The following is a 57,671-nucleotide window of genomic DNA, read 5'->3' as shown; positions in this document are numbered from 1 at the left end:
ATCACCTCTTTGCATTTGCCAAGCACAATCTCAGGCGCACCTTTTATATATAGCACTTTCTTGCCTATCAGCGGAGACTTCACCAAAGTAGCCATAAACTTACGCTCGGTAGAGAACGTCAATTGGTCGAGTACCTGCGCCCTTTCTCTGAGTTCAAGATAGTTACGGTTCTGACCGTTCAGCCACAACAACAAAGCAACCTCAGTAGGATTGCCCACCCCTTTTGGCTTTTCTCCCTCTCCCGTCTCTTCAAGAAAAGCAGTCGAGTTAGCACTGATTCCCTCTGCTATCAATTTGCTGATATCGTCATCTGCCAGCTTCCCGCCATCCTTCAAACCATAGAAGTTAGGCTCATGCACCTGCATCAGGTTCTGCGTCAACGTACCGGTCTTATCTGTACAAATCACGGTAATGGCTCCCATCGTTTCGCAAGCGTGCATCTTACGAACCAGATTATTGGTGGCAAGCATACGGCGCATATTCAGGGCCAGACTGAGCGTTACGCTCATAGGTAACCCTTCGGGGACGGCGACCACAATCAAGGTGACTGCCATCATGAAGTATTTCAGGGTACGCTCCAACACCGGCAACCAGTCATGCCAGCCATTCAAAGCTCCAAAATCAAAATAGAGTACTACATCTTTTATAAAGAAAATAAGGAAAGCAAGCCCCGCTACGGTAAAACCGATTTTACCTATCAGGTTAGCCAGCTTAGTCAACTGGATATTAAGGGGCGTAGGTTCCGTGCTCTGCTCCGTACTCTGACGTGCCACTTTCCCAATCTCCGTGGCATCTCCCACACGAAGTACTTTCATCGATCCGTGACCGTCGACCACAGTCGTGCCACGCATCACCAGATTGGAGGCATACGTAGCTTCTTCATCAAAATCCGCCTCTACCGTTGTTTTATTAATTACCGGCTCTCCGGTCAGGTTCGATTCATTCACCTGTAAGGAGATGGCTTCTATCAGTTCTCCATCGGCAGGGATCTCCTCACCAGTTTCCAGTACCATAATATCACCGACTACCACATCCTTACGGGGAATCTCCTGAATGCGCCCATTACGAATCACCTTTACCAAAGTCTCTTCATTGACAGCATTCAGCAAATCAAACTTTTTGTTCGCATCATATTCAAAATAGAAACCAATGCCGGTTGCCAGCAGGATAGCAGCTATGATACCGATGGTTTCAGCATATTCATTCTCAATAATCGAGATGATAAGGGAGAACACAGCCGCAACGAGTAATACCCGTACAACAGGATCTTCAAATTTTTCCAGATAGAGTTTGAGGAGAGAAGGACGCTTGGGTGGCGTCAGCAGGTTAACACCATGTTTCTCCCGGCTTTGGAGGACTTCTTGATCAGTAAGGCCCAAATGAAAATAATCGTCGTTCTTTGCAGTCATGCAGATACATACATTAAATTAGAGGTTGCAAAAATACAACATAAATCCGGTATAGAATGTTTCTTAAATCTTTTTTAAGGATTCCAGTTTTCCCAACAAGATTCTCGATGAAATAGGCTTCGTCAGGAAATCGGTAAAGCCACTCTGCATAATCTTTTGGCGGTCTTCTTCGTAAGCAAAGGCTGTGAGAGCAATGATAGGCACAGTAGCCGACATTTGCCGGATAGCCTCCGTAGCTTCATAACCGTTCACCTCGGGCATACGAATATCCATCAAGATGATATCGGGCTGGTTTTTCAGGAAAAGGGAAATGGCTTCTTCACCATTATGTGCCCAATAGAGTTCGTAACGGGAAGCAAGGATGGCTTCACAAAGGCGATAATTATCTTCCATATCTTCTGCCACCAATACTGTCAGTTTCTTATCACCGTTTACCCCCGCGGCAGGAACCGACACAACAGAAGACGGTCTCTCCTGTTCTTTTTCAATAATTACCTTAGGTTTGATATCCGAATGTTCGGGCAAGGTAAACCAGAAAGTACTCCCCTGGCCTACCACCGATTCAGCTCCGATTTCCCCACCCAGTTTATTCACAATCGTCTTACAGATGGAAAGTCCCAGCCCGGTGCCGTTTTTATCACTCTGCAGACGTACGAAACGGTCGAATACACCTCCCAGCTTATCTGCTGAAATGCCCGAACCAGTATCGGTGACATAAAACCGAAGTCCATTCTCGCAAGGCTTATATCCGATACGAATGCTGCCTTCTGTGGTAAACTTGATTGCATTAGAAACAAAATTGGATACAACCTGGGCGATACGGTTCCGGTCGGAATGAACCATGCATGAGGGTAATCCGGCCTCGGTAATTATCTGTACAGGCGAATCATAACCGATCTTCATGTGGAACAACTGTTCCAGATCGGCCAGCAGCAGGTTGATGTCTACGTCGGAATACACAAACTCTAATGTACCAGCCTCAATCTTCGATAAATCGAGAATGTCATTCACCAATTGCAATAGGAGTTCACTATTCGTATGGAGTATTTCCAGATATTTCTGCTTTTCCTTTTCCTCGGTGGCAGCAGCCAGCAGTTCGGAGAAACCAACGATGGCATTCAATGGAGTACGGATCTCATGGCTCATGTTGGCAAGGAAGGCTGACTTGGAACGATCGGCGTTTTCGGCTTTCTCCTTAGCCTCGGCCAGCGCCTCTTCCGTATGTTTGATGGAAGTGATGTCATGCACCGTCAGTACCATACGGTCTTCACCATCCAGAGTCATAAAAACTCCCGAAATCATTACGTTGCATTTTATAAATTCATCTTCACCTATGGCAATATTCAGTGAAGACTGCAGATCGGTAAACTCATTCTTCTGACGAAAAGCAGCCCCGATAGCCCCTCTTACAGGACATTCCTGACAAAAAGCATGGGTTCCGCATCCTCCCTTGGCAGACAATGCATTCTGACATTGCAATAAATCACCGACGCGCTTTTCTTTACCATCAGGATTGAGGTGAGTCAAATCATAATAATTTGTTTTCAGGACTTTAAAATCAGAATCGATAACAAGGACATAAGCATGAATATGCGTTAGGATAGCATCAAACAAGCGATTTACATTCTCCAGTTTCCGGTCTGATGCAGATTGCATAAACTTACGTTTTCTTCTTTCCCACAGAAATGCTCCCAGAAAAGAGACACATACCCCTATTAATACAATCTGCCACATCATAATTTATAACTGCTTGATTAATGCTTTGTTGTTATGGCAAAGGTAGTGTTTTATTAACCAAAAAGAAAAAATAAGTGAACAATATATCCGATCCTTTTGTTATATTTGCATAAACTTTAAAAAAAGAGACGACATGAAGTACATTTGCACCGTTTGTGATTATATTTACGATCCGGAGACAGGTGATCCGGAAAGCGGAATCGAACCAGGAACACAGTTTGAAGATATCCCTGATGATTGGGTATGCCCCCTTTGTGGAGTTGGGAAAGAAGATTTCGAACCGTATAATGGATAACTTATAAACAACGGACGTTTTTGAACGATGAACAATAAACGATGAACCGTAAGTGTACCAATCACACTTTATTCATCATTTATCGTTCATCGTTCACGGTTCATCGACCTGTTAAGATGCTTTCTTTTCCTTTACGTCACTGCTTGCTTCCACTACATTTACCACATAGTCACCAAGCTTCTCGCATTCGGCAATAATATCCATATAATAAACACCCATCTGATAATCATATTCTTTATTGTTCACATCCAGAATGTTCTGATTCTTCAGTTGATTACGATAGTTATTTATTTCATTTTCAATATTGAACGACTTATTGACATCGATACTCTGATGCTCGGGTTTCTCAACTACGACAATCATTTGTGACAGGGCATCGTTCGTCAGCTTCATCATGAAGTGAATGTGTTCATACTGCTTCTCTGTAAAATCCTGATTTGTCTGTCGCTTCCGGGTGATGGTACGTGCCAGGTTATAACAACTGTCGCCGATGCTTTCAATCTCGGTTACCTCACGGAGCATGGCACGTATCTGGAGCTTACTTTCCGAACTTAATCGTCCCTCGGACACTTGATTCAGGTAATTGGCTATCTCCAGCTCCATGTTATCGCTGATATTCTCATACTTTTCAATCCGGCTGAATAATTTATTGAAGTCGTCATCTTTCTCCGTATGCAGCAGATCCTGCACCATGCCGAACATACGGTGAATACGTTCGGAGAACAAATGGATTTCCTTGCGGGCCTGAAGTATCGAAAGTTCGGCCGTGGAAAGCATGCCACCGGTAATGAAACGCAAACGCGGCTCTTCATCTTCTTCTTTCGGACGAATAATGGCACACACGGTACGTTCAATCAGTTTCACTCCCCAAATCAGCAGGCAGACGTTACATATATTAAAGATAGAGTGGAAAGCAGACAACTTATAAGAGATGGCTACCTCGGCACTTCCCGGATGGAAGAAGGTATCCACCACCCAATTGACAAATACCATAAAGGGATGAAAAATAATCAATACCCAAATCACACCGAAAACGTTGAAAACGAAATGGGCCAAAGCAGCTCGCTTCGCTTGCGAATTGGCTGTCAAGGCAGCCAGGTTTGCTGTAATCGTGGTTCCGATATTCTCACCCAGCACCAATGCAGCACCAAGCTCCAGGCTGATCCATCCGTTGGCGCACATAATTAAAGTGATAGCCATCGTTGCGGCAGACGCCTGCACGATCATTGTGAGAATAGTACCGATAAATAGAAAGAGCAGAACGGAGAAGAATCCCATATCGGTATAGTTTTGCACGAAAGCAAGCATTTCCGGATTGGCATTCAGGTCGGGCGCGTTTGCTTTAAGATACGAAAGCCCCATAAAGAGGAAAGAAAAACCAAAAATGAATTCACCGACAGACTTACGGTTACTTTTACCGGAAAAAATAAGGGGAAGGGCAATGGCTAAAAGAGGGAGGGCAAAAGCAGCCATATCAACTTTAAACCCAAAAATGGAAATGATCCAGGCGGTGACTGTCGTACCGATATTGGCACCCATTATCACACTAATGGACTCGGCCAAAGTCAGCAAACCGGCATTTACAAAACTGACCACCATCACCGTCGTTGCCGAAGAAGACTGGATAAGGGCGGTGATCAACACTCCTGTTAAAACTCCCGTTACCCGGTTCGTGGTCATTGCTGTCAGGATTCCTCGCAATCTGTCACCTGCGACTTTCTGTAAGCCCTCGCTCATGATTTTCATTCCATAAAGAAAAAGTCCTAATGAGCCAATGAGCTTTAAAAAATCATAAAAAGAATATTCCATCTATAATTATTTTAGTGGTTGTTTGTCTTCTTAGCAATTATGTGATATATTTATCCGTACTATTCACCCCTAAACGACGTGAAATGAAACAGATGTTACAAATATATTGCAAAAATAATAATATTTCTAAAGAATTCCCTATTGGAAGCTCACTTTTGGATATTTATTACGGTTTCAATCTTAATTTTCCTTATCAGGTAGTCAGTGCTAAAGTAAATAATCGTTCTGAAGGACTCAACTTTCGTGTATATAATAATAAGGATGTAGAGTTTCTGGATGTAAGAGATTCTTCGGGGATGCGCACATATGTACGTTCTCTTTGTTTTGTACTCTACAAGGCAGTCAGCGAACTCTTTCCGAATGGCAAACTTTTTGTAGAGCACCCCGTATCCAAGGGATACTTCTGCAATTTGCGCATCGGCCGGGCCATCACTCTGGAGGATGTGTCGCAAATAAAGAAACGCATGCAGGAAATCATTACGGAGAATATCACTTACCACCGTATCGAATGCCACACCACTGAAGCCGTACGTGTGTTCAGCGAGCGGGGCATGAATGATAAAGTGAAACTGCTTGAGTCCTCCGGCTCCATCTATACCTATTATTATACTTTGGGTGGCACCGCGGACTATTATTATGGTAATTTACTCCCAAGTACGGGATTTATTCATCTGTTCGACCTCGTTAAGTATTATGACGGACTGTTGCTGCGTATTCCCAACAAAGAAAACCCGACTGTACTGGAAGAGGTAGTGAAACAAGAGAAGATGCTTGATGTCTTCAAAGAGCATTTGCGCTGGAACTACATTATGGGGCTGAACAATGTGGGAGATTTCAACATAGCCTGCGAAGAAGGACATGCCACCGACCTGATAAATGTGGCAGAAGCATTGCAGGAAAAGAAAATAGCACAAATAGCCGACAGCATCTTCCACCGGGGAGAAAACGGGAACCGTGTAAAACTGGTATTGATCTCCGGACCGTCATCATCCGGCAAAACCACCTTCAGCAAGCGGCTCTCCATCCAGCTGATGACAAACGGGCTAAAGCCCTATCCCATCTCACTGGACAACTACTTTGTAGACCGGGAAGAAACCCCATTGGATGAAAACGGCAATTATGATTATGAATCGCTCTATGCCCTCGACCTGGAATTATTCAACGCGCAACTGCAAGCTCTGCTGCGTGGTGAGGAAGTAGAACTGCCCCGCTACAACTTCATGCTGGGAAAGAAAGAATATAAAGGTGACAAACTGCGGATTGACGAACATACGGTATTGATTCTTGAAGGGATTCATGCCCTGAACCCGGAGCTCACCCCGCAAATCCCGGCAGAGAGTAAATATAAAATCTATGTATCTGCTCTGACAACCATCTCCCTGGACGACCATAACTGGATTCCGACCACGGACAACCGGCTTTTACGCCGCATTATCCGTGACTTCAACTATCGTGGCTATTCTGCGCAGGAAACCATTTCGCGCTGGCCCAGCGTGCGTGCCGGAGAAGACAAGTGGATTTTCCCCTACCAGGAGAATGCCGACGTGATGTTCAACTCTGCCCTGTTATTTGAATTTGCCGTGCTCCGCTGCCATGCCGAACCCATCTTGACCAGCGTGCCACGTAACTGCCCGGAATATGCCGAAGCATACCGGTTGCTGAAGTTTATCAAATATTTCACTCCGGTACAGGATAAGGAGATTCCTCCGACCTCACTTCTTAGAGAGTTCCTGGGAGGAAGCAGCTTCAAATATTAAAAAGACACATCCCAATCTTTTCAGACATAGACTTTACAAATACAACTCCGGAAGAGAGTAATATTTGTAAAATCTATGCTTGAGTTATCAAATACTATCCACCACCCCATCAGCCGGCAATGCCTGTCATAACTCTCAGAGGAAGAATTGAGGAAGAAATGAAAAATAAAAGGGGTAAGTGAGAGGTTCTTACAAAGATTTTTTAACTTTGTCACTGTTTAAAACCATATCGTATGAAAATATCGACTTTAATCCTGACCATCCTCGTTTGTTTTAGCACAATCGTCGATGCACAAGGCACACAAAACAGAGCAAATGAACTGATGAAACAAGCGCAAAGCAGTCTGGAACAAAAAGAATATACCAAAGCGCGTTATCTTTTCATCCAAGCCTATGGCGCCTTCGCGGCACAAGAAAACTATCCGAAAGCCGTGGAATGTGGAATTCAGGGAGCTGCTCTTTACCATCGTGAGAATTATTATAAAGAAGCATTCGACCTCTGCAGGGGAATGGAACAGTTAGTCTGGGCGGGCGAACAAAAGGAGCAGAAGCAATTCTATCCGTTGCGCTTTCAAATCACCAAAGAGAGATTACAAATGTATATCGGGCTGAAGAATGCCGCACAAGCCAAAGCACAGTTGGACAAACTGGCGGAAACCGCCGGCCAGGCAAAGAACGATTCGCTAAGTGAGAACCTCCTGTACACGCAGGCAAACTATTACTACACTTTCGGCCAAAACGCACAAGGGGACGCCTGCTTCCGGAAATTGATTAATCAATACAAAGCCCAGAAGAACTACGAAAAGGTAAACGAATGCTATAAGAACCTGATTGCCATCGGCCGTAAGTCAAACAATGCCTCCTTGGTGGCCCGCACGTACGAGAACTTCATTGTCTGGACCGACTCGGTGAAAGCGCTGACAGCACAAGATGAACTGAACGTGTTGAAACGCAAATATGACGAAAGCCAGCAGATCATTCAGGAAAAAGACGATACGCTGTCCGGAAAACAGTATATGATTGTCGGGCTATGTACGCTTGTCGTCATCCTGATAGCCGGACTGATCTTCGTTGCCATCGTGCTGCTCCGCTTCATTGCCGGAAACCGCAAACTGAAGAAGAGCGTACAGATAGCCAATGAACACAACGAACTGAAAACAAAGTTCATCCAGAACATCTCCGCACAAATGGAACCAACGCTGGATACACTGGCCGCTTCTGCTGCCGAACTATCGGGCAAGGCGCCTCAACAGGCACAACAGATGCAGGGACAGGTAGCCGCCCTGAAGAAGTTCAGTAACGACATACAGGAGCTTTCTACACTGGAGAACTCCCTGACCGAGCCTTACGAGATGAAGGAGATCAACGTAAATACTTTCTGCGAAGCTACCATGGATAAGGTGAAAGAGCTGGTGCAACCTGAAGTGTCGACCGTAGTGAATGCCGCCAAACTCCAGATCAAGACCAACCCGGAACAACTGGAACGGATACTGATTCACCTGCTGAAGAATGCGGCGGAATATACCGAAAGCGGAAAGATCTTCCTCGACTTCAAGAAGAGAGGTGCGCATACGCATCAGTTCATCATCTCGGATACCGGCACGGGTATTCCTGCCGAAAAACAAGAGAACCTGTTCAAACCTTTCACGGAGATTAAAGACCTGACGGAAGGAGACGGACTGGGACTGCCTATCTGTGCCCTGATAGCTACCAAGATGAACGGAAGCCTGACATTGGACACAAGCTACACCAAAGGAAGCCGGTTCGTACTCGAGCTGCACACATAATAAAAAACAACAGAGGGCTTTTGATGCAGCCCTCTGTTGTTTTTACGCCTATCGAATCGGAGCCTGTCATTAAACTGTAAGTTCCAACAACACTTCTCCTTGGGTGTTGAGTACCTTCACTTTAAGCACATCTTTCTTTTTCTCAATCACCATCACCGTTGCGCTTTTCATGCTATAACCACCGCCGATAATGACCGGGAAGTTATTGCCAAGACTACCTTTGGGGTGATAAGCGTATTCATGTGTATGCGCATTCAGACAGACATTGAAGGGAGCTTTCTCCAGGAGTTTCCCCCAAAGTCCCGAACACAGGTTCTCGTAATCATTGCCATAAAGCGGGATGTGATGAATCAGAATCCGCTTGCCGGCCTTCCTGAACTCTTTGGAAGCGAGTTCTTTCTTGAGGAATCCCACCTGGTCATTACGCAACTTCGTAAAGTCGTTCAATCCGTAATAGACCCAATGGTCGTCGGGTTTATCTTCACCGCAGTCGAGCATTACGATGCGCGTGTCTCCCCAGTTGAAGGCTCCGTAAGTCTTATCGCCCACATAGTCGAACAGGCTGTGCAGCCCGACCGAATACGCATTCCGGATTTCATGGTTGCCCCGCATGAAGAAAACAGGAACGCGGTCACCCTCCACTCCTTCGGTCAGTTCGCTGATGAAGGCCGTTGCCTGATCGTGGTTGGCGGGATCGTCCACGCAATCACCGTTGAAGACTACGAAATCATAGTCCACCCCCTTGATCTGGCTGCACAACGCCTGAAAGGTTTTTGACTGCTTGTGCAGGTCATTGAAGACGACGGCCGTGAAGCTGTCTCCACCATCGGCCGGCAAGGTAAATTCTTTAAGCTCTGTACGGGCAGTATTACCAAATACTTTTTTGTAAGCCTGGTAAAGCAGAATCTCCTGCGAACAAGCCCGATAGTAATACTTCTGTCCGGGTTGCAAACTGTCGAGGCGAATCTTATGGAGAGTGTTGCCGCAAACGACTTGCCCGTCGAGAAGAGTACGTGCCCGCTTCAGGTTTGAGGGGTCTGTGCCATATTCCACCCAGCAATAAGCCGGCACGTTGGTTTGCCACATTACGGTGATTCCGCCTCCGACCGGGTTTTGCAGATAGGGTTTGGTGCGGCAGATGCGGTCTTCGGGCACTGCCATCCGCACTTCCACCAACAACGGGCGGTGATCGGACGCCAACGGTTCGTCGATAACCCGGGCGGAATTAACAACGAAAGTAGGTTTTTCCTGTTTAAGCGCAATCAGGTAATCCAACGTCTCCTTCGGTTCGGAAGCGGGATAAGTAGGTTGCTTGGGGTTGGAAAGTACCTGGAAGGTATTCTTCAGTTCTTTGATGAAACCGGAACCGGCATCGGAATTGAAGTCGCCGGCAAGGAAGAAGGGCTTTTCGGCAGAAGTGGCAACCGATTTCAGGATCTCGAGCGACTTCATCCGGTCTTCTTCCGTCAGAGAGAGATGCGTGCAGCCAAAGATGTATTCGGGAAACTCGGCAACAATCAGCGTCCGCGCCTCTTCACGTCCCGGCAAAGCAAAGGTTTGCAGGCGCAACGGAGCTTCTTTTGCGAGCAGGCCGATTCCGTATTTTCCCCCGTCATAATCGATGGCAGGAGCGAAGTAGGGATGCAGCTGAGTGCGTTCCGCCAGTTCCCGGAGGACATCCGTCCCATTGCTCCGGGCGGTCATGCTGTCCAGTTCCTGAACAGCAACGACATCCGGACGGGCATTGTTGATCACATTGGCTACACGCTGGTAGTTGCAGCTATTGTCCATGCCTCTGGCATTGCGGACGTTGTAGGTCATCAGCCGCAGGACATCCCCGGCCTGGGCCGACAGCACAAAGAGTGCAGAGAATAAGAGTAATACAAGTTTTTTCATGGGTCTGTTTGTTTATCGGGTTTTATTTATTTGCTTTTATACACGAGTGTCCGTCCGTCCACCGCCCCATACTCTATCATCAGCTGACGGAAAGCGGCATAATCGGCCGGACGGATTATTTGTTTTTTCAGTTTCAGGCTCCGGACCACCCGCGTCTGTCCGCCTTCGGGGAGGATGGAAATGATTAGCGTGCCTACGGCGTTGTCTATCTTCTTCTCCATCGCCGGAGTAGCCAGCCGCATGCCCTCGGGAGTCTCTGCCAGATAGGTGAAAGTCTCGTCCGCCGCTCCGGGCAACAAAAGGTTGGAGGTGCGCCTGCTGTTATAGCGGACATACTGAGAATTGGCGAGGCTTCCCCGCTCTGCCGGGAGTGTGAAGACCAGATATCCGTCTTTGACTTTCGCCTTATCGGGCTGCAAGGTATATTCCTTATTGAGAACGGCGGACGGAAGATTCAGTTCAAACGGCTGTGTCAGCATGGCCACGTAGGCATGATCTTTCTGCCAGGAGACGGCGGAGGGGGTTTTGCCTTTCAGGGACAGGGCTTGCTGCCTGCCTCCGGCTTCGGTCCACACAAACAGTTCGCGGATGCTGCCCATCCCCAAAGATGCGGTGTTCGCGGACGGAACGCAGACCGCCCCGATCTCGGCTTTCAGGCCGGCAGCCCTCAGGACCGCAGCCAGCAGATTCGCTTTCTCGGCCTCGGTGGCGTAGGCCGAACGGAGCACCTCGGCAGTGGGACGGATGCGATAAGCGGTTTCGCTCAACGGGAGAGGTGAGTAATAAAGATTGTCGATCACATAGCTCTGTAAGGCTTTCACTTTCTCTTCATCGCTCTTCGTGCCGGCAGTCAGTTTTCCGGCAAGGGTGCGAAGCCGGGCATCCGCCTCCCGCTCCCACTGTGCGGAGAGGAACGCCATCGGTTTCTGTTCCGTCGTAGCGGTCAGCAAAGGCAGCTCACCGCCGATCACCGACACTTGCGGTTCGCGGCTGAGGGCAGGGAGGTTTTTCAGTACCCAGCTGACCTGCTTCATGCCTTCTTTCTCGGTGACGAGAGGTTTCGACTTCAGGTTGTCGAGTGCATATTCCAGCCGTTGTCCTTGGGGAACGGTAATGCTGATTTCGTACTCTTTCACCGGAGAAGACTGTTCCAACTGACGGCAGACGTTGATTTCCGGCAGATATCCGGGCTTGCTCGTGATGGAGTAATCCAGATAAACGGTAGCACCTAATTCCAGCCCGGTGTGCACCACTACCATCTCCCGCAGAGCGTTGAATGCCGGGGCATTGGCTGCCGCCGCAGGAAGAACTTCGACAAAAGCATTATCGGGTGTCTTCACGATGTTCCCGTCTTTCTGCCGGGTATACGATTCGTGGATCTCCAAGGTCTGATAACGGGGATCGTACGTAATGAACGACTCACCATAGGTGCGGTTCATGGCTGTATGGGTATACAGTGTCAGGACTTTCATGTGACGATAGACCTGCGAACCATCGGCCCGCAACGTCCAGCTTTCTTTTATTTTCTTGAATTCCGCTTCCTGACCGGCGACCGGAAGAACCAGCGCAAACAGGCAAAGGAGCAGAAGGGTATGTATTTTTGTCATGTGACGGCAATCTTTTTAAGGTTTAACAATCAAATAATCCGCGAAGCTCTTGTAGGCATTCACCGCCGAACGGAATCCTTCCCAGTCGGCAGCCCGGTATATGCGCTTCTTCAGGGCAAGTTTCTGCTTCAGCACCAGCTTGTTGCCATCCTGCCGCAACGACCCCTCAAAGTCGGCTGCCGGGCTGGTCCTCTGTTCGCTCCGCGACTGTCCCGCCAAGCGGTATCCCCGGGGTAAAGTAATCACCTCGTCCAGCTCCACCAGACGTGAACAAGCGTCACGGAAGCCATACCGGCGGGTTTCCAAATCGGTGTCGATGCGCAGGAACGAGAGAACACTGGTATAGAGATTGTTCATCACCATCGGTTTCAGCAACAGTTCGCCGTCGCCCGCAAGCGCATAATCGGGGATCTCGTAACGGAACGTGATGCGGATAGGTCCCGCCTGATAATCTTTCGGCGCACTTCCGTAATCTACTTTCAACATGCGGGCCCGGGGGGAAACACTGAGCAACTGGCTTTCCATCGTGCTTTGCCATTCGGTCTGCCATCCTTGGGTGAAGATGCGGCGGATGCTGCTGTCCGACTGTCCCTCGGCAGTGATCGAGAACGTGCCCCGCAGCGTTCCCTTCGCGTCCAGTTTATTTTCGGCGACGATGCGCACGTAATGGTTTTCGGGAGCCGACACGGGAGTCAGGCACAAATCGGAACCTCCCGGAATGCCCGGCAGATAGTTCTGTTGCTGTTCGGCGCTGCTCCACAGCTCGCGGCAGAACGGCACCCAGGTAGGATCGAGAGGGATATACATCCCATTCGCCAACTTCACCACTGCCACGCAATGGTTGAAATGATCGGCCGGAATGCTCTCGATGCGGCTTCCCGCCATCGTCATCGCCGGATAAGCCTCGAAACCTGCCATACGCAGGAAGGAGATCAGCGTGCCGGCAATATCCTTGCATACGCCGCAACGGTCGGTGTAGTTCATCTTCGTGTTGTGAAGCGTAAAGCCCTCCCCCTCGCCCATGCTGATACCGGCGTAGCGGATATTGTCGGCCACCCAATGCGTCAGCACGGCGATCTTTTCCATCTCCGTCTTTTTACCTTTTATGAGTTCGTTCACCTTCTGCTGCGCTTCGGGCAGGGCGTCGAAACTGCCGTATGCCTCGTTCAGGTCATGAAACCAGAGCGATTTATCTTCCCATCTCGGCGTGGAAGACATCATCAGCTTCGGAGCTTCATCAAAAAGATCGACCATGTTCGGTTCACGCCCGAAAGGGAGCACCTCGTTCTTGGCAAAGGTATACACCTTGCGTCCGTCTTCGTAACGCATCGACGAGGCGCAGGCCCCGTTATAGAACTGGAACTGGAGTTCCTTCTCCATCGGCATACTGACGGTGTACACTTTGCGCCGCGTAGGCTGGTCCACCCAGAAGGGAACGATGTCATAGAACTGTCCCCGCATGGGCGGGATGAATCGCGTGTCATCGTCCTCTCCCCCGGCCAGCAGGGCATAAGTGAATCCTTTTTTACTGATTTCGTAAGAGACGGTATCGCCCGGTTCCAGGCTTCCGAGTTCGATCATAATCTGGCGGGCTCCCCAGTAGATGGCCCGTGCGGGAGCGGCATAATCGCAGGTTTTCGTTACGTCCACCTGCACTGTTTCGCCATTGGCACGTTGCAAGGTGACCTGCTTGAAACGGGCAAATGCCGTCAGCGGATCGTAATCATACTTGATCACATGATTGTTTACTGCCCCTTTGGGGGTCTGCACTCTAAAGGACCGGTACACAGCGAAACTACCTGAGCCATTGGGCTCTACAGTCACCGCGGTACTGTCCAGCAGGGTCACGCAGTCTGCCTGGCTCCATGCATCCTGCCCGGCAGTCGGGAGGCACATCAGCAGCGAGAAGGTACAACATGAAGCTGCCCGGAGGACATTGCTTATTTTACGCATAGTTTATGAATTGAATAATTTGTGAATGGTTTTCATTATTTTCTGTCTGCAACAGACAAAAGTAGTACATCGATGGATAAAAACAAAAGGTATCAGGAGAAGTATTTGAAAATAAAGTATCGGACGGTAGAAGGGACGCTTTACATCTGTTCATTTTTAATACTAAAACCGAGAAAAGAAGGTTATAAAATTATATTACTAAAAACAAAAAAGAGGTGTTTTGACCCCTTAAAATCATCGCTTAAGCGATGATTTTTCATCGCTTAGGCGATGTTTCGTCATCGCCTAAGAAACGACATATCGACTCTCGGAAGAAATTTTCGCCAAAAAAGCTATTTGTAATAAAAAAGCCGCTGTTTCCAGCGGCTTATCTAAAGTTACATGTGAAATATTTTATACTGATTACGCAGTGGGATCGTCCACGATTTCACCGCTTGGATCCTTTTCTTTAATTACATCATTTGTATTGGTCATCAAAACACTCCGGGTCAGTGTGCATCGGCTTAATACCAAGTCAGCTTCTTCCTTAGAAGAAAAGCGCAGATTGATAGACTTTATCTGCGATGCTTTTGCCTCATCAAGTGTTTTTACTCCACTGCTGTTCACCGTCAGATTAAAAGAGCCCAAATGTGGAATTTCCACGCTCTGCCCGTCTTTCAGGAAATTGGTAATCGCTGCTCCCAACTTGGAAAGCACAGCCAGGCATAAGGCATCTTGAACTCCGGATATCTGACTCAGATAATTGACTAATGTTTCCTGATCTACCACGCCTCTGTTCTTCAAGACACAATAATATAGTTTTTCAGAATCTTTATTTGCCACATCACTATTTCGTAACGCCAAGTTATAGTATAGTCCACCCATGATTTTAAGATTTTAGAAAGGTTGTTAATAGAAAATTGTTAATGTCCTCCAAAGGTATTTAGTTAAATTTAAAAAAGCAATTCTTTTCTTTGTTTTTTTTTAAGAACCGGGCAAAAAAGAGGATTGCCCGGATTCACATCCAGGCAATCGGCAAACAATAGAATCATTAATTTGAAGAAGGTTCAAATTAAATCTTAAAACTTAAATCCGTCACCTGGATTCACATCTTAGTAGCGGTAATATTATGAAAAAAAAAAAAAATTAAACTATATCTGCTTTTGATATGTATAAAGTGTTATCTGTTTCTTTTTCTTAGACGGAGGACCTCTGTTTCAACAATCGTTTTTATTTGCAGAAAACAGATTCCTTAAATCTTTAACAAAGGTATTTTATTCAAACTGGAAAAGCAACTCTTTTCCTTCTTTTTTTAAGAACCGGCAAAAAAAAGATTGCCCGGATTCGCATCCGGCCAATCTGCAATATTAACTTAAATCTATTGTCATGCTCAGATCGCTATCTGAACCAGTCTATAAAAAGTAAATTACTTGGATTCACATCTTAGCAATATTACTGGCTATGAAAAATGTGTTATTAAAGCACGTACAAAGGTATCCTGTTCGAGCCGGGAAAGCAACTCTTTTCTTTCTTTTTTTTTAAAACCGGCAAAAAAAAAGATTGCCCGGATTCACATCCGGACAATCCCAACATTAACACAAATTAAAATCACAATCGGATTTTCATCCGAGTAAATAAAATAAAACGTGCATCACCTGGATTCACATCTTAGCAATGCTACAATGAAAAAAAAATTATCTTAGCGCTTCCACCTCGTCCGGTGTCAGCGGAATCTTCTTTCCTAAACGGCGGGCCCCCGTTTCCGTAATCAGATAATCCTCTTCGTTACGAATGCCCCCGAAGTCCTTGTACGTCTCCACTTTATCGTAATTGATAAAGTCGGTAAACTTCTTCTGTCCCTTCCACAAGTCTATCAGTTCGGGGATGAAATAAATACCCGGCTCAACGGTATGCACAAAGCCCGGTTCCAACGGTATGGCGAGACGCTGCGACTTACGGCCGAACTGCGTGCTCTTGGGCTGTCCGTTGTAGCCCACCCAGAGTTCGCCCAGGTTCTCCATATCGTGCACGTCGAGCCCCATCATGTGCCCTAATCCGTGAGGATAGAACAGGGCATGCGCACCTTCACGTACGGCGTCTTCGGCATTTCCCTTCATCAGTCCGAGTCCTTTCAGGCCTTCGACCATCACGCGTGCCGACAAATCGTACACGTCCATATAAGGAATGCCCGGACGGAGTGCTTTCACCGACTCCAGATGCATGGCATTCTGTATCTCGTAAACCTCGCGCTGCCGCTGCGTGAACTTCTTATCGGCAGGGATGGTGGACGACATGTCGCCGGCATATCCCATCTCCGTCTCGGCACCGGCATCGATCAGGAACAGATCGCCCGGCTTCACCGTGTTGCCATGATAGTGGTTGTGAAGTGTCTGTCCGTTCACCGTAGCGATGGTAGCGAACGAAAGTTCGGCTTCATTGGCCTGCGCCACGGCTTGCATGGCAGCTGCTATTTCACACTCCACCATCCCGGGGCGCAGCATCTGCATGGCAATAAGGTGCATATCTGCCGTGATGTCACAAGCCTTCTCGATTTCGACAACCTCCTCGGCCGACTTGTAACTCCGCTGCGCGATCACCGCGCGGATAAAGGGTACCGACCCTTCCTGGCGTGCGGGAGGCACTCCCAGCCAGTCCATCAGTTTCAGCTTATGCTCGGCACGGTAAGGAGGCAGGTAATGGATGGCCTGGCCCTTTTGCACCGCCTTGTGCAGATAGCCGATGATGTCCGCCGAAGGCATGGTGATGCTGACTCCCACCCGCTGGCTCTTCTCCTTCAGCGTCGGCTGTGTACCCATCCACACGATGTGATCGATGGTAAGCTCGTCGCCAAATATAATTTCCTTATCTTCATCAATGTCGATTATAGCAGAAAGTCCGGCAAACGAAAGGCCGAAGTAATAAAGAAAGGTGGAATCCTGACGATAGCGGAACGTATTGTCCTCGTAGTTCAACCCGCACTCGTCGTTACCCAAAAACAACAATACTCCGGAGCCTAATGTTTTTTTCAGCAGGGCTCTGCGCTGCATATATGTCTCTTTGCTGAACATAATGGTATGTATTTAAGTTATGAAGGCAAAGATATAAACAAAGGATGAATTGGCAAAGAAGATGGAAAGCTTTAATTCCGCCGCCTTCTCCGCCCGTTTCCTCCTTTAACTCCTTTTATCGGATAAATCATTTCGCTATATCGAACAATTCATTACTTTTGTAGCGAGAAACAAAAAAAACGTAAAGCATTCAACGTATGGCACAAGGTTCCCGTCAGATACAATCGCAGGCGCAGCAGCAGATACAAACGCTCTCACCGCAGCAAATTCTGGTAGTGAAGCTACTGGAGCTACCGGCTGTGGAACTGGAAGACCGTGTACATGCCGAACTGCTGGAGAATCCCGCCCTTGAAGAAGGCAAAGAAGAAAACGCCTCCGACGAAATCACCCCTGCCGAAACCGCCGAAGGGGAAGCAGAAGGCGATACGGACTATGATTCTCTGAGCGACTATCTGACCGAAGATGACATCCCCGACTATAAACTCCAGGAAAACAACCGCTCCAAAGGCGAGCAGGCGGAAGAGATCCCATTCTCGGACGCCACGTCATTCTACGAAATCCTGAGAGAGCAACTGGGCGAACGCGACCTGACCGAACATCAGCGCGAACTGGCAGAATACCTGATCGGTTCGCTGGACGATGACGGCCTGCTCCGCAAGTCGCTCGAAAGCATCGGCGACGAACTGGCCATCTATGCCGGCATCAACGCGACGGAAGAAGAACTGGAACAAGCCCTGAAAATCGTACAGGACTTCGACCCTCCCGGCCTCGGCGCACGCAGCCTGCAAGAATGCCTGCTGATCCAGATCCGCCGGAAAAAACAACCGCATACCGCGGACCCCCTGTTAGCAACGGAAGAAGAGATCATCAGCGAGTGCTACGAAGAATTCACCCGGAAGCATTGGGAGAAGATCATCAGGAAGCTCGGACTGGACGAAGAGTACTTCTACAAGGCACTCGAAGAGATCACCAAGCTCAATCCGCGCCCGGGTGCGTCATTGGGTGAAGCCATCGGACGGAACCTGCAACAGATCGTCCCCGACTTCATCGTCGATACCTACGACGACGGAACCATCAACATCAGCCTCAACAACCGGAACCTGCCGGAACTGCGCATGAGCCGCGACTTCACCGAGATGGTGGAGGAACATACGAAGAACAAGGCCAACCAGTCCAAAGAATCGAAAGAGGCCATGATGTTCCTCAAACAGAAGATGGATGCCGCGCAAGGCTTCATCGACGCGGTGAAGCAACGCCAGAATACGCTGATGACCACCATGCAGGCCATCATCGACCTGCAACGCCCCTTCTTCCTCGAAGGCGACGAGTCGCTGCTCCGCCCGATGATCCTCAAAGACGTGGCCGAACGTACGGGACTCGACATATCGACCATCTCGCGCGTGAGCAACAGCAAATATGTACAGACCAACTACGGCATCTATCCCCTGAAGTTCTTCTTCAGCGACGGATATACCACCGGAGACGGCGAAGAGATGTCGGTACGTGAGATACGGAAAATCCTCAAAGAATGCATCGACGGCGAGGACAAAAAGAAACCGCTGACCGACGATGAACTGGCCGAAATACTGAAAGAAAAAGGATACCCCATCGCACGCCGGACGGTGGCCAAGTACCGCCAGCAACTCAACATCCCGGTGGCGAGACTGAGAAAATAAAAAAGCATAATCAAAAAGAACAAAACCCAATGGCTGAAGAAGAGAAGACAGAGCAACATATCATAGCTGACAGGACACTGATCCGTACGGCCAAAATCATTTCGGGAATACTGACTCCATTCTCTATCCCCTTTCTGGCCTTCCTCGTATTGTTCCTGTTCTCTTACCTGCGCATCATGCCGTTGCAGTACAAACTCATCGTATTGGGCATTGTCTACTGCTTCACCATCCTGATGCCCACCATGACCATCTTCCTGTTCCGCAAAGTGAACGGCTTTGCCCGCCAGGACCTGAGCGACCGCAAGAAACGCTATGTGCCGATCCTGCTCACCATCATCTCCTACGTCTTCTGCCTGATGATGATGCACAAACTGAACATCCCCTGGTATATGACAGGCATCATACTGGCCTCGCTGGTCGTGCTGGTCATCTGCATCTTTGTCAACCTGAAGTGGAAGCTGAGTGAACACATGGCAGGCATGGGCGGTATCGTAGGCGGACTGGTCTCGTTCAGTGCGCTCTTCAGCTACAACCCGGTGTGGTGGCTCTGCCTCTTCATCCTCATAGCAGGGATATTAGGCTCGGCACGCATCATCCTGCAACATCACACGCTGGGCGAAGTCCTTGCCGGCTTTACCGTCGGTTTCGTCTGCTCGCTGCTGGTGCTCCACCCGCTCAGCAACGTATTGTTCCGTATATTTTTATTTTAAACATAGTATCAATCCTAAAAACTAATCATTATGAACTTCCCACAGAATGTAAAGTACACCAACGAACATGAATGGATCCGCCTTGAGGGCGACACAGCTTATGTAGGTATCACCGACTATGCACAGGAACAACTGGGCGACATCGTATTTGTCGACATTCCTACCGAAGGTGAAACCCTGGAAGCCAACGAAGTGTTCGGTACCATCGAAGTAGTAAAGACCATCTCCGACCTCTTCCTGCCCGTTGCAGGCGAAGTACTGGAACAAAACCCCGCACTGGAAGAAAACCCCGAGCTGGTGAATAAAGACCCATACGGCGAAGGCTGGCTCATCAAAATGAAACCTGCCAATGCTGCCGACCTTGACAACCTGCTGAATGCAGAAAGTTACAAGGCATTGGTGAACGAATAAAGATTTAAAGCAGAGACGAATCGGGTTCACCACAGATTACACAGATTAACACAGAACTTTTAATCTTAAATATTAACGAGATAAATCAGAATCTGTGCCAATCTGTGTAATCTGTGGTGAACCTCTAAGCCATGCAAGTCTAAAGAAAGAAAACATTTAGCGTATAATTAAAACAATATGACCCCAATTGTAAGCATCATCATGGGTAGCACTTCCGACCTTCCAGTTATGGAGAAGGCCGCTCAGTTGCTCAATGACCTTCACGTGCCGTTCGAAATGAACGCGCTTTCGGCTCACCGCACTCCCGAAGCTGTGGAAGAGTTTGCCAAGAATGCCCGCTCACGCGGCATTAAAGTAATAATCGCCGCTGCCGGCATGGCCGCCCACCTGCCGGGCGTGATTGCCGCCTCCACCTCGCTGCCGGTAATCGGTGTACCTATCAAGTCGTCTCTCGACGGAATGGATGCGCTTCTGGCCATCGTACAGATGCCTCCGGGAATCCCTGTGGCAACCGTAGGCATCAACGGAGCATTGAACGCTGCCATCCTTGCCGTACAAATGCTTTCATTGGAAAACAAAGAACTCGAAACGAAATTCATTGCCTATAAGGAGGGGCTGAAAAAGAAGATCGTAAAAGCTAATGAAGAGCTGAAAGAGATCAAATACGAGTTTAAAACAAACTGAGAAGATTTATGACGGACGATTTACCGTTTACGGTTACGGGAGAAGGCGGAACTCTTTTCACCACAGATTACACAGATTTTCACAAATTATCAATATGGATAATCAATGGTTTAAATTCACTCAGTGTTACTCTGTGTCCTCTGTGGTGAGTTTCGACACTCCTCTCGTAAGCAGTAAATCGTCCGGTCGTAAAGCGACTCCAATTACATACAACAAAATGGATTTATTCAACTACTCCCGGCGGGAAACTTCGGAAGTGAACATCGGGGCTGCTCCGTTGGGAGGCTCCAACCCTATCCGAATCCAGTCGATGACCAATACCGCCACGCAGGACACCGAAGCTTGTGTGGCTCAGGCAAAGCGCATCGTAGATGCCGGCGGAGAGTACGTCCGCCTCACCACACAAGGGGTGAAAGAAGCCGAAAACCTGATGAACATCAACATCGGACTGCGCAGTGACGGATACATGGTTCCGCTTGTGGCCGATGTACACTTCAGCCCGAAGGTAGCCGACGTGGCAGCCCGATATGCGGAGAAAGTACGCATCAATCCGGGCAACTACGTAGACCCGGGACGCACGTTCAAGCAACTGGAATACACCGACGAGGAGTATGCCGCCGAACTGCAGAAGATACGCGACCGCTTCGTTCCCTTCCTCAATATCTGCAAAGAAAATCATACGGCCATACGCATCGGCGTGAACCACGGTTCACTGTCCGACCGCATCATGTCCCGCTATGGCGACACACCCGAAGGTATGGTAGAGTCGTGCATGGAATTCCTGCGCATCTGCGTGGACGAGAAGTTCACGGATGTCGTAATCTCGATCAAGGCCTCCAACACAGTGGTAATGGTGAAAACCGTACGCTTGCTGGTGGCCGTGATGGAACAGGAAGGCATGGCATTCCCGCTTCACCTGGGTGTGACGGAAGCTGGCGACGGAGAAGACGGACGCATCAAATCGGCCTTGGGCATCGGTGCTTTATTGTCCGACGGAATGGGCGACACCATCCGCGTCTCACTGAGTGAGGAGCCGGAAGCCGAAATTCCCGTGGCACGCAAACTGGTCGACTACATCGTTGGGAGACAGGATCACCCATACATCCCCGGCATGGAGGCACCGGACTTCAACTACCTCTCTCCGACGAGGCGCAAAACGCAACCGGTGCGGAACATTGGCGGCGACCATCTGCCGGTAGTGCTTGCCGACCGCATGGACGGACGGACGGAGACCAACCCGCAATTCACGCCGGATTATATCTACGCCGGACGTGAACTGCCCGAACAGCCGGAAAAAGGTATGCAATACATCCTCGACGCCGACGTGTGGAAAGAAGAACCGGACACGTGGCCCGCTTTCAATTATGCCCAACTGGAGCTGATGGAAACGTGCGCCGCCGGACTGAAGTTCTTCTTCATTCCTTATATGGCACTTACGGACGAGGTAGTGGCCTGCCTGAAACGACATCCCGAAGTAGTGGTGATCTCGCAAAGCAACCACCCTAACCGCGTAGGCGAACATCGTGCGCTGGCCCATCAACTGACGGTGGAAGGGTTGCAGAACCCGGTCATCTTCTTCCAGCACTACTCCGAAAATGCAGCCGAAGATCTGCAAATCAAGGCCGGTGCGGACATGGGAGCACTGATATTCGACGGTCTGTGTGACGGCATTTATCTCTTTAACCAAGGGGAACTGAGCCATGCGGTGATCGACGCTACCGCCTTCGGCATCCTGCAAGCGGGACGCATCCGCACCAGCAAGACGGAGTATATCTCTTGCCCGGGATGCGGACGGACACTGTTCAACCTGCAAAGTACGATTGCCCGTGTCAAAGCAGCCACCTCACACCTGAAGGGACTGAAAATAGGCATCATGGGATGTATCGTCAACGGACCCGGTGAGATGGCGGATGCCGACTATGGCTACGTGGGTGCCGGCCGTGGCAAGGTAAGCCTTTACAAACGGAAGGAGTGCATCGAGAAGAATATTCCCGAAGAAGAAGCCGTGGAAAAACTGATCGAACTGATTAAGGCAAACGGTGACTACGAAGAGAAGGCTTAATCCTGATCGTCTCCCAAAGAAGACAGTTAGTCCCGCCGACGAATAAGTAATCAACAGAAAGAAAGCACCACGGATTAAGAAAGGGTGAGCTCCTGGCACCTTACTTCTTTCGGCTGGCAAAGAGCCACTCCATGAATCCGGGATAGTTGAAAGCCGGATTCCAGCTGCCGTGATTGCAACCGGGAAACTCGACGTATTCCACCTCTGCTCCAAGTTTCTTCAACGCTTTATAAGCCTCGCGAGAGCCTTCTACCGGCACTACGTTATCGGCATCCCCATGGAAAATGCGGAAACGGACACTCACGGCATCGGCCAGGCGTCCGGGATTCACCGTGCCGCAAATGGGGACGGCGGCGGCGAATGTATCCGGAAAGCGGATGGCAAGGTCGTACGTCGCCATGCCTCCCATAGAAAGACCCACTACGTAAACGCAGTCACGATCCACCGAAGGCAAATCGAGGTAAGTGTCCAGCAATTCTTTTACCGCACGCAAGACGGGAGTAATCTCCTGTCCCACCGGCATCTCCGAAGGAACGAACGAAGAAGGGCGGGAGGCGTATGCCCAGTAATCCTTCTCCGGACATTGAGGCACGAGGACAAATGCCGGATACTTCTCACGGTTCACGGGGTTGAGAAACATCTGTCCACCGTGTGTCAATTGTTTCTCGTTGTCGCTCCCCCGCTCGCCGGCACCGTGCAGAAAGAGCACCAAAGGATATTGCTGCCCCGGCTTTTCCGACTCCGGACGAAGCAAACGGTAGTTCAGCGAATCTCCCCGGGAGGAGATGAATACTTTTTTCTGATACGCCTCTTGCGAACGGGCACCCACGGTCAGCAGGAAGAGACTGAGGAAGAAAAGAACAAACTGTTTCATGGCTATTCGGGATTATTCTACATATTGGGGTTCGGAGGGTAAAGATACACCATTTTCATTAAAGGCCTCCACGGCGAAATAATAATCCTGGTCGGTGGTCAGAGATTTCATGAGCAACTCGGTGCCGTCGTATACCATCCACGAACTGTACAACTTATCGGGAGCGATGCCCCAGAGCACATTGTACCCCTGCGCACCTTTCACCGGTTCCCAACGGATGGTGATGTCCCGCCGGTCGGCATGCCGGTCAAGGGTCAGTTTGCCGGGACGGCGGGGAGCTTTGCCGGAGCCGAGGCCGAATACGCGCAACTCGGAGATAGCCAGATTCGGAGTGGGTACGTCGATGTTCCTATACCGGACGTAACGCACCGTGGCCGGAGTCTCAAGCTCCACATAGTCATTCGGTGTGTCCTTATAACTGCTTTTGCGGTCAACCAGCGTATTCCAGGTCTCTCCGTCGGTAGAACCCTCGATAACGTAGCGATGGCGCAAGCCGGGAATCCGGCCGTACATATCGCTCTGATAGTCGTGATAGTTCACCTGCACGGCACAAACGCGGGCAGGGTTCTCCAGATCGATCATCACCCACTGACGTTCATCGTTCGCCTCAGCAAGCCAGAAGGTCTTGGTCAGCTCGTCCGTCAGCGCAGCAGGTCCGAATCCGCCTTTCACGGCAGACGCTGTCACCGGTTTGCGGTAAGACAGGAGCATCCATCCCCGGAACCGTCCCCTCTTGCCGGGCACAGCGGGGGCATAACGTGGATAATCTCCGAAACGGGTATCTACGTACATGATGCCGTCTTTATCGAATCCGGCAGGAAACATGCAGAGGCGGCGTTCCCAGTTGACATTGATGGAAAGGGCCATCGAAGCAAAATGCCAGTACGCTCCGCCGGGGCCCTGGACCGTGCTTCCGTGTCCGGCACCGTTCATGTATCCGCCCGGTTTATACGACACGGGGTTGTGTTTCTGATAGGTGTAAGGCCCCATCGGATGATCGGCTACATAAACGCCGTCGGCATAGACATTGAACTCAGTGCCGGGAGCACCGTACTGCATATAATATCTCCCGTTGTGCTTGGTCAGCCACGGACCTTCGATATAACCTCCCAGAACCGTGTCGCTGTGGTTCTCGCCGAAACGTTCCCAACCGTGGCGGGGCATGTCGAGGTTGAAAAGCTCTTTCACCTCTCCTTTGGGAAGAAAGCGGTGATTCTTGTCCAACTCCACTCCCCGGATGGGATAGATATTGGACGATCCCCAGAACATATAGGCCTGACCGTCATCGTCGATAAACAGGTCCGGGTCCTGCAGGTTATGCAAGATGGCGGGGGTGGCTTTCCATTCTCCCCGCTTCGGGTCGTCGGAGTAAAGGATACTCATCGAACCGGACGGATCGCCGGTGACGTAGAGCACAGAGTCTTTGTAGTTATGGGCGGCGGGGGCGTTGCTTCCCTGCGGATACCAGTTTTTGGGAGTGATAAAGTCCCAGTTCAGCAGATCCTTAGAATGCCAGTAGCCATTGGAGCGGGTGACGAACATATAGTATTCGCCGCGGAACCTGACCACCGCCGGATCGGCACCGGAACGGTAAGAGATGTCCTTGTCGGAGTTATAGATCATATATGTATAATCTATGTTCAGCGGATTGCAGTAGGTATCCTGCCGCATATCCTGTGCGGGAGCAAGAGCCGGGGACAGGAAGAAGAGTAAAAGGAGAAATAGCTGTTTCATGGTTGTAACGGTATGTTTTCACCACAGAGTAACACAGAGTCTCACAGAGAAGTTTTTTCTTTTTAGAAATCCCATTAATAAAAAATCAAAACTCTGTGAGACTCTGTGTTACTCCGTGGTGAACCTTTATCTTATTTATTTTGATTCTGAACTGAACCCCAGTCTCTTCAGCCCTCTCTGCACATCGGGATGGCTCATGAACAGTTTCCAGATCAGCCCCGTGCGGTAATTCTCAATCATCACCACAATAGGGCCCTGGTCGATGGCCAGATAAGAAGGTGCAAACCAGTTCTCGGTCAGGTTGAAGGCATCCTTGAAGCCGTATTCTCCCCAAAGGCGGTCGCCCAGCTCTTCGTAAAAGTAACGCATAGCTTCCAGAGAATGTTCCGGGGTATAAGGAATAGAAGAGATGGCCGCGGTCGGAGTGATCACTCCCAGATCGTTCTGCGGGCAATGCGCCGAGTAGCCCAGATGGTTGTCACTTGCCGTCAGTCCCCAGCATTTGCGGCTGTATCCTTTGTACTTCCTCGGGTTGTCGATGCAATAGGCACGGTTGATCAGGGTATGCGCCTTCATCTGCTCACCGTAGTCGGCATAGCGGTCTTTAAGCCCGCGCGGGTCGAGTCCGAGGTAAGAGTAATGGGTGAAGAAGAGCGGTCCGCCAAAGTCGGTGCCCAGCGGCAGACGGATGCCGTAGAACTCCTTGCCGTTCTTAAAGGTGATCGAGTTGGCCCATCCTTTATGATAGACCGATTCGCGGATGGGATAAGTAGGTGAAGAGGCAGCCAGCACATAGGCTATGTGGCACTCGTTCTGCCCTTTCAGCTGATGATTCATTGCCCAGCCGTTATTGGGTGACCAGTGCCAGTAGAGTACATCTTCACCTCCACGGGTGAACCAGTCCCACTCGGCCTGATGCCAGAGGGAGTTGATGAGTCCCCGCACCCGGTTTTCAGTGGGAGTATCCCGGTCGAAGTACTGATGGGCTGCCAGCAGTCCTTCGAACATGAAGGCGGATTCTACCAGGTCGGCACCATCATCCTTACGGCTGAAGGGGATTGTCTTTCCGGTTGCACCGTCCATCCAATGTGCCCAGATGCCGTGATAGCTGTCGGCTTTGTTGAGGAACTCTACTATCTTGAGCAGACGTTCTGCTCCTTGCTCACGGGTGATGAAGCCGCGCTCCACTCCGACTATAATTGCCATCACGCCAAAGCCGGAACCGCCGATCGTCGCAACTTCCAGACGGTCGTTGCTGCGCTCACGCGCCAGGCCGGATTCGGGATGGGCAAAATCCCAGAAATAACGGAAGGTTTGTTTCTGGACAAGGGTCATCAACTCGTCGTCAGTCAGTTTCGGACGATTGCCTGCAACGGTGATCTGCAACGAGGAGGCACAGATCAGAAGAAGAAATAATAGGGTATGTTTCATAATGTTTCAAAATCTTATCCCCCGGCCCCTTCTCTTAACCTTTAAGAGAAGGGGAGGTGGCTGCGCGGTGGAGATACGGCGTTCCGCCGTCGAAAGGGAACTGTGTCCCCCTTGCCCTTGTGGGGATTCCGCAGTGCAGAGGGGATGGCGTCCTCCGCCGCCCCAAAGGACGGTGGGGAGGACGCCGGGTGTAATCATGGAATTGATAGTATTGGAATGATTCTATTTAAATGAACTGGTTATATATATACTTTTTAATTGAATGTGAACATAAAGTCGGGGTGAACGCAAACCCAAGAGTGGACGCAAAGCTAAACACAAGCACAAACTTAGAAGTAAGTACAAGACCGAAAGAAAAGAAAACCTACCTTTCCTCTCTCACCCAGCTCTGCCTACTCCCCACTGTCCTTCGGGGCGGCGGAGGCCGCCATCTCTACCGCACTTCGGAATCCCCACAGGGGCAAGGGGGACGCAGTCCCCTTTCGACGGCGGAACGCCGTATCTCCATCGCGCAGCCTCCTCCCCTTCTCTTAAAGGTTAAAAGAAGGGGCCGGGGGATGAGATTTTGAGAACCCCTTGCGAAATATCCACCTGTTTCTGCGGAATGAAGAATGTAGCATGCTTTGCTATAGAGAAGTTTGTCTTCCCGTGTGCCTTCATCATCTTCTCCGCATAGCCCGGCACCACCTTGTCCGCACGGATCAGGTCGAAGAAACGGTGTCCCTCCAAAGCCAGCTCGATGCGGCGCTCGTTCCAGATGATCTCGCGGAGCTTCTCTTTACCGGTTTCCGTAATCTCGGGCAGCCCCACTGTCATATCCGCCGGATGTACTGTTCTGCGGGCACGTGCGCGCACCATCTCCAGTTTATCGAGGGCTTCCCGGGTTTCACCCAATTCGTTGCAGGCTTCGGCATACATCAGCAGCACATCGGCATAACGCAGAAAGATCAGGTGGCAATTCTGTTTGGCAAACGAATTCTCGTTCCAGTAACCGGTAGGCCAGATGGTCTTTTTGTTGGCACGGGGCGGCACTTCTTTCTTGAAATGGATCTCGCCCTTTCCCTCCAGTGTCTCTCCATCGTAGAAGATGGTTGCCGTACGTCGCGGATCTCCTGTTTCATAGGCTTGGTCGAGGGCTTCGGAAGGAGAGAACATCCCCCAGCCCATCACGCCGCGAATGCCCTGCCACTTCACATACTCCGATTCGAGGTTGCGTTCGGTCGATTCGCCCCAGAGGTACTGGTCGGCGAGCATCACTTCGTCCGAATAGTAAGAGTTAGGATTGAACAGGTCGCGATAATCCGGGTGCAGGCTGTACTCGCCGCGGGCAATCACCTGACCGGTGTATTTCTTCACGTTGGCATAGTCCCCGCGGAAGAGATATACTTTAGCCAGCAGTCCTTCGGCCGTTCCCTTGGTGGCACGTCCCGACTCTTTCGCACCCCACTCCTGACGGGTAGGCAGATGCTCGGCGGCATAGGTAAGGTCTTCGATGATCTGTTGATAGACGGCATCTTCGGTTGCCCGGGGCTGGTTGTATTCGCCGGGCTGCAACACCTTCGTCACCAAAGGCACCCCGCCGAAAGCACGTACGAGATTGAAGTAGAAGAATCCCCGGAAAAAACGGGCCTGAGCAACGCACTTCACCCGGAGTTCTTCGTTCTTCACCGCGCCCAGATTGTCCAGAGCCACATTGCACGAAGCGATAGCTTTATAATTGCCTTCCCACCAGCCGTTGATCTCGGCGGTAGAGGCATCGTAAGTAAAATCGTTAAACAGGTTCAGCCGTGCCACACTGCCGTCGGCCAGCTCACTGCCCGTATCGGAGTTGTCGCCGGGCAGCTCGGTGATGGCAAACCATGAGAACCCGATGATGTCCCACGCCCGGAGTTGGGTATAGATGGCGTTAATACTCATCAACGCGCCTTCTTCTTCGCCGAAGAAGACGTCCTCGGTCAGTTTCCCCTGCGAATCCACATCGAGGAAATCGGCACAGGAAGAAAAGGTCAGTGCCGAAGCCAGTAATATTGAATATATCTTTTTCATTGTAATGGTTTTGGGTTCACCACAGATTACACAGATTTTCACCGATTAATAATTATTTCATTGGTAATAAGATTAAAGTATCCGTGTTAATCGGTGTAATCTGTGGTGAATCGTATTCATGTCTATATCATTTAATATTAGAAAGTAACGTTCAGCCCGAAGCGGCAGGTAGCTGTCACGGGATAGATCTGGCGGTCGATTCCGCCCAGTACTTCGGGTGTGAAGCCGTTATAGCCGGTAAAGTAGGCCAGGTTGTTGCCGGAGAAGTATACTCTCAGGTTCTGCACGGATACCTTCTGCATCCATGACTTCGGGAAGGTATATCCCAACTCGACTGTTTGCAGCTTCACGTACGAACCGCTCTCTACGTAGCGGCTCGACACCTGATAGTTGTTGCCTTCCAAGGTCATTCGCGGTGTCATGGTATTCGGATTTTCGGGTGTCCAGCGGTCGAGGAAGGAGCGGTCCCAGTTGTCCGAACCGGAGAAACGTTCCACCTGCTTGGCATTGAATATCTTGTTTCCGAAGTTGCCTTGGAAGTCGATAGAGAGGTCGAATCCTTTCCAGGAAGTACTGATGCCCAGACCGCCGATGAACTTGGGAGTGGGACTGCCCAGATCCTTGCGGTCGTTGGCCGTGATGTATCCGTCACCGTCTACATCTTCGTATATCAGGTCGCCGGGACCTACGTTGTTCTGATACTGTTGTCCGGCATTTCCGGTGGCAGCGGCGGCACGCTCGTTGTAGTCTTTGATCTGTGCCTCGTTCTGGAAAATGCCGATCACGTTGTAGCCATAGAAATATTTAATCGGCTTTCCCTCTTCGGTCATCTGTACGGATTTTCCGGCGCCGATGTCACCGCTGGCGATGCGTTTGCCGCCCAGGCTGATGACTTCGTTTTTGATGGTCGTTCCTGTCAGACGGATACCATACCGGAAGTCTTTCAGCGAATCTTCCCATTTCACGGTAAAGTCCACACCACTGTTGCGCACCGCCCCCACGTTTGTTTCTACCGGGGTGAGGCCTACGGAAGCCGGTACATCCACCGTCACCAGCATGTCTTTCGTGTCCCTGCGATAATAGTCCAGTTCAAGTGAAAAGCGGTTGTTCAGCAGTCCGAGGTCGAAGCCGAGGTCCATCTGCTCCGAACGTTCCCAATGGACGCTCCGGTTGGAGAGTGACGTGATGGTTCCGCCGGGATAGAACACGCCGCCAAACACGGCATCATAGGACGGAGAGATATTGGCGAGCGCCCGGTATTTGTCGTTACCTATCTTATCATTACCGATCTGTCCCCAGCTTCCTCTGAGCTTCAGGTTGCTCAGCCACTGCACGCGGTCTTTCAGGAACGCTTCTTCGGAGACTCTCCATCCGGCAGCTACTGAGGGGAAGTAGCCCCAACGGTTGTCAGGACCGAACTTGGATGAACCGTCGGCACGGACCGAGACAGTCAGCAGATAGCGGTCCATCAACGCATAGTTGGCACGGAAGAGATAAGACATCATTGTTTCGTGGTATCCGTTGTTGGCCACCGACTTGGAGCCGGCCGAAGCCTGGTCGAGATACCAGTAGTTTTCGTTATCGGAGAAGAAGTCGCGTCCGGTGCCTTCCAGCAATTCGTAAACACGCTTCTGCGCCGTGATACCTCCCAAGAGGTTGAGCCGGTTCTTATCATTGATCTTCCAGTCATAAGTCAGCAGGTTCTCCCACAACCAGGTGAAGTCGCGGTCCCAGGTTTTGGAGAGGCTGTTGGTTTCGTTCTTCTGTGTTTCCGAAACGTAGTATTTCGGCACGAAGTTGCGGCGGCGTCCGTTGATGTAGTCGATGCCGAGGCTGGTTTTAAAGTCAAGCCCGTTCAGGATATTCCAGTTCAGGAAGGCGCTGCCCACGATACGTTCTTTCCAGTCGTCATTGTTTGTATAATGGAGTGTGGCGACGGGATTGGCAGAAGAGGCGCTTTCGGAATCCATAAAACTCCCGTCTTCATTGTAGGGACGCTTCACGGGACTGATGGTATAGGCAGCTTTCACCACCGCGCTGTTTTCGTTCTTCTTATGGCTGAAAGAGGCCGACAGATTGTGCCCGAGGGTCAGCCGTTTGCTGATCTTGTAGCTATTGTTGGCACGCAGAGTGAAGCGGTTGTAGGTGTTTCCGGTGATGATGCCGTCCTGCTGGTAATATCCAGCGCTGAGGTTGTAGCGCACCTTTTCCGACCCGCCGCTGACGCTGAGCTGATAGTCGCGTACGGAAGCCACACGGAAGATTTCGTCGAACCAGTTGGTTCCTTTGCCCAGTGAAGCAGGGTCGTCAAACTTGGGTTTTCCGCCCGTGTTGACCAGTGCTTCGTTCAGCAGCGTAGCATATTCGGTGGCATTGGCCATCTCGAAGCTGCTGTTGTTGAACTGGAATCCTTCGCTGGCCGTAAAGTTCACCACCGCTTTTCCTTCCGTCCCCTGCTTGGTGGTAACGATGATTACACCGTTGGCACCGCGCGAACCGTACATGGCGGTTGCCGAAGCGTCTTTCAGCACCTCCATCGACTCGATGTCGTGTGTGCTCAGGAAAGAGATGTCATCCATAAACATTCCGTCCACCACATAAAGGGGGTTGCTGTTATTCGTTGTACCGATACCGCGGATACGCACTTCGGGCGAGCTTCCGGGAGCACCGTTGGCTGAGATATAGACACCGGAGACACGTCCCTGAAGGGCATTCGCCACATTGGGAGTGGCTACTTTCGTAAGGTCTTTGCTCTTCACCGTGCCTACCGAACCGGTCAGATCGGATTTGCGTTGCACGCCGTAACCGACTACAACTACTTCGTCCAACAGCTGATTGTCCTCTTCAAGAGAGATATTCAGCTTTGAAGAGGCGGTTACCTTGACCTCCTGTGCTTTCATGCCGATGTAACTGAAAACAAGAGTGGCGCCCGACGGGATACCTGAAATAGAATAGTTGCCGTCAAAGTCCGTGATAGTTCCGGACGATTGCCCTTTCAGTAGGATACTGGCGCCAATGATAGGCTCTCCTGTTTTCTTCTCGGTGACAACACCCGAGATGGTCAGGCTGCCTTGCGCAAAAGAAAGCGTAGAAAGCAGCAACATCATACATAGGGTAAACAGATTTTTTTTCATCGTTTTGGTACTGATTTAAAATTCTGCTGCAAACTTAGAAGGTAAATTGATGTAAGTCAAAAAAAGGGGTACTACAAGAGTACCATGAAGAAAAAAACGGGATTTCCGGAGTACTGCATCCCTACTACAAAGTGATATAATTAATTAATATTCAATAAAATAAAAAGAGGTTTCAGGAAAGGAAATGAAACGGTTGGGAGGGGTCGAGGCTATTCAGTTTAGAATTCACCACAGAGTACACAGAGGACGCAGAGTTTTTATTTAGACAGAAGAACCAGAGGGCATATTATTCTGATCTGTTCTTTATCTGTTCTTATATCTGAAAACAGATAGAGCGCAGCTGATTAATCTCTGTGTCCTCTGTGTCCTCTGTGGTGAATCATATTTATTTCTATATCCGCTATGAAGTATTTACGCTATAGACTTTAATAGAAGAGAGAATCTTTCCGCTTACTATATTCTAAGATAAAAATAATAGACTTGTCTGGTTTAGGAACGGATTCTTTCCGGATGAAAGAGACGGGTAGTGAAAGAGAGGAAAGCAGCTCTTCATTTTGTATCAATTTAAGAGCAAATTTTTCCCTTATAGAATGTTATAACTAATTACCAATAGTCATTTGGAGTCGTTTTACCCCTTAAAAATCATCGCCTAGGCGATGATTTTTCATCGCTTAAGCGATGTTTCGCCACCGCTTAAGTGACGATATATAGGCATCTAAATGACATTTTTGCAATTTTCCTGTTTTGTACAAAAAAGAAACCGCTACAAGTAGCGGTTTCCTAAATAATAATGTAAATATGAATGAATTGATTTTAAGTCTTTTTTAAGTCTGGATTTTATTGTGACGGAGATTAAAGTTAGGTTTATCTTATAATTCTACAAAGATAAAACAATAAATTGAAAATGCAATCTTATTTTCTATATTATTCATGCGAATCAGTAATTGATAGCCAATTAACGTACTGGGAATATCTATAGAAGGAAAGAGTTGGATAGTCGCTTGATTCACCACAGAGTTGCACAGAGCCTCACCGAATTTTTATCTTTAGTTTATAGGATATTTGAAAGAAAAAGCTTTTCTATAAGACTCCGTGCCCTCTGCGGTAAACTCTTATTCACAGTTTCATTTCCTCAGCAAGAATCTTGCCTTTTTCACATCCCGGCTGTTTCCGCCGATCATTATATCGAAGTCGCCCGGTTCGCAAACAAATTGCAAATCATAATTATAGAACTTCAACAATTCCGGTGTGATGCTGAAACTGACTTTGCGGGACTCTCCGGCTTTAAGGAAAATCTTCTCGAAACCTTTCAGCTCCTTCACCGGACGGGTGACACTGCCCACCAGGTCACGGATGTAGAGCTGAACCACCTCTGCACCGTCGCGACTGCCGGTATTGGTGACGGTAACGGTTGCCGTCAGTTCTCCGTCGGCACTCATCTCTGTGCTGCTCAGGTGGATATCGCTGTAAGCAAACGTTGTGTAGGACAATCCGTAACCGAACGGATAGAGCGGCTCGTTGCTCACATCGAGGTAATTGCTGCGGAACTTCTCGAACCAACGTCCTTCCTGCAACGGGCGGCCGGTATTCTTATGATTGTAGAACAATGGGATTTGCCCCACATTTTGCGGGAAAGTAGCGGTCAGCTTTCCACTGGGATTGACATCACCGAAAAGGACATCACCGATGGCATAAGCGGCTTCACTCCCTCCGAACCATACGTTCAGGATGGCAGGCACGTGTTCCTCCTCCCAAGTAAGCACCAGCGGGCGGCCGGTGAAGAGTACGAGCACAACGGGTTTTCCTGTTTTGAGCAATTCCTGCAACAGCGCTTTCTGCACGTCCGGCATTTCCAGATTGGTACGGGAGCTGCTCTCTCCACTCATCTCGGATGATTCGCCCAGCGCGGCGACAATGACATCGGCTTTGGCAGCCACTTTCAGTGCCTCGTCCAGGAGCTCGCGATCCGTACGGTTATCTCTGTGCAGTTCGCGTCCGAACATCGTGGCGCGCTTTTCATATTCGGCATCGCCTATCAGATTACTTCCTTTGGCGGTTACCACCTCCGCACGGTTACCGACTACTTCTTTGAGCCCTTCGACCAGCGAAGGAGCATTATCCAGTACGGCAGCCACGCTCCAGGTGCCCGGCATGTTGGAACGGGTATCGGCAAGCGGACCGACTACGGCAATGGTACCCTTCTTGCTGAGTGGCAACACACCTTCGTTTTTCAGCAGTACAAAGCTCTCCGAAGCCGTCTTACGGGCAACGGCACGATGTTCCTTGGTGAAAATCTGTTTCTTGGGACGGCTTACGTCACAATACTTATAAGGATCGTCAAACAGTCCCAACTTATACTTTGCTTCCAGAATGCGGCGGCAGGCAGCGTCGATGGCAGCTGCCGATACTTTGCCTTCTTCCACCGATTTCTTCAGTGTACCGCTGAAGGCGTCGCTCACCATATCCATATCGACCCCGGCATTCAGAGCAAGGGCGGCAACTGTCTGCTGGTCACCCATACCGTGATCGATCATCTCGTTGATACCGGTATAGTCCGTCACCACGAATCCGCCGAAACCCCACTGCTTGCGCAGCACATCGGTCATCAGCCATTTGCTGCCGGTGGCGGGCACACCGTCCACTTCGTTGAACGAGGCCATCACGCTTCCGACACCTGCCTCGACCGCGGCTTGGTAGGGCAGCATGTATTCATTAAACATACGCTGGCGGCTCATGTCTACCGTATTATAATCACGTCCCGCCTCAGATGCGCCATAAAGGGCAAAGTGCTTCACACAAGCCATTATCTCGTCATTACGGCTCATGTCCTTTCCCTGATACCCGCGTATCATGGCACGGGCGATGGCAGCACCGAGGAACGGGTCTTCGCCGTTCCCCTCGGACACACGTCCCCAGCGCGGGTCACGGCTGACGTCCACCATCGGACTGAATGTCCACGAGATACCGTCGGCACTGGCCTCGATGGCGGCTATACGGGCGGACTCCTCGATGGCTTTCATATCCCAAGTGCACGACAAGCCGAGAGGAATAGGGAAAATGGTTTCGTATCCGTGTATCACGTCCATACCGAACAACAGGGGAATACCGAGACGGCTCTCCTCCACCGCCTGCCGCTGGACCTCACGGATGCGTTCTACCCCTTTCAGGTTGAACAGTCCCCCTACTTCTCCGTTACGGATGCGTTTGGCCACATCACTGCTTTTTGCCTGTCCGGTAGTGATCTCTCCGGTCACGGGCAGGTTGAGCTGGCCGATCTTCTCCTCCAGCGTCATCTTTTTCATTAACTGGTCGATAAAGCGGTCCATATCCCGGGGAGCCTTTTGCGCCTGTACCCCGGCGGCCACTATGACCAAAGAAGCGGCGAACGCCTGCATTCTTCGTACAAAATGTTTCATGGTCTTTACAGTTTTAGTATCTATTTATGAATGTTCCGACTTTGCAGGTACAAATAAAGCGAATCTCCGGCAAATGCCTTCCATTTATCCATACGGCAAGAATACTACAAACCCGAAAAAACAAAAAAAGAAGTACTGCATTAGTACTTCTTTTCATATCAATCATTTAATTTCCAACTACTTGAAGGAGATCATAAAATCCGTCAGGCTGCTCTCCGGAGGAAGCCCCAACTTCTTGCGCAGACGATAGCGGGCAGCGTCGACACCCCTTACGGAAATGTTCATCAGCTTCGCAATCTCCTTCGTCGGCAGGTTGAGCCGGAGCAGCGCGCACAGGCGCAAATCGCCGGAAGTCAGGTCAGGGAACTTTTCTTTCAGGTTCCGGAAGAAATTCTCGTGTATCCGGTCGAAGTTGGACTGGAACATATTCCAGCTCTCTTCGTCGGAGACAATATTCTGATTGATCATCGAAAGCAGCTTATCCAGGTTCTTGCGGGTATATTGCCCGGAGAGTTTCTGCTGCTGCAACTCCTCTTTCAGCGAGCTCAGGAACTCCTGATGCGCGATGTTGGTCATCACCACGCCCGAAAGCTCTTTGCTCTTGAAGCGGAGGTCGGCCTCGAGTTGCTCCTTCTCCAGTGCCATGATCTTCTTTTCCTGCTGCTCTATCTCTGCTTTATGGTGCGCGCGCTGACGGTCGATGACGGCATCTTTCTTCTTCTTGGTATAGACGTAGACCCCATAAAGGAGCCCCAACAGAAATGCCAGCCCGGAGAGAGCGTAAACGGCAATGGCTACGTACGAAAGATACCAGGGACGCAGGATACGGAAAGGCAGTTCGACAGCAGCAACCACCCCGCCGTCATCGTACACCTCGGCACGGAAGCGATAAGAACCGAATGGCAGCCGGGTAAAGTCTTTCTGCAAATCGGGAAGTCCCTCGATCCACTTGCCGGACAACCCCTCGAGGCGGTAACGCACATGAAACGCAAAATCATTGTAAACGGGATAGGCAAGAGAGATGCCTACATTGTTGAAAGCGGGGGCTATCTCATCATCTCCCGAAACCGGAAGTTGCAGCCGCTCGCCCGTCTGCTCGTTGAATGCCGAAAAGCCGGAGATCCATAAAGACGGTTGCTCACGGGACTTGTACAGCCCGGTGCTGTCGGCAGCGATACGGGCAAAGGAGTTATTGAGGCAGAGGTAAGAGCAATCATTCCGCTTGTCGTATACCATCCGGGCCAGCCCCTCGATGGGAAGGTTGCCAAACATGGAGAAGGGTATTCTCCGCTCCACCTTAAAGTCGTTCACGGTACATCTCACCAGACAGGCCTCGCGGTCGCTGAGAAACCAGTACAGATCGCCTTTCATGGCGGTGACGGTGTGGATATCCCGGAGTGCGGCCAACTGTTCGTTCATCGCTTTGTAGGGAATAATGGAATCCGCCATGTCGTCATAAGTGTAGAAGTTCCGCCCGTCCGAGAAGGCGACACGTCCGTTTACCTTGAAAAGGTAACAATGCCCGCCCGGATTCCCCGACAGAGAGTCGTACTGCTTCAGGTCCGTCACCTGCTTCAACGCTTCATCGAGACGCACCCGGTAAAGCCCCTTGCGCATGTGCTGCACCCAGATGTTGCCGTGAGGATCCACTTCGATGTTCTTTGCCATGTGGCTGAAGTTGCGCACCGAATTGGAGAAGTACCACTCACCGGCAGCATTCTTCTTATAAATATTCAGATAAGTGTAGGTACCTTGTATCAGGAGCTCTTCCCCACCGATCTGCGCCTGCCGCATACACATAGCTCCCCGTACGTCGGAAAGAAGCCGGGCCTGCATGCCTTTAATCTGGAAAGTACCTTTATTGTGTCCGCAAAGCACCTGATCGCCCCATTCGCCGATGGTCCATGCCTGCTCTTCGAGTCCCGGAACCAGTTCCAGGAGGTTATCTTCAAGCCGGTACAACCCTTGGTTGGAAGCGATATAGGCATCCTTTTCGCGTACCAGCACGTCATACACCATTCCGACCTTGCGACGCACCGGCTCGAAATGATAAATCAGAGAATTGTTGCGCACGTAGGCAATGCCGTTGTCGAGGGCTGTCCAGATATTATTGTCTATATCGCAATACAGCCCCAGGACAGTGTTATTCTCCAACTGGTTGTCAGCGTTCTCTTTCCAGAGCAGGCGTCCTTCTTTACTGAAGGCATACAGCCCGTTGGAGATGGTTCCTATCACGTAGCAAGAGTCTTTCGTCATCACTGCCCGATTGACGGTATGGCGTTTCAACTCCTCATCACAATCTGTATGCCAGGGACGAATGCCGGAGGAGGTATAAAGATATCCACCGCTGTTACGGGTCAGCAACAACATTCCACCGGGATAGGGCAAACCTGCCAGTACGTCGCTGTTGCCCAACTCCTGTCGGTAGATCAACGGAGTAAACCTATCACCCGTAAAGACACAAACACCTGCATTGATCAGTTGGGAATAAACCGTATCCCCTACCCGGAACAGATTCAGGGGCAGTTCATGGCAGCGGACTCCTTTCGTCGTCGTGCCATCGTATATGAAGTATGAACCGAATGACTGAAAGACGATGTTCCCTCCCTGCTCCACGATAGTCCATATCTCGTCATTGTGAAAATTGAACCCTTTCACCTGATCTTTCAGGGAATGATATTCCAGTAAGTTCAGGTCGTTCTCTTCAAAATAACCGAACTCCTCGAACGATCCGACGTAGATACGCCCGTCGGAAGCCACGTAAACGGCACGCACAATGCCCGACGCCGGCAAAGGAAACAGCTTCCACCGGCTTCCGTCATACCGAAGCAGTCCGCTGTTGTTGCCAAAGTACATGACGCCCCGCCCGTCCTGCGCAACGGCCCAGTTTTCGTTACCGGCATTATAGTCGAGGACAGAATAATTGCGGACAATAGGTGAAAAAGGGACAGGGTTGCCCCAGCAAGGAAGAGAAAGAGTACAAACAAAAACAAGGAACAATAACAGATTCTTCATCAGTCAGTCGTCTTTAGAAAAATTCTTTGTGCGGAAAAAGCAGAGCTATCTTATCGGACGTTGATAGTTTGTTTTCACCACAGAGGACACAGAGTAACACAAAGTGAATTTTAAGTCATTGATTATCGATGTTGATAATCCGTGAAAGTCAGTGTAATCTGTGGTGAAAAGACTTTTGACACAGCCCCATTTATTATTTCTTTACCGGAGCACTCAAAGTTTCTTTGTATTTGACCGGATCGGCCAATATCTTGAGAGCGGCTTGCAGCCCATCGTCATCCTTCAATTGCTGGATGATCCCTCCACGTGTATAGTAGTAACGCTTGATGATCTCATCGGCAATCATCGACTTGATGTCTTTTGAGAAGTAATCGAGATCGCGGTCCAGATTATGAGTCAGTTTCTTCTCCAGTGCCTTGATCTCCTCCGATGCTTCATCCAGATACCCTTCGAACTTGGCAGCCTCTTTCAGCGTCTTCATGATCTTCTCACTCTGCTGGTCATACTTGAAGTCGGCTTTCTTCACCATTGCCTTGAAGTCGTTATAGTCGGCATCGGTCACCTTGAACTCCTGCGGAGAAGGGATGGACGGATGCTTCAGGCAGTACTGCGTTGCATAATCGAAGATCAGGTTATCGCGCACCAGATAGAAGAGGATATTAGGCAACTTTTCCTGTTTCACTTCGATATCCGGCATCACACCTCCACCATCGCGAACTTCACGTCCGGCTGCCGTATGGAATACGGTAGTCAGGCTGTCGGGGATGATACCTACACTGCCGTCCTCATTGCGGTGTTTATAGTCGATGGCCTGTACGCAACGTCCGCTGGGGATATAATACTTAGAAGTCGTGAGTTTCATCACACCTCCGTAAGGCAACGGACGGGTGGTCTGCACCAATCCCTTTCCAAACGTACGGCTTCCCACAATCACGGCGCGGTCGAAATCCTGGAAAGCTCCCGAAAGGATTTCGGACGCGGAAGCAGTGCCTCCGTTTACCAATACGGTAATAGGAATATCGAGATCCAGCGGTTCACGCAATGTCTTATACGTATTGCTGGCCTGTTTGGTCTTTCCCTTGGTAGTCACGATCACTTTGCCGCGGGGCAAAAAGAAATTAGCAATCTCTACCGCTTCTTCCAGACGTCCGCCACCGTTTCCGCGCAGGTCAATCACCAACGAGGTGATGCCCTCTTTCTTCAGTCTCAGGAATGTCTTCTTAAAATCTTTGGAAGGAGTACCGGAGAAGGTGCTCAGATTGATATAACCTACATTTTTATTAAAGATGGTATCGTAAGGAATCATCGGAGTCTGGATGGTTTGACGTACAATATTAAACTCCAACGGCCGGGTGCCACCCTTTTCGTCCGGACGCTCTACCTTCAGCTTAAAGCTCGTACCTACTGCACCCCGGAGCATCTGGCTCACCTCTTGGTTGTTTTTTCCCGCCAGATCTTTTCCGTCTATCTCCATCAGGATATCGCCTGCCTTCAGTCCGATTTTAGCAGCAGGGGTTCCTTCAAAAGGCTCGGCTATCATCGAACGTTTCAGTTTCTGGTTGTACGTGATCAAAGATCCGATACCTCCGAACGAAGCATTCAACATCTGTTGCAGTTCAGCCTGGTCGTCCTCCGGATAATATTCCGTATACGGATCGAGTGACGAGAGCATATAGTCGATCCCCTCACGAACCGTCTTATTCGGATCGAGCGTATCTACGTAAAACATATCGAGTTCTTTGACGATAGAATTAAAGGTATCCAGATTCTTAGCAATCTGGAAATTGCGGTCGTCACCGCTCTTGAAACTAAAGAATGCTACGCCAACCAATGCGGCTGCCAACAGGACACCATTTCGTCTATTCAGAAACTTTTTCATACACTTTTCGTTAAAATGAGACGTAAAAGTAACTCATTGCCTGCTTACTCTGACAGAACTTCGTTAATATTTAACTTTATTTCATCCCAACGCTCGCAAGGAATCGTGGTTCCAACTATCTGTATAACATTTCCGGAGAGAATTGAACCAATCTTTGCACATTTCTCTAAAGAATAGCCGCAAGTCAGCCCGTACAGAAATCCGGCAGCGAAATAATCACCTGCTCCCGTCGTATCGATCACTCTCTCTACAGGAATGGCCTCTACTTTGATCTCCTCCGTACCCTTACGGATGTAAGAACCATTTCCACCTACCTTTACAATGGCGATACTGCATTTCTTACTGATCAGTTCAAGGGCTTCCTTCGGGTCTTCTTTACCCGTAAACGCCTTTGCCTCTTCTTCATTGGCGAAAACAATATCTACATACTTATTTATTAATAAAGAGAAGAACTCAAGATCGCCTGCCACAATATTATAACTTGCCATATCGAGGCAAACCTGCAAACCGGCTTCCTTTGCCAACTCAATGGCATGAAGAATCATATCGTGATCCTGTACCAGATATCCCTCTATAAGCAGATAAGCATAACCTTTGAACATATCCAGTGTCAGATCTTCGGCTCTCAGCGTAGAAGCAGCACCGAGATAAGTACCAAAAGTACGTTCTCCGTCCGGAGAAATAAAAGTAGAAGCGACTCCCGACGGCAGATCAGACGTTAATAATTTATCTTCGATACCATTTTTTTGCAGATTCTCCCGAAAAAAGTTTCCGTAAGCGTCATTTCCGACTTTTCCGATGAAACCGGTTCCGGCACCCAGACAGGCGAGTCCAAGTATGGAATTTGCCGCTGCTCCACCAGTCGCCAAGTGGGTTTTCATCTGACTGAATTGTTCGTTAATCTGCTGTAACTTAGCATCATCAATAAGTTGCATGCTTCCCTTGGGTAATCCCATTTCATCAAGGAGTGTATCATCTTTCAGGGTTGCAAGTACGTCTACCAGGGCGTTGCCCAATCCAATTATTTTATCCATTTCACTAATTTTTTTTGCAAAGATATTGCATATTTCAAAATATCCTATTACTTTTGCATCGCAATTGAGAAAAACAAATCATTCTTCCTTAGCTCAGTCGGTTAGAGCATCTGACTGTTAATCAGAGGGTCCTTGGTTCAAGTCCAAGAGGAAGAGCAAAGTTCAAATTCTCAGTTGCTAAATTCTTCCTTAGCTCAGTCGGTTAGAGCATCTGACTGTTAATCAGAGGGTCCTTGGTTCAAGTCCAAGAGGAAGAGCAAACAAAGGTTCGTCATTACGGCGGACCTTTTTTGTTTTTACATTGTGAGAATACGGCATGTACTGATAGAGAAAGAGGATGTTGCCTCTGCTGTACAACACCCTCTTTCCTGCTGAAAAAAAAGAACCTACTCAAACCTTATCTCTGAAACACCTATTGATTTTCCTTTCTGAGGTTCTATAAGAATACGAACGGATTCCACTTCAACACTGCCTGAAGGATGTACTACGTTGAACCGATCGGTGCCCACCTGATATGAGTCCGTCACATAGAGTTCAAGGGGATTCCATCCGGCATCCGACTTATACTCTACCGACCAACCGGACGGAATGGCTATTTTTTCCTGATCGTCCAGCCAATACATGGAAAGGGAGTTCAGCAGAAAGGGTTCTCTGAAGTCTACCTGCACCCATTGTCTGCCCGAGCCGTCGGACATCCACCTTTCAGTCAGCTTGTCTGCGGAAGAATCGGATACTTTTCCGTCGCAAAGCGCACGTGTGGAAATATTCTTTCCGGCAGCCAGGGAGGATACGTTCACCGCTTTGATATTACGGAGATAAGCCATGGCTTGCTGGCCGATGCTGGCGGTGGAGGCCTCATCGTTCAACCAAACCAGCATCGTACGGTTGTCTCCCCGGTTGCACCAGGCGTAGTAAGGAACCATCGTGATCTCACGGGTGGTGATGCCTTCCACTTTTTTCTCCATACCCGGCAGGGTGATACTTTCCAATCCTTGCAGCACACCGGAGGATATATTGGCCACCTTTGCCTGTGATTCGTTAACATCGCCCAGATAGAGGCGTTGGACGGGGCCGGCATTATCCACTTCTTCGGCACAGTAGACTAATGGGCCGCGGGTTACGGCGGTCTTACCTATATTCTCACTGACTTCGGGGATGCAATCTACAAAACGCACCGGCATGGGGATGTTGAGTTCGACCACGTCACCCGGCTCCCAGTTACGCTTGACAACGGCAAATCCTTTCTCCATCCTGAAATCTGTTTTCTGTCCATTAACGCTCAGTTCAATTTCCGTGTGCCCCGGTTGTTTATAGGGATAAAGTCCCCCCGGAACAAATTCTCCGGAGCGTGCCCACGTAGGGATACGCATACAAACCGAGAATTTACTTGCCTTTTCGGGCTGCACCGTCACGCGCACTTTTCCATCGAACGGATAGGCAGAGGACTGCTCCAGTTTCACACGGGTTTCTTCTAGGGGAATTTCCGTTTGGCTGCCGCCATACAAGGTCAGGTAAACCCTGTCTTTGCTATAGGCGTACATATAGCCCGGCACTTGCAGGATCAGACGTGAAATATTGGGAGGACAGCAGGCACACCCGAACCACTTGGCACGTCCGCCATTCCCATGATTAAAGCGTCTCACTCCGTCTGCCTCAAGAGGATTGACATAGAAAAAACGGTCGCCATGCAGGTTGATGCCCGCCAACGAGTTGTTAAAGAGTGAAAGCTCGGCTATATCGAGGAATTTAGCGTCTCCGCTGTCCAGGTACATACCATAATTGAAGAACACGTTGGCTACCGCCGCGCAGGTTTCATTATAGGCTGTCAGATTGGGGAGTTCATAAGGAGCCCCGAAGCCTTCCATCCCCTCTATGGCCCCAAGGCCGCCGGTGATATGCATACGGGTAGTGACCAGATTCGTCCAAATAGAATTGAGCGCACGGGTATAGTCATTCAGTCCGGTCAGGGCATCGACCTGTGCCATGGCTGTGTATAGATATGCCGCACGAACGGCGTGCCCAACAGCTTCGGTCTGCTCTTTCACCGGCGCATGCTGCTGTGCGTAAGTCGGCGCCATTACTCCCTCACCTTCCGGACGGTAAGTGACTCCTCTGATCTCAAGGAACTTCTTTGCCATGTTGAGGTACAACGTATCATTTGTCACCCGGTATAGCTTGCAGAGTGCCAGCTCGATCTCTTCGTGCCCCGGAGCCTGATTGACCGGTTTGCCGCCATTATAATTGGGATCACCTCCTTCAAAGAACACCTTATTCACATGCTTGGCACTCTTTATGGCGACATTCAGCAGTTTATCCTTACCCGTAGCCTGATAATAGGCTACCGCTGCTTCGTACAGATGCCCCACATTATAAAGCTCATGGCTATGAACAACCCACGAGTAGGGTTTCTCTCCCATCTCTCGGGGATCGGGATTACCACAAATATGCGAAATATATAAATATCCGTCCTCTTTCTGTGAAGCAGCAATCAGGTCGGTCACTTCATCCATAAACTCTTCCAGCTCCTTGTCCGGGCGAATCATCAATGAATAAGCCACTCCTTCCATCACTTTATAAAGATCGGAGCTTATAAAGCGGTGAGTCTCGGGAAGGGCTGTGGAGTCTCCTGCCAGAAAGGCGGCGCAACGCCGGAAACGCTCTACCGCCGGTGCGCTCTGCTCAACGGAGAAAGGTACCGTTACGTTGATTTCCGTCTGCATCCTTTCTTTCCAGAACCCATCGGTCAAAGTCACCTGATTAAAGGGAACGGGTGTTATTGTCTGCTGTCCCTCTTCCGAACAGGCTGTCGTAAGGAGAAGCAGAAATAGCCCTGTTAGTACATGTTTCATTCTAATTTGTTTTTAAAAGTTTCACTTGGGTATGTTTGTCCGTAACGGGCACCTCTATATAATAAGGATGATGTGTATTACCCGCCTCAATGTGGAATGTCGTTATCATTTTGTGATCGGTCATGACAGTATATTTACCTTCCGGCATTCCTTCGGTCCGGATGGTGGTGTTGTGACGTTTGCCGGAACGGTTTTCGATGAAGAAGCTCAGTTCTTCGGCTGCCCCTTTGAGGGTGACGGGATGATCTTTCCGGAATCCGTCCTGCATCAATTCGATGGAGAAACGGACAGGAGTCATGATACGTATCTGCCGGCGTACTCCGTCAAGGGGAGTGATACTCACGGTTCCGTTCTTATCCGTCCGGACATTCGCTCCGTAGCCGATCAGCCCGAAGTTGGGATCATCCACCAGATAGACTCCCGAACCGTGGATGCCTCCGGTAAGCCCGTGGTCTATTTCACCATCAAACCGCCAGGGAGAACGCCCCACTTTGATATAGTTCATGTAAGTGCGTGAGTTCTGGTAGGGTGAGAAGGCCCAGCCGACAGCACCATCGTTCCGCTCTCCCTTATACCAATAGCCAAAGCCGGTCTCCTTCGTACCGGTGTTCATCAGTGCCCATGAAGCCAGTAAAGAGTTATATCCGTAATTGATGTATCTGTCCGGCCGGTCGGAGAACCGATAGGCATAATCGAGCAATGCCACACCTCCCATTTGGGTCATATAGTCGAGGTTTACGTATTGTCCGCTCCACGCTGTGCCCAGATTGGCATATCCCGGCTCAAACAATCCGCGCAGCGCAAGGTTCCCATCCAGCTGGTTCTGCATGAAACGGTCGATCATCGCAGTATCGAACGAAGTATACGAATACCACTTCTTGAGGTTCTTGTCGTACCAGAACTGCTCTTCCGGCTCGATAGGATTCAACTTCGCATACTCTGCCACGTAATAGGAAGACTCAAAGGCTGTACGGTCGACAAACATCTCGGAGCCAAAGGGCCAGGGATCTTCGTAAACCATATAAGTTACTTTTTTCTCCCATTCACGACGCAGCTTGGCCGCATCCTTCTCTCTCCCTTTCTGCTCAAGGGCACGGATGATGTCGAGCAGATAGCGCTCGTGAAAGTTGCCTTGTTTATAAGCCCAGTCCGTCCAGCCATGAAATGTCCATTGCTTGCCCATCAAAATGTTATAGGGCACTTCAAAATAGGCCATTGCCGTCCGGTAGGCGCGTTCCAGATAACCATCGGCATCAAGGTAGGAAACCATCTCGGGATTATCCTCCGCTATCCGGTAAAGGTTATAATAAATGGCAAAGTGAGTGGTATAGTCGAAGGTCCGCCACATGCGTCCCTTGCCCGAACCGCCATCTTCGTATCCACCATATTTCCCGCTACGGTTCTGATGCCAGTTTTCGCTGCCGTAAATGCCGTACGGATAAGGATATTCCCGGTCTGTGCGTTGCAACTTGCCCCATACGAAGTTTTCTTCGTAGTATTCCAGAGAGGCGATTTCTTCCCGGTCGGGATAGATGACATTCTTTTCACTCACATAGACCGGCTTGCTGTTGGACGGGTCGTCCGAACCACCCACCATGAACTCTTCCCGCAAGTCTCCCAGGTGGTCGGGCGAAAGCAACTCGGCTTTCTCCATATCCCAAAGGCTATAAAGCCCATTGTACCACTTGGAAGGGTCGCGATGCTGCTGCCGTCCGACAATGAAACGTGCCCGCTTTTTAATCAGGGTCTCCAGGGGTTCCGTCACAAAGAAGTCGAGGAAACAGACCTGATCTTCTCCGTAACGTACCGTTATCAGGTTCTCTCCCAAACGGGAGAAACGAAACTTATACAGATATGTATCTCCTGCCTTCTGTCCAAGGCTGGTGATCTGCATCTCCGCAGGATATTCCGCCGTCAATCCGGTAACGGGCAGCTTGGACCGCAAAGCGCAACAGACCTCCATCTCCGGAGTAACGACCATGCCGGGGGCAACCTTTACAATCACCCCTTGCTTATCATAAATTTTCGTCTGTATCTCCTCGTGATTTCCGGCAAGCGTGAAGTTGAAACCGGTAACGTAGTGTCCGTAAGGCTGTACAGTCTTTGAGGTAGACGGCAATCTCCAGGTATCATCTGTACGGTCCACAGCATGGGTGGAATGCAGATAATATTTGCCGTCCGCTGTGGCATATTCAATCGAAGTTCCCTTCTGCATGGTCATCAGCAGGATGTCACCCTGCCCTGTCAGCGGAGTCCAGTAGAAAAAAGAAGCATTCCCGTTCAGAGAGAAGTGCCGGTTCAGATTCTGATGTGCCTGGATAGATTCGTCCAAAGCACCGACAGGCAAAGAGAACCACAGGTCCGTCACCGTCGCCGGATGGTGGCTGCGGTTGAAAAACTCAATCTCCCAGTCCACCTCTTCACCCTTGATGGTGAAAGTCTGATAGAGGCGCACATCCGAAGGAAGCTGCCAGAATATCTGTATCTTATCGGAGGTGGCGGATAGAATCTGTGGGGAAATATCGGCCAGAGAGACTGCATAGCTTTTCCCCCTGACTTCGTAAGCCAGATTCAAATCGCCCAGATACTTCCCGTGGTCTATATAGTTGCGGACATTGTCCGCCCCCTGAAAGACGAGCGAGCTTACTCCCCTTTCGTCCGGACTGACTTTCATTTGGGGAGTTATACCCCGGAGAGAAGAAATATTCAGACAGAGAAAGAGTAAGGATGAAATATAATACTTAAGTTTCATAGGCACCATTCTTTAATTAATAAAGTAATCTACAGTAGTTGAGCATTGCTGTGCCTCATCCGTCACAGGAGGGCTGTGTGGCACTTTTTATCCGCAGGTACTTCGTCCGGGTATACGGCAGTACTTCGTCCGAGTATACGGTGGTACTTCGTCCGGGGCCCTGGTGGATAAACGCTGCCATGCAGATACTCAACCACTGTTTTACATTCGGCAGAGAAGCATCACGGCTGCACTGAAATTTTCACACTGCTAAGTGCTCTCTTATGACTGTAGTCATCCAGCGAGTTACTCCGCTCTTCACTATAATCGATCCCCTTATAGTCTTTGTCACCCACATTGGTGGCAACGGCCGTAATGGTAAAATCGCCGGCTCCGGTGTAAATGTACTTATAAGTTTTCTGAATTCCTCCGGTAGTGTATACAGAACCCAGCGAAACACCCGTGTTCCAAGGTTCGTACTCGTCGGTCCCCATCTCTATGAAAGAGAGATAGACATCGCCCTGGAAACCCTTATACTTCGTATAGTCGGCTTCGTGAACCGGAAGTCCGGTAGCAGGATCGAGTTCACATTCATACGATTCCAATACTCCATCCCCATCCAGATCGTACTTATAAGGCGAATCGTCGGCTGCCGCAAAGGTGGAACGGCCGTTGACGTACATGTCCACCTGGCGGAGAATGATCTTTTCACCATGATCCAGGAAGGGTTGCAGGTACGTATCCCGATTGTACATATCGCCCAGTTTATAAAATCCTTCGGTAGGACGGCGTGAAAGCGGATCGTTGGTCTGGAATGCGCCGTACGAACGCTCATCCTGCATCGTATAGTACTTGTATCCGGCACTATATCCGCCAAAGTCCTCCAACTGCTCGGTGTGCAGGCCGAAGTAAGCAGCCACCCACGCATCATTAGAATACTTACGAATCGCACGGTCGGCATCACACGCCACAAAGCGGCTTTCGATAATCGTATTACCCGGCTGGTTGGCCAGTCCGCCAAAGATGTGGATATCCGGTTTCATCCGTATGCCCGAAGGGATACGCCGGTCGGTCACCGTAAACTTCAGCTGATTGGTCCCTATGTAGCTCATCTCCATCAAAGCCTCCGGAAAGTCCCCTTTCTTGTAGGGGACCAACTGGATATTGTCAATGGCACCGAAGAACTCAAAATCCTTCTTCACCTCTTCGATGGACTGATAGTCTTTAAAGTATTTATAAAACAGGGTCTTTTCCCCATTTTTGGCATAAGAAACCCGGTAACACTCTTCATAGAAGCTGTCCCAATCGTGCTCCATAATGGCTTTAACGCGCGAACGTTCGAACTTCTTGCCTTCATCACCTGTAAAAAGCGTCAGGTACTGGGCATCGGTATTGATGGTCACCGTCACCTCTTCGCCTACTTTCGGATTCTGGGGTGATACGGAGATGCTGACAGACGGTGTCTCTACGTCTGCACCAAATTTCTCGCAGGAAACCAGCGAAGTGGCTGCCACAGCAAGCAGCCCTATAATCAGTTTATTTGTTTTCATATCCATTCGTATTTAGTATTAGAAATATCCCGGATTCTGTTTCATCTCTGGGAAGAACGATAACTCGGTAAACGGTATCGGCATCAGCACCCGGTATACCTTCTCTTCGTTGAAAAGATGCCAGAGGTACTCTCCACGCGCCGGATCACCAAACGGATCAAAGAACTGCAGAGGATCACGATAACGGCAGATATCTGCCAAGTCGACCATCGACACATCCGGGAAACGGGCTACATCGAGCCACCCGCAATCATCCTCGGCTGCCAGTTCGCGCAGACGTTCATACATCAGCTCCTTCAATGCATTGGCCGGACTGATATTCGTAGGAATCATCATAACCGAACCCGGCTGGTAAGTATAAGGAGCATCTCCCTGAGAGACAAACATATCTTTGATGGAACCCTGATGGCAAGCACGGTCACGGATGATGTTCATCGTTTTCACTCCTTCCGAAGCATGACCCTGCATAATCTGGGCTTCTGCTTTCAGTAAGTAAACCTCAGCCAGACGTAAAACAGGATAGTCCACACCACCGTAATTGATATCAAAAGTAGAGCTCAGCTCACTCGGATTCAGGTTACGGAACTTACCCAACTGCCACCAGTTACAGTTCCAGAGGTTGGGCTTGTTCTGCCCGTTCGTCTCGTTCTTCCACCAAGCCCGTTCGTGACTCTCGAGAGCCACATCCATGACTTTAAGCTGCTCTTCGGTATAATCGTTTACTTTACCCGGTTCGATGTAGAACTCAGGGCCCAGTTCACGTCCGGCAGGTTCGAATACCCACAAGCCGACTGGAGCACCGCCACTGTTAGGACCGGTCACCCAGCCTTTCACCGAACTCCACATGCGACGGGTAACATCTCCCGTTATGGAGTATTTCCCGGTACGGTCATAAAGATTCTGCAAATCATAAGGAGTTGTCCCCGGTTTCGGACTCTCGGCATTGAAGCGGTCCACCTGTCCGTAATCCATACACACGTCCTTGAAACTGTAGTTATGTTCCCACATCGGTATGTCATATAGCAGCGTCAGCCACGAGGTCAGGTTTCTTCCGCCGGTAGCACCGTACTTGCCTTCACCGGCAAAGCCCATCGGTATCTTATTTCCGGTGCCCACCCCTTCTTCTGCCAGCACGCTGAACATAATCTCGTTGTTGCGTTTGGTAAATACAGCGGGGAAGTACTCTTCCAGCTCATAAGTTCCATATATACCGGCAATAATATCGTCACACAACTTCACGGCATCGGCATATAACGTCGTTTTATCCACATCGCCAGCCGTCGTTTCATTGATCTTATCCCCATACATTTCCGCACGGCGGATATAAGAAGCATGGAATATCTTCATCTTTGCCAGCATACCTGCCACGGCTCCCTTCGTCACACGGCCGTAAGCAATGCCCGAACGGTTATCCAGACACTTATCCAGTGCATAAGCCATCTCGTCATAAAGAAACTTGAACATCTCCTGCCGGGTTGCCCGTGGCACATAAGCCGGTTTCGGTCCGGTAGGCTCTGTGACCAGGGGCACACCACCGTAATAGCGGTACAAAGTAAAGTAAGCATAAGCCCGGAGGAAACGCACCTCGCCCATCAGCATCTCGGTTGCCGATCCGGTGATGGTGGCCTTGTCCAATGCAGAATGTCCGGCGTTCTCGTCAATCACTCCTTTGTTAGCTTCCAGTCTTTCAAGTATCAGGTTCGCCTGCGCGATATATGAATAATGCTTTGACCATAAGTTCAGCACACTACCCGAGGTAGATGTCAGGTCGAACGGACCTTCATTCATCAGCGAAGGCATCATAAACCGGTCGCTGGTCATAATTCCATCGTTCACATGCCCGGCATTGGCATAGAGTATAGCAACATTACGCAAAGCAGCGTCATATGAGGTATAGAAAGTCTCAGACGGAAGTTCTGTTTTCGGTAACTGGTCGAAATACCCCTCACACGACACTAAGGCGCAAGAGGTTAAAAGGGCTAATAATATTTTCTTCATGGCAGTACCTGTTAATATTTGAAATTAAGTGAGAATATATGAGAGCGGGCGTACGGATAGGCCGAAATGTCGACTCCCGGAAGAATACGGTTGTTCACAGAGCTACCGCTACGTACCTCGGGGTCATATCCCGAATAGTTCGTAAGACAGAAAACGTTGTTAATCGTATACGTCAGAGCCAGGTCTTTAATCTTCCAAGCCTTCAATACGTTCTTCGGTAAACGGAAGGTAACAGCCAGATTGTTCATCTTCAGGAACGAACCGTCTTCCACCATCTCCGAGTTGGAAGCAGCCCACATATATCCTGACCAGTCAATGGCGCCGGGACCTGTAAAAGTACCGGTAGGATTGTTCGCAAACCAGGCATCTTTATAATACACAGCCGATTTATTGCGGATATCCCCGTTGTTCATCAGGTTGTATACATTACCATTGATAATATCATTTCCGTATGACCAACTGAAGTCCATAGCCAGTTCGATGAACTTCCAGCGCAGACGAGTGTTCAAACCACCGATAAACACCGGATTCACGTCTCCGATCACAACACGGTCACTCATATCCACTTTTCCGTCTCCATTGGTATCGGCAAAGGATGGGAAACCGTAAGGCATCTCTCTCTCGGTAGCATACCACCAAGGAGAATCGGCACTGCCTATACCGTTATAATCCGAATGCCAGTTGCTGCGGATGCCTTCCATCTGCAAACCATAGAAGAGTCCGAGAGGATATCCTTTTTTAATCAGAACATTCTCCGAACCGGAAGCCGAACCTACGGGACGTCCTTCGAGCATCTGTGTTTCAGTACCTAAGCTAAGCACCTTGGACTGATTGGAGCTAAAGTTCACCGTAGCATTCCAGGTAAAGTCCTTTTTATCAATAAGCACACCGCCTACACTGATCTCAAATCCGCGGTTACGCACCGAACCAATGTTACGGGTCACCTTCCCGAAACCGGAAGTACGTGGCAGATTTTGTTCGAGCAGCATATCACGGGTAGTCTTTGTATAGAGGTCCAATGACACATTCAGGCGGTTATTGAACATATCCAGGTCGAGACCACCGTTAAACTCTTCGGTCACCTCCCAACTGATCTCCGGGTTCGCCATACGGCTGGTATACAAAGCCGGGATAGCTCCGTCACCAAAGATGGCCTGACGCTGGCTGGAAGACAATGTCTGTGCATAAGCATAAGGAGCAATCTGGTCGTTACCCACCTGGCCATAGCTGAAACGTAGCTTCAGGTTGCTTACGTTCTTCTCCAGCCAAGGCACATTCTTGAAGAATTCTTCTTCTGAAACTCTCCAACCCAGCGCACCGGATGGAAAGAATCCCCAACGGTTATCGGGACTGAATTTAGAAGAACCGTCAGCACGCATGGAAGCTTTCAACAAGTAACGGCCTTTATAAGAATAGTTGGCCATAAACACTCCCGAGAGCATGGCTATCTTTTCGTAAGATACACCGGGAGACTTCACATGGTTACCACTTTTTGCATCATAAATACCTTCCCACCCCAAATCGGTATTGAACTGGGAATATTCCTGATTAAAGGTTTCATACTTATTGGTATTGGCCTCATACACGGCATTCACCGAAAGACTGTGTACCTTGTTGAATACTTTATTGAATCCGGCCTGTATCACTCCACGCATATTTAATCCGCTTTGTGTAGCATACGTAGCCAAGCCATTATTATCATAACCGCGCTGGATGGTCTTCGGAACAAATTCTTTGACTTCCCCTTTAGGGATACGAACGCCAATACCGCCTTTTACAAACCAGTTATCATTAATGTTGTATACCAATTCCGCCTGACCGAAGAAAGTATTATTTTTATTATTGTAATCAATGTCTTTCAGCTTCCGATAAGGATTATCCATTTTACCTGTATAGTACAGGTTGTCATCTATCTCCTGGAAAGTCCACTCTTTGGGAACAAGTGGAGAGAAAGTCTGTATTTCATTGAAAATGTTTCCTTCTGTCCAGAAAGCACCGCTACGAATATTGTGCTCATACGAGATATTCGTGTTCAAAGTCAGTTGTGGAAGCAGTTTGATGCTGTTATTCGTCTGGAAATAGAATCGCTTAAACCCGGTATTGATTGCGATACCGTCTTCGTTCATCAACGAGAAAATGGTAGAGTTCTGTATCCGTTCGGTTCCGCCTCTGTAAGACACTTCATAATTCTGCTTGGTACCATTCTGCAAACAGAGATCCGGATAGAACTGGAAACGGGAAGGATTGGTATTCCATACCTGATCTTTATACTCCTGGTAGAAATCGGCATTCTGCCAGCGTCCGCTCATAATCATATCACGCATATATGCACGCATGTAATCTTCGGCACCCAGCATCGGGATTGAATTTGCCAGTTTACTGATACCATAAGTAGCTTTTACGGAAATCTCACTCATACCGGCCGCACCTTTCTTGGTAGTAATCAGCACAACACCATTGGCACCCTGCGCCCCATAAATGGCAGTAGACGATACGTCTTTCAAGATAGAGATACTCTCGATGGCATCGGGAGAGATAGTTGCTAAAGGACTTTCCAGCGGATCGTCCGAGATAGGAAGCGGGAAACCGTCAATGACATACAAAGGCGAGCTGCCTGCCGTAATAGAACTGGCTCCACGAATCTTAATCGTGATTCCTCCACCCGGCGCACCATCATTGTTCATTACCTGTACACCGGATATTTTGCCTTTCAAGGCTTGTTCCAGGCTTAACGGATTGGTTTGCATAAACTGGTCGGAGCTCAAACTGGATACAGATCCGGTTAAGTCTACTTTACGCTGAGTCTGATAACCAGTCACCACCACTTCATCAATCAGCACTCCCGAATCCATCAGTACATCTATCCGATTCTGACTGCCTACGGTTTTCTCAACCGTATTCATGCCGATCATCGAAAAAACAAGTACTTGTCCCGGAGATACGTTTTTAATCGTATACTCTCCGTTTTCATTAGTAATCACCCCGTTGTGTGCCCCTTTCACTTGTACAGTGGCTCCAATAACAGTTTCATTACTGCCTTTCTCTCTCACTGTACCCGAAATGCTCTTTGTGTTTTGAGCAAATCCACCTGCCGACACCAGCACAAACATGCATATTAAGAAGACGGCTTTTATCCTGCCTTCGGTATCTGCTCTAAGGTTGTTCAGATCTTTTAGATTCATAATATTAGTAATTTAGTCATTAAAAAGGATTCATACATTTTTAGTTTCTTTGTCAAGTCCCGAAGCCAAATCAGGACGAGTCCATTTTGTGTGGTTCCATACTCAGTTGTTTTTGCATTCGTATTTTACTGTTTTGTTGTTTCAGCAAAAGTAGGCGAAAAGAGACCCGAACCATAGAACAATAAATTATTCACTGATACTCATATTCATATTTACACCAAACATTACCATAGTGAATATAAATATCAGTTTGTGACCATAAGTGCCTTTCTGATTCGTTTTTATTTCAGACTTTTGTGTTGTACGTAATTAAGAGACGAATGAAGAAGAGCTTTTTTACCCTGATTTTATTTATTTCTTCTGTTATACTAAATGCACAACAGAATGAACTTATGTTCCACTCTCTGGGCAGTCAACACGGACTTACATATAGTGCCGTACGCGATATTGTGCAGGATTCGAAAGGATATATTTGGATTGCAACCCTCAAAGGACTGAACAGGTATGACGGATACAACATTAAACAATACTACAAGTCGGATGACGGACTTTCTTCAAACTGCATCGAGAAACTGCTTCTGCTTGGGAAAGATACTCTATTGATGGGAACTAATGAGGGGGTGTGCTTATACGATATGATGAAAGAGAAGTTCACCACTATTGTTCCGCAAACCAAGACCCCACTATACGTGCTGGACATGGTCTACGACGGACGTTCAGTCTTCATCGCATCAGATTCCGGACTCTATGCGTATAATAAAGTAGAGCAAAGCATGGCACTGCTCTACAAAGGATTGATTATAAAAGTAACACTGGATATTAACGGAAATGTATGGGCTGTCGGTCCGAATACGATTTATTGTTTCCGCCCCAACGGACAAATGACCCGGAAAATCACAGCGGCAGAAGTCTCTTCCGACTATCCTGTCGAATTCACTTCCATCTACAAAGATTCTCAGGGCACTCTATGGCTGGGAACTACCGAAAACGGATTGTACCGATATAATAAGAATTATAACCAGTTCGTTTCAGTGGAGTTCTCTTCACAAGACAGAAAAGACATGCGCTATATCCGCTGCATTCAGGAAGATATGCGGGGAAATCTATGGATCGGAACCGAAAACGGACTTTTCATCTACGACTACACGGACAACAGTTACGTACAATACCGCCAGCATGCGAAAGATGTCCAGTCCGGACTGAACGATAATGCAATCTACACCATTTATAAAAGTCGTGGAGATATTATGTGGATCGGTACATTCTTTGGAGGTATCAACTATACCAGCCTGACTGAAAACAACTTCCACTACCTGATAGCAGATAATGGGAAACAATACCTGAAAGGAAAAGCGATCAGTAACATCATCAAAGATAAAAAGGGAGCGTTATGGTTTGCTTCCGAAGATCACGGAATCTCCATTCTTTATCCGGACGGTCACATCAGGTACCTAAACAAATCGACCCATCCATCGCTAAACGGAGACAACGTACACGCATTAGCCGAAGATTACTCCGGCAATATATGGATTGGCAATTTTGTCGACGGCCTACAAAAGGTGGATTTGGAGAGGGGATATATCCGCTCATATAAGAATTTGGCAGGAAGAGATACGGGGTTATCCAATAATTCAATCTATAAGCTCTATGTTCACAACCCCGATACTATGTTCATAGGCACAAGCCAGGGAGTCAATATCTATCATTTTCAGACAGATTCATTCACCCCCTTTCTTCCGGATGTATTCCGACTTATACGCATTGACGACATCATACGTGATAAAAAAGATAATATCTGGTTTTCTGCACACTTCAACGGCATCTTCCGGTATCATATTCCTACCCATAGCATCCACCGATACCAGAAAGGAGCGACAGGTTGTAAAACTATGACCAGCGATAACATCTATTGCAGCTTTATCGATTCGAAAGGAGATGTCTGGTTTGGCACCAGTAATGGAGGACTGATGAAATATGATGCAAATGCAGACAGTATACAGGTTTTCGGGAAAAAGAACGAACTCCGGCAGAGAGACATCTATTCCATACAGGAAGACGGTTTCGGCTATCTATGGATGAGTACGGACAACGGTATTTTCTCATTTAATCCGGAAAGTCAGAGTTTTGCCCACTACAAGGTATCCGACAATCTGATTTCGAATCAGTTTAATACCTGTCCGGGTTATAAAGATACAAACGGTACTCTCTACTTCGGAAGTATCAATGGTGTATGCTTTTTCCGGCCGGAAGGATTGAACCATAACAACCCTACAAACGATATCCACCTGACTTTCTCAGACTTCAAGGTTTTCAATAAGCATGTGCAGCCGTCACCGGATGGTATCCTGCAAAGCAATATCGACAGTACGTCCCTTATCCGCTTACCTCACGGTATGAATACCCTGACTTTTGACTTCCTGGTAATCAACTACAATGAAAACTGTCAGTCACAACTTTCTTGTGAATATTATCTGGAGGGTATGGAGACCGAGTGGAACACAACACAACAAATCCCACAATCAGTCACTTATACCAACCTCGATCCCGGAACTTATAAATTCCATGTACGGGTTATCGGGAAAAACGGAGTTGTATTCGACCGCCGTGAAATCACTGTAAACATCCTTCCTCACTTTCTATTGAGTGGCTTCATGATCACCATTTACTCTTTAATCGGGCTCCTGATCGGCTTTATAATTGTCCGCTTCTACCGCATTCGCATGCGTGATAAAATGGATATACGCATCGAACGCATGGAAAAGAACAACCTGCGCGAACTAAACAAGCATAAGCTAAATTTCTTCACTTATATCACCCACGAATTTAAGACTCCTTTGTCTATACTGATGGCCGTATTCGAAGATATATCAATCAGCCGGAACAACACAATCACCGGAGAAGAAATGAAAATAATCAATCGGAACATCCAACGCCTTCAGTTTCTTATCAATCAGCTTCTGGAGTTTCGTTCCGTAGAAACCGATCACGCCCGTATAGAATATGTGAAAGGAGACATCATGACATACGGACGTAGTATCTTCGAATTGTTCATCCCTGTCTTCAGACAAAAACAGGTTGTCTTTCAATATACAACCTCAACAGATTCCTACTATACGGTCTTCGACAGAGACAAGATTGAAAAAATCATCAGCAATCTGCTCAGCAATGCCTTCAAACATTCTGATCCTCAGAGTGAAATAAACTTCAGGATCGATGTGGATAAGAATGCCGGACAACTGATTCTTTCTTGCCACAACAGCAGCTCTTATATTCATCCGGAACAACGGGAGGCTGTCATGCAACCTTTCCATAAAACCGATTCGTCTGATCAGAAATATTCTAATACAGGTATCGGTCTGGCTTTGGTGAATGGATTAGTTCAACTACTTTCAGGCACGGTTGAGATAGAAAGCCATCAAAATAGTGGCACGACCTTCAAAGTAAGATTACCTCTGGTAGAAGACTCTAAAGATATGATCGTTCCCGATGAAACGCTGGATATCGTCAATTCCCCCGACGTAGTAGCAGACACTGTATACCTACTCAATAACTCCGGGTTAAAAGAAGATATGAATGCCGCAAATACAGAAAAGAAAATGACTGTACTACTGGTAGAAGATAATCCGGATATCAACAACATATTAAAAAGTAAATTACTACGTTTATATAAAGTGAAAACAGCTTATAACGGGCAGGAAGCTGTCGAATTGCTGAAAACACACATTATCGACATCATTATCAGTGACATCATGATGCCTTATATGGACGGATATGAATTGAGCAGGTATATTAAAACCTCTCGGGAGTATTCTCACATTCCGGTCATTCTTATCACTTCTCAACCTTCGAAAGAGAACGAGTTGCAGGGATTATCGGCAGGAGCAGATGCCTATATCGAAAAACCTTTCACTTTTGATGAACTGAACCTCAGAATCACCAATTTACTCAAAGCTAAAAG

Annotated in this window: 32 protein-coding genes and 2 tRNA genes (2 of these 34 cut by a window edge); 12 read left to right on the top strand and 22 right to left on the bottom strand. The window is 48.9% G+C overall.

Annotated elements, in window-relative coordinates; translation table 11 throughout:
- Both ISX59_RS18675 and ISX59_RS18670 read right to left on the bottom strand, forming a co-directional pair.
- Positions 1-1,409 carry the 5' portion of a calcium-translocating P-type ATPase, PMCA-type gene (locus ISX59_RS18675; protein ID WP_032539175.1) on the bottom strand. The gene continues 1,276 nt to the left of window position 1, outside the view, so only the first 1,409 of its 2,685 coding nucleotides appear in the window; it begins with the start codon at positions 1,407-1,409; its stop codon lies beyond the left edge, outside the window.
- A gap of 63 nt (positions 1,410-1,472) precedes the next feature.
- The gene (locus tag ISX59_RS18670; protein WP_188521144.1) at positions 1,473-3,146 is read right to left on the bottom strand and encodes an ATP-binding protein; all 1,674 of its coding nucleotides are present in this window, start codon (positions 3,144-3,146) and stop codon (positions 1,473-1,475) included.
- A gap of 133 nt (positions 3,147-3,279) precedes the next feature.
- Between ISX59_RS18670 and rd the strand changes: the two genes are divergently transcribed.
- A complete protein-coding gene (gene rd / locus ISX59_RS18665) occupies positions 3,280-3,441 on the top strand; it encodes a rubredoxin (protein ID WP_005781988.1) in 162 nt (53 codons plus the stop codon).
- A 111-nt stretch (positions 3,442-3,552) separates the two neighbouring features.
- On the opposite strand, the gene ISX59_RS18660 is transcribed toward rd, so the two are convergent.
- Positions 3,553-5,250 (bottom strand): Na/Pi cotransporter family protein, encoded by a 1,698-nt coding sequence (locus ISX59_RS18660; protein WP_005781986.1) that lies wholly within the window; start codon positions 5,248-5,250, stop codon positions 3,553-3,555.
- 83 nt (positions 5,251-5,333) lie between these two features.
- Here ISX59_RS18660 and ISX59_RS18655 point away from each other — a divergent pair, with 83 nt between their 5' ends.
- Positions 5,334-7,007 (top strand): nucleoside kinase, encoded by a 1,674-nt coding sequence (locus ISX59_RS18655; protein ID WP_005781983.1) that lies wholly within the window; start codon positions 5,334-5,336, stop codon positions 7,005-7,007.
- A 233-nt stretch (positions 7,008-7,240) separates the two neighbouring features.
- Positions 7,241-8,794, top strand: a complete 1,554-nt coding sequence (locus tag ISX59_RS18650; protein ID WP_005781981.1) for a HAMP domain-containing sensor histidine kinase — start codon at positions 7,241-7,243, stop codon at positions 8,792-8,794.
- 69 nt (positions 8,795-8,863) lie between these two features.
- Here ISX59_RS18650 and ISX59_RS18645 read toward each other — a convergent pair whose 3' ends face one another.
- From ISX59_RS18645 to ISX59_RS18625, 5 genes are all read right to left on the bottom strand, one after another.
- Positions 8,864-10,690, bottom strand: a complete 1,827-nt coding sequence (locus ISX59_RS18645) for an endonuclease/exonuclease/phosphatase family protein (protein WP_220576147.1) — start codon at positions 10,688-10,690, stop codon at positions 8,864-8,866.
- A gap of 26 nt (positions 10,691-10,716) precedes the next feature.
- A complete protein-coding gene (locus tag ISX59_RS18640; RefSeq protein WP_220576146.1) occupies positions 10,717-12,297 on the bottom strand; it encodes a DUF3857 domain-containing protein in 1,581 nt (526 codons plus the stop codon).
- 15 nt (positions 12,298-12,312) lie between these two features.
- Positions 12,313-14,250 carry a DUF3857 domain-containing protein gene (locus ISX59_RS18635; protein ID WP_122330448.1) on the bottom strand — a complete coding sequence of 646 codons (1,938 nt, stop codon included), beginning with the start codon at positions 14,248-14,250 and terminating at the stop codon, positions 12,313-12,315.
- 402 nt (positions 14,251-14,652) lie between these two features.
- Positions 14,653-15,114, bottom strand: a complete 462-nt coding sequence (locus ISX59_RS18630; protein ID WP_122330447.1) for a DNA-binding protein — start codon at positions 15,112-15,114, stop codon at positions 14,653-14,655.
- An 809-nt stretch (positions 15,115-15,923) separates the two neighbouring features.
- Positions 15,924-17,297, bottom strand: a complete 1,374-nt coding sequence (locus ISX59_RS18625; protein ID WP_005811625.1) for an aminopeptidase P family protein — start codon at positions 17,295-17,297, stop codon at positions 15,924-15,926.
- A gap of 197 nt (positions 17,298-17,494) precedes the next feature.
- On the opposite strand from ISX59_RS18625, the gene rpoN reads away from it, so the two are divergent.
- The 5 genes from rpoN to ISX59_RS18600 all read left to right on the top strand — a co-directional run bounded on the left by rpoN (position 17,495) and on the right by ISX59_RS18600 (position 22,840).
- Positions 17,495-18,973, top strand: a complete 1,479-nt coding sequence (rpoN, locus tag ISX59_RS18620; protein WP_175636620.1) for an RNA polymerase factor sigma-54 — start codon at positions 17,495-17,497, stop codon at positions 18,971-18,973.
- 29 nt (positions 18,974-19,002) lie between these two features.
- On the top strand, positions 19,003-19,683 hold the full coding sequence (locus ISX59_RS18615) for a hypothetical protein (RefSeq protein WP_220576145.1): 681 nt from the start codon (positions 19,003-19,005) through the stop codon (positions 19,681-19,683).
- Positions 19,684-19,713: 30 nt separating this feature from the next.
- A complete protein-coding gene (gene gcvH, locus ISX59_RS18610; protein WP_005781967.1) occupies positions 19,714-20,094 on the top strand; it encodes a glycine cleavage system protein GcvH in 381 nt (126 codons plus the stop codon).
- Between the two features lie 177 nt (positions 20,095-20,271).
- Positions 20,272-20,778 (top strand): 5-(carboxyamino)imidazole ribonucleotide mutase, encoded by a 507-nt coding sequence (gene purE, locus ISX59_RS18605; protein ID WP_005781966.1) that lies wholly within the window; start codon positions 20,272-20,274, stop codon positions 20,776-20,778.
- A gap of 217 nt (positions 20,779-20,995) precedes the next feature.
- Positions 20,996-22,840: a 4-hydroxy-3-methylbut-2-en-1-yl diphosphate synthase gene (locus tag ISX59_RS18600; protein ID WP_032539168.1), complete on the top strand. Its 1,845-nt coding sequence runs from the start codon at positions 20,996-20,998 to the stop codon at positions 22,838-22,840.
- A gap of 100 nt (positions 22,841-22,940) precedes the next feature.
- Here ISX59_RS18600 and ISX59_RS18595 read toward each other — a convergent pair whose 3' ends face one another.
- The 9 genes from ISX59_RS18595 to ISX59_RS18555 all read right to left on the bottom strand — a co-directional run bounded on the left by ISX59_RS18595 (position 22,941) and on the right by ISX59_RS18555 (position 41,403).
- Positions 22,941-23,714 carry a dienelactone hydrolase family protein gene (locus ISX59_RS18595; protein WP_220576144.1) on the bottom strand — a complete coding sequence of 258 codons (774 nt, stop codon included), beginning with the start codon at positions 23,712-23,714 and terminating at the stop codon, positions 22,941-22,943.
- Between the two features lie 12 nt (positions 23,715-23,726).
- The gene (locus tag ISX59_RS18590) at positions 23,727-25,448 is read right to left on the bottom strand and encodes a family 43 glycosylhydrolase (RefSeq protein ID WP_032539166.1); all 1,722 of its coding nucleotides are present in this window, start codon (positions 25,446-25,448) and stop codon (positions 23,727-23,729) included.
- A 135-nt stretch (positions 25,449-25,583) separates the two neighbouring features.
- Positions 25,584-26,879 carry a glucoamylase family protein gene (locus ISX59_RS18585; RefSeq protein WP_032539165.1) on the bottom strand — a complete coding sequence of 432 codons (1,296 nt, stop codon included), beginning with the start codon at positions 26,877-26,879 and terminating at the stop codon, positions 25,584-25,586.
- Positions 26,880-27,416: 537 nt separating this feature from the next.
- Positions 27,417-28,967, bottom strand: coding sequence for a RagB/SusD family nutrient uptake outer membrane protein (locus tag ISX59_RS18580; protein WP_350338590.1), 1,551 nt, complete (start codon positions 28,965-28,967; stop codon positions 27,417-27,419).
- Positions 28,968-29,062: 95 nt separating this feature from the next.
- Complete coding sequence (locus tag ISX59_RS18575; protein WP_220576143.1) at positions 29,063-32,059, bottom strand: TonB-dependent receptor; 2,997 nt, start codon at positions 32,057-32,059, stop codon at positions 29,063-29,065.
- A gap of 1,124 nt (positions 32,060-33,183) precedes the next feature.
- Positions 33,184-35,475, bottom strand: a complete 2,292-nt coding sequence (bglX, locus tag ISX59_RS18570; RefSeq protein WP_220576142.1) for a beta-glucosidase BglX — start codon at positions 35,473-35,475, stop codon at positions 33,184-33,186.
- Between the two features lie 177 nt (positions 35,476-35,652).
- Positions 35,653-38,490 carry a hypothetical protein gene (locus tag ISX59_RS18565; RefSeq protein WP_220576141.1) on the bottom strand — a complete coding sequence of 946 codons (2,838 nt, stop codon included), beginning with the start codon at positions 38,488-38,490 and terminating at the stop codon, positions 35,653-35,655.
- Between the two features lie 193 nt (positions 38,491-38,683).
- Positions 38,684-40,369: a S41 family peptidase gene (locus ISX59_RS18560; RefSeq protein WP_220576140.1), complete on the bottom strand. Its 1,686-nt coding sequence runs from the start codon at positions 40,367-40,369 to the stop codon at positions 38,684-38,686.
- 44 nt (positions 40,370-40,413) lie between these two features.
- Positions 40,414-41,403 (bottom strand): adenosine kinase, encoded by a 990-nt coding sequence (locus tag ISX59_RS18555; RefSeq protein ID WP_005781950.1) that lies wholly within the window; start codon positions 41,401-41,403, stop codon positions 40,414-40,416.
- 82 nt (positions 41,404-41,485) lie between these two features.
- On the opposite strand from ISX59_RS18555, the gene ISX59_RS18550 reads away from it, so the two are divergent.
- Both ISX59_RS18550 and ISX59_RS18545 read left to right on the top strand, forming a co-directional pair.
- Positions 41,486-41,559 (top strand) — tRNA-Asn (locus ISX59_RS18550).
- A 27-nt stretch (positions 41,560-41,586) separates the two neighbouring features.
- A tRNA-Asn gene (locus ISX59_RS18545) sits at positions 41,587-41,660 on the top strand.
- 129 nt (positions 41,661-41,789) lie between these two features.
- Here the strand turns inward: ISX59_RS18545 and ISX59_RS18540 are convergent.
- Together ISX59_RS18540 and ISX59_RS18535 are read right to left on the bottom strand one after the other, a co-directional pair.
- Positions 41,790-44,252, bottom strand: a complete 2,463-nt coding sequence (locus ISX59_RS18540) for a glycoside hydrolase family 127 protein (protein WP_032539159.1) — start codon at positions 44,250-44,252, stop codon at positions 41,790-41,792.
- A gap of 1 nt (position 44,253) precedes the next feature.
- Positions 44,254-47,004 (bottom strand): DUF5695 domain-containing protein, encoded by a 2,751-nt coding sequence (locus tag ISX59_RS18535; RefSeq protein WP_022011253.1) that lies wholly within the window; start codon positions 47,002-47,004, stop codon positions 44,254-44,256.
- Positions 47,005-47,081: 77 nt separating this feature from the next.
- Between ISX59_RS18535 and ISX59_RS18530 the strand changes: the two genes are divergently transcribed.
- Positions 47,082-47,240, top strand: coding sequence for a hypothetical protein (locus tag ISX59_RS18530; RefSeq protein WP_175413936.1), 159 nt, complete (start codon positions 47,082-47,084; stop codon positions 47,238-47,240).
- Here the strand turns inward: ISX59_RS18530 and ISX59_RS18525 are convergent.
- The 3 genes from ISX59_RS18525 to ISX59_RS18515 are packed head-to-tail and all read right to left on the bottom strand — an operon-like array spanning position 47,226 to position 53,713.
- Positions 47,226-48,533, bottom strand: a complete 1,308-nt coding sequence (locus ISX59_RS18525) for a hypothetical protein (RefSeq protein WP_005811639.1) — start codon at positions 48,531-48,533, stop codon at positions 47,226-47,228. The genes ISX59_RS18530 and ISX59_RS18525 overlap by 15 nt on opposite strands.
- Positions 48,534-48,551: 18 nt before the next feature.
- Positions 48,552-50,531 (bottom strand): RagB/SusD family nutrient uptake outer membrane protein, encoded by a 1,980-nt coding sequence (locus ISX59_RS18520; RefSeq protein WP_005811641.1) that lies wholly within the window; start codon positions 50,529-50,531, stop codon positions 48,552-48,554.
- Positions 50,532-50,542: 11 nt separating this feature from the next.
- Complete coding sequence (locus tag ISX59_RS18515) at positions 50,543-53,713, bottom strand: TonB-dependent receptor (protein WP_022011252.1); 3,171 nt, start codon at positions 53,711-53,713, stop codon at positions 50,543-50,545.
- Between the two features lie 320 nt (positions 53,714-54,033).
- Between ISX59_RS18515 and ISX59_RS18510 the strand changes: the two genes are divergently transcribed.
- Positions 54,034-57,671, top strand: the 5' portion of a protein-coding gene (locus ISX59_RS18510) for a two-component regulator propeller domain-containing protein (protein WP_032539158.1). Its footprint extends 391 nt past the window's final position; 3,638 of the gene's 4,029 nt are visible here — the first part of the coding sequence; it begins with the start codon at positions 54,034-54,036; its stop codon lies beyond the right edge, outside the window.

This window comes from Bacteroides sp. FSHCM14E1, assembly GCF_019633785.1.
GTDB lineage: Bacteria > Bacteroidota > Bacteroidia > Bacteroidales > Bacteroidaceae > Bacteroides > Bacteroides hominis.
This window is presented reverse-complemented; position numbering and strand designations above follow the sequence as displayed.

Excerpts from the sequence above, each read along its gene's own strand:
- ISX59_RS18670 (WP_188521144.1), bottom strand. The coding sequence starts at position 3,146 with ATGATGTGGCAGATTGTATTAATAGGGGTATGTGTCTCTTTTCTGGGA.
- rd (WP_005781988.1), top strand. The coding sequence starts at position 3,280 with ATGAAGTACATTTGCACCGTTTGTGATTATATTTACGATCCGGAGACA.
- ISX59_RS18660 (WP_005781986.1), bottom strand. The coding sequence starts at position 5,250 with ATGGAATATTCTTTTTATGATTTTTTAAAGCTCATTGGCTCATTAGGA.
- ISX59_RS18655 (WP_005781983.1), top strand. The coding sequence starts at position 5,334 with ATGAAACAGATGTTACAAATATATTGCAAAAATAATAATATTTCTAAA.
- ISX59_RS18650 (WP_005781981.1), top strand. The coding sequence starts at position 7,241 with ATGAAAATATCGACTTTAATCCTGACCATCCTCGTTTGTTTTAGCACA.
- ISX59_RS18645 (WP_220576147.1), bottom strand. The coding sequence starts at position 10,690 with ATGAAAAAACTTGTATTACTCTTATTCTCTGCACTCTTTGTGCTGTCG.
- ISX59_RS18640 (WP_220576146.1), bottom strand. The coding sequence starts at position 12,297 with ATGACAAAAATACATACCCTTCTGCTCCTTTGCCTGTTTGCGCTGGTT.
- ISX59_RS18635 (WP_122330448.1), bottom strand. The coding sequence starts at position 14,250 with ATGCGTAAAATAAGCAATGTCCTCCGGGCAGCTTCATGTTGTACCTTC.
- ISX59_RS18630 (WP_122330447.1), bottom strand. The coding sequence starts at position 15,114 with ATGGGTGGACTATACTATAACTTGGCGTTACGAAATAGTGATGTGGCA.
- ISX59_RS18625 (WP_005811625.1), bottom strand. The coding sequence starts at position 17,297 with ATGTTCAGCAAAGAGACATATATGCAGCGCAGAGCCCTGCTGAAAAAA.
- rpoN (WP_175636620.1), top strand. The coding sequence starts at position 17,495 with ATGGCACAAGGTTCCCGTCAGATACAATCGCAGGCGCAGCAGCAGATA.
- ISX59_RS18615 (WP_220576145.1), top strand. The coding sequence starts at position 19,003 with ATGGCTGAAGAAGAGAAGACAGAGCAACATATCATAGCTGACAGGACA.
- gcvH (WP_005781967.1), top strand. The coding sequence starts at position 19,714 with ATGAACTTCCCACAGAATGTAAAGTACACCAACGAACATGAATGGATC.
- purE (WP_005781966.1), top strand. The coding sequence starts at position 20,272 with ATGACCCCAATTGTAAGCATCATCATGGGTAGCACTTCCGACCTTCCA.
- ISX59_RS18600 (WP_032539168.1), top strand. The coding sequence starts at position 20,996 with ATGGATTTATTCAACTACTCCCGGCGGGAAACTTCGGAAGTGAACATC.
- ISX59_RS18595 (WP_220576144.1), bottom strand. The coding sequence starts at position 23,714 with ATGAAACAGTTTGTTCTTTTCTTCCTCAGTCTCTTCCTGCTGACCGTG.
- ISX59_RS18590 (WP_032539166.1), bottom strand. The coding sequence starts at position 25,448 with ATGAAACAGCTATTTCTCCTTTTACTCTTCTTCCTGTCCCCGGCTCTT.
- ISX59_RS18585 (WP_032539165.1), bottom strand. The coding sequence starts at position 26,879 with ATGAAACATACCCTATTATTTCTTCTTCTGATCTGTGCCTCCTCGTTG.
- ISX59_RS18575 (WP_220576143.1), bottom strand. The coding sequence starts at position 32,059 with ATGAAAAAAAATCTGTTTACCCTATGTATGATGTTGCTGCTTTCTACG.
- bglX (WP_220576142.1), bottom strand. The coding sequence starts at position 35,475 with ATGAAACATTTTGTACGAAGAATGCAGGCGTTCGCCGCTTCTTTGGTC.
- ISX59_RS18565 (WP_220576141.1), bottom strand. The coding sequence starts at position 38,490 with ATGAAGAATCTGTTATTGTTCCTTGTTTTTGTTTGTACTCTTTCTCTT.
- ISX59_RS18560 (WP_220576140.1), bottom strand. The coding sequence starts at position 40,369 with ATGAAAAAGTTTCTGAATAGACGAAATGGTGTCCTGTTGGCAGCCGCA.
- ISX59_RS18555 (WP_005781950.1), bottom strand. The coding sequence starts at position 41,403 with ATGGATAAAATAATTGGATTGGGCAACGCCCTGGTAGACGTACTTGCA.
- ISX59_RS18540 (WP_032539159.1), bottom strand. The coding sequence starts at position 44,252 with ATGAAACATGTACTAACAGGGCTATTTCTGCTTCTCCTTACGACAGCC.
- ISX59_RS18535 (WP_022011253.1), bottom strand. The coding sequence starts at position 47,004 with ATGAAACTTAAGTATTATATTTCATCCTTACTCTTTCTCTGTCTGAAT.
- ISX59_RS18525 (WP_005811639.1), bottom strand. The coding sequence starts at position 48,533 with ATGAAAACAAATAAACTGATTATAGGGCTGCTTGCTGTGGCAGCCACT.
- ISX59_RS18520 (WP_005811641.1), bottom strand. The coding sequence starts at position 50,531 with ATGAAGAAAATATTATTAGCCCTTTTAACCTCTTGCGCCTTAGTGTCG.
- ISX59_RS18515 (WP_022011252.1), bottom strand. The coding sequence starts at position 53,713 with ATGAATCTAAAAGATCTGAACAACCTTAGAGCAGATACCGAAGGCAGG.